Here is a 40441-nt window from a genome sequence, read left to right on the forward strand (position 1 = left end):
ATCAGCACGTCGAGGATACGCTCTTCCGCCATCTCTTCCGCGCGGTAGCGGTTTTTCTCGATGGACTGCACGCGCACCATTTTGATGGCGGAATCGGTCAGATCGCGGATGATGGAATCCACTTCTTTACCCACATAGCCCACTTCGGTGAACTTGGTCGCTTCAACTTTGATGAACGGCGCGTTAGCCAGCTTGGCCAGGCGACGGGCGATTTCGGTTTTACCGACACCGGTCGGGCCGATCATCAGAATGTTTTTTGGGGTCACTTCGTGACGCAGCTCTTCATCAAGCTGCATACGACGCCAGCGGTTACGTAAGGCGATCGCAACGGAGCGTTTGGCCGCGTCCTGACCAATAATGTGTTTGTTCAGTTCGCTGACAATTTCGCGTGGGGTCATTTCAGACATGGTCAATCCTTACGCTTTAGACGGTAATTCTTCAATGGTGTGGAAGTGGTTGGTGTAGATGCAGATATCACCTGCAATATCCAACGCTTTCTCAGCAATATCGCGCGCGCCCAATTCAGTGTTTTCCAGCAGGGCACGGGCTGCGGCCTGGGCGTATGGGCCGCCAGAACCGATAGCAATCAGGTCATTTTCCGGCTGAACGACGTCGCCGTTCCCGGTAATGATGAGGGATGCGGTTTCATCCGCGACGGCAAGCAGGGCTTCCAGCTTGCGCAGCATACGGTCGGTACGCCAGTCTTTCGCCAGCTCAACGGCGGCTTTCACCAGGTGGCCCTGGTGCATCTCAAGCTTACGTTCGAACAGCTCGAACAGGGTGAAGGCATCAGCGGTGCCGCCAGCAAAACCGGCAATCACTTTGTCGTTGTACAGGCGACGGACTTTCTTCACGTTGCCTTTCATCACGGTATTGCCAAGCGTAGCCTGTCCATCACCGGCGATTACGACGTGGCCGTTACGGCGAACACTTACTATTGTTGTCACGAGCAGACCCCTTGTTGCAAATACGGAATAGGGGCCCCGCAAGCTTTGCGGGGCAGAATGTCATTATAGATGGGGGGTATTTCGGGGGTTTCAACCCCCGGAAGCGAGTCTTATGCAGTTTCCGTGACCGGCCATTTTCAGGCGGTTGAGGGTGCCGTCGGCATTATCTTTACCTTTGATAGGCCCGATGACGACGCGGTTCCAGCCGTTGTTGGTGGTGATGCGTGAATCAAACCCTTCAAATGCCAGCTGTGCACGCACGGTTTCGGCCTGCTCTGCACCTTTAAACGAACCACACTGTACCATCCAGCGGCGCTCGTCTTTTTTCTCGGTTGCCTTAGGTGGCGTGGTTTCACGCGTTACCGGCGCGGCGGCCTGCTGTTTAGGCGCTGACGTCGTGGTGTGCGCAGGCGTTTGTAGCAGATCCTGATACGGCTGCTGATTAGCGGCGGCCGCTTTCGGCTGCTGCGTCTGACGCGGCGGCTGCTGTGTGGTTTGTGCCTGGCGCGCAGGTTGTTGTGTTTGTTGCTGCGCACGCGGCTGCTGCACAGGCTGCGGTTGTGCCCATTGCTGCTGCTGTTGCGCTTGCTGAGCCTGCTGCGCTAAACGCTGACGTTGCAGCGTTTGCTGACGCTGTTCCGGCGTTTGTTCGTTCCACGGCACTTCCGTCAGTTGCGTCGGCTGCTGGCGCATATCTGCCTGCATTTGCGCAAGCAACTGGCGCTGTTCGTCGGTCAACTGATTCGGATTCATGACTTCCCCGCCCGCAGACGGTTCCGTTGGCGCACGCACGCCTGGCTGGCGGCTTTCCAGTTCTTTAATGTAGCGCCAGCGCTCTTCCGGTTTCGGCGGTAGACCATTCCCTGTCATCTGACGGCTTTGCAGCGTTTCAGAATCTTCTTTTTTATGATGGGTAATAAAGTACAAACCACCGATAAAGGCGACCACCACCGCGGCGGCAATGGCCACCATCGCCGGTGATACCGCCGGGAAGCTACTTTGATTTTTCCGCGAACTCCGTGAGGTGCTCTTTTTGCGCCGCGAAGGAGCCTGTTGGCTGCGGCGTACATAATCTCGTTGTGCCACTATCGTTTCGCTGTATTTATTCGTTCGTGAACCCGACATGTTACTTAAGCGACGAGGCTTTGACCAGACAAGCAAGTCCTAAAGCCCCACACTTTTATGTCATATTTTTTGAGTGCTGCCGCGAATCACCAGTTCACAGTCCAGCAAACGCGAACCGCTGTCGACATATTGTCCACTGAGCTGATTCAGTAACAGCAGCATCGCTTCGCGGCCAATGTCGAAACGTGGCTGGGAAACGGTGGTGAGCGGCGGGTCGCAGAACTCCGCGAGCGAGATATTATCAAAGCCGATAATCGACAGGTCGTCCGGAATTTTCAGACCGTGACGTTTGGCGCAGGAGAGCGCGCCAAGTGCCATAATGTCGCTATGGCAGAAGACCGCGGTCGGCGGTTGCGGCAACGCCAGAAGCTGCTCAAGCGCTTTCGCGCCTGCTTCGTAGGTAAAATTGCCGCGCGTGATATACGCCGGATCGACGGTGATACCGCTGCGGCGCAGTGCCTGTACGTACCCTTGTAAGCGGTAGTGGCACAGCGGCATCTCTTCCGGCCCGGCGATACACGCAATGCGCTTATGCCCCAGTTCGTGCAGGTAGTTTACGGCATCGAACGCGGCGGTGAGGTTGTCAATATGTACCGTCGGCAGCCCCAGCTCCGGGGCGAATTCGTTGGCCATCACCATCGGTGGCAGATTCCGCTGCTCTTCAATGCTGGCATCAAACGGTAACTGTGAACCCAGCAGCAACATTCCGTCGATCTGCTTGGTAATGATTAAATCGATGAAGGTTTTTTCCTGCTGATTCTGATGCGCGCAGTCGCCTATCAGCACCAGATAACCCTGCGAGGCGGCGGTGACTTCGATACCGCGGATCACTTCGCTAAAGAACGGGTCGCAGATATCCGGCACGATGACCAGAATGGTGCGGGATTCATTACGTTTCATGTTACGCCCCTGCACCTGCGGGAGGTAACCGACTTCCAGTGCGGCCTGCTCAACGCGAGCTCTCGTTGCCTGCGAGACCTTCTCGGGATTCATTAATGCGCGTGATACGGTTGCCGTAGAGACTTTCGCCTGTAAAGCAACGTCTTTCATGGTTGCGGCCACAACCGGTTTTTTAGCCTTCACCTGATTTCTCCTCGCTGACTGGCGCAGACACGTCCCCTGTGTCTGACATCAGACACACTTTTATCAGATAGTTAATCCGATCTGTTACAGAATTTTCATAAAAAGTGTGACGATTGTTAGATTCCTCGATCTTGCTCGCAACCTGAGACTTATCCTTCTATCGGGTCAACGTCCAGAACCCACTTCACTTTGCGTGCTTCCGGTAGCGTATTGATGAGGGCCAGCGCGCCGTTGACGATATGTTGCAGGCGTACACGGGAAGGGTGTTGCAGCAAAATTTGCCAGCGATAACGCCCGCCGCGTTTCGGGGCGAGGGCGGGAACCGGGCCGAGAACCCACAGTTTGTCATCCGCCAGCGGGCTGGCCTGTAGCAGATTACGCAACTGTTGCAAGAAGACCGGCGCCTGCTGATTATTGTGATCTTCTGCGCGAATCAGCACGTGACTGGTCCACGGTGGAAGCTGCATGGTCTGACGTTCAGCCAGCGCCTGCTCGGCAAAGGCGTCGTAGCCTTTATAGAGCAGCGTTTGCAACAGGGGGTGATCCGGATGGTGCGTTTGTAAAACCACTTCCCCCTGTTTCCCGGCACGGCCAGCTCGCCCGGAAACCTGGGTGTAAAGTTGGGCAAAACGTTCCGCTGAGCGGAAATCTGCCGAGAAAAGCGCGCCATCGACATCAAGCAGGGCAACCAGCGTAACGTCCGGGAAGTGGTGGCCTTTTGCCAGCATCTGGGTGCCAATCAGAATACGCGCGCCGCCGCGATGCACTTCCGCCAGATATTGCTCCAGCGCGCCTTTGCGGCTGGTTGTGTCGCGGTCGATACGGGATAGCGGTACGCCGGGAAAGAGCGGAGCCAGCACCTGCTCCAGTTGCTCTGTTCCCAGCCCGACCGGTACCAGGTGTGTTGAGCCGCAGGAAGGACACTGGCGCGGGATCGGACGCTGGCTGTCGCAATGGTGGCAACGCAAATGATGCTGCGACTGGTGAAGCGTATAGTAGCTGTCGCAGCGCGGACATTCGGCTATCCAGCCGCAGTCGTGGCATAGCAATGTAGGCGCAAAACCACGACGGTTGAGGAACAGGATCACCTGATTATCCGCCTGCAAATGCTGACGCATGCGGTTGATAAGCGCCGGAGACAGCCCCGCCTGCAACTGCTGACCTTTTAAATCGAGCACGTGCTGTGTAGCAGGCCGCGCATTCCCGGCGCGGCGCGTCAGGCGCAGCATATGATATTTATGCTGGCGCACGTTGAGCAGCGTTTCCAGCGCGGGCGTTGCCGAGCCGAGAATGATCGGGATTTGCTCGCTGTGCGCGCGCCAGACAGCCAGGTCGCGGGCATGATAGCGCCAGCCTTCCTGCTGCTTATAAGAGCTGTCGTGCTCTTCATCGATAACAATCACGCCGAGGTTTTTAAACGGCGTGAACAGTGATGAGCGTGTGCCGATAACGATCGCCGCTTCGCCGCTTTTGGCTTTCAGCCAGGCGTTCAGACGCTCGCTGTCGTTAAGCCCGGAGTGCAGCACTTCTACGGGCGCGTTAAAACGTTCACGAAAGCGGGCGATAGTCTGCGGCGTCAGGCCGATTTCCGGCACCATCACCAGCGCCTGTTTACCCTGCGCCAGCACGTTTTCCAGCACGCTGAGGTACACTTCCGTTTTACCGGAACCCGTCACGCCTGCCAGCAACCATGCTGAAAAACGATCGGATGCGCTATGGATCGCGCCCACGGCGGTAGCCTGTTCGGTATTCAGACGCAGTCGTTCGCCAATGGCGGAGTAGCCTTCGCGCCAGTCGTTCAGCGCGGGCGCTTCGCTCGCCAGCTCGCTTAAACCTTTGCTACGCAGCGACTGCAACGCCGCTTCGGTAAATTCCAGTTCAGTGACCTGATGACGCCAGATTTTTCCCTGACGCAGCGCGGCCAGCGCCTGTTGCTGTTTTGGCGAGCGCTTCAGGCTGTTGATATCCACAGCCTGACCCTGTTCCGTTGCAAACCAGTACCACAGTGGCGCGTGGCTGGCCGGTTTCCCCTGGCGCAGCAGAATCGGCAGCGCATGGAACAACACATCGCCAATGGGGTGATGATAGTAATCCGCCGCCCACAGCAGCAATCGCCATACCGAAGTGGTAAATACCGGTTCGCTGTCGAGCACTTCGACGATCGGCTTCAGTTCATCCAACGGCAGTTCGCTTTTTTCGCTGACCGACACCACCATGCCAACACGCTCCTGTTTGCCGAACGGCACGCGCACGCGACATCCCGCTTTGGCGCTCAGGCCTTCAGGCAGCAGATAGTCAAACGTACGCGGTAGCGGAACGGGCAGGGCGACGTGGGCAACAGGCATTTTTTCTTCCTGGACTTGAAAAGGAGCGGGTTAGTATACACATTGTACTCAGGTGAAGAACGGATCAGTTTGCATACCCTGTTCAGATTCTGTATGATCCGCCGCCTTTGATGCAGAAAAAATGCGTCGAAAGCCGAGAAGTTTACTATCAACATCGCGTGGTGTCTGGCGTTAGGGCTGGAAGAGCGACGCGGCCTTAACTGAGGTTTCCCATGAAAAAAGGTATTCACCCGAATTACGTAGAAATTACTGCAACTTGTTCTTGCGGTAATGTTATCAAGACTCACTCCACTGCGGGTCATGATCTGAACCTGGACGTTTGTGGCGCATGCCACCCGTTCTACACTGGTAAGCAGCGTGACGTTGCTACCGGTGGCCGTGTTGACCGCTTCAACAAGCGTTTCAGCATCCCGGGCAGCAAATAAGTTTTGCTTCTCAGAAAAAGGCGCCGAAAGGCGCCTTTTTTGTGTCTGTTAGAAATGGACGTGACAACGTCGACTTACGTGCATTTTGTCGGGTGGCGCTGCGCTTACCCGACTTACAGATTGCAGAATTTGTAGGCCTGATAAGCGCAGCGCCATCAGGCGATTTCTTCAGCGCGCACGATTCGCAAAATCAGTACTCCCACGTCTCCGGGTCAATCCCCAGTTCACGCATGATCACCTTCGCCTCTTCCGGGATTTCATCGCTGCGCTCTTTACGCAGGTCTTCATCGTTAGGCAGCGGCTGCCCGGTGAATGCATGCAGGAACGCTTCACACAGCAGTTCGCTGTTGGTGGCGTGACGCAGGTTATTCACCTGACGACGCGTGCGTTCATCGGTGAGGATCTTTAACACCTTCAGAGGAATGGAAACCGTAATTTTTTTTACTTGCTCACTCTTCTTACCGTGCTCAGCGTATGGGCTGATATATTCGCCGCTCCATTCAGCCATGAGATACCTTAATCCTCTTCGTCATTAATAAAAGGCCGGACTATAGCCTGACCATAATCGCGCATAGTTTACCGTAGTGACGCGGCCCTGACACGATATGAGCCGTCGCAGTTGTGCGCTAATGCATATAATTTTAACGGCTATTCGTCTTTTGCTCAATCTATACGCAAAGAAGTTTAGATGTCCAGATGTATTGACGTCTATTATAACTATGTTTACTCTGGTGCCTGACATTTCACCGATTAAGTCAGGAACGAATCATAATGACCCGTAAACAAGCCACCATCGCAGTGCGCAGCGGTTTAAATGACGACGAACAGTATGGCTGCGTAGTCCCGCCGATTCATCTTTCCAGTACCTATAATTTCACCGGTTTTAATGAGCCGCGCGCTCATGACTATTCTCGTCGCGGCAACCCAACGCGTGATGTGGTGCAGCGAGCGCTGGCCGAGCTGGAAGGTGGCGCGGGTGCGGTGATGACCAATACGGGCATGTCGGCGATTCATCTGGTGACAACCGTATTCCTGAAGCCGGGCGACCTGCTGGTGGCGCCGCACGATTGCTACGGTGGCAGCTATCGTCTGTTCGACAGCCTGGCAAAACGCGGCTGTTATCGCGTGAAGTTTGTCGATCAGGGCAACGAGCAGGCGCTGCGTGCGGCGCTGGAAGAAAAACCGAAACTGGTGCTGGTCGAAAGTCCGAGTAATCCGCTGTTACGCGTGGTGGATATCGCGAAAATATGTGGCCTGGCGCGCGAAGTCGGCGCGGTCAGCGTGGTGGATAACACCTTCTTAAGCCCGGCGCTGCAAAATCCGCTGGCATTGGGCGCGGATCTGGTGTTGCATTCATGTACTAAATATCTGAACGGCCACTCTGATGTGGTTGCCGGGGTGGTGATTGCCAAAGATCCGGAAATCGTCACCGAACTGGCATGGTGGGCGAACAATATCGGCGTGACTGGTAGCGCCTTCGACAGCTATTTACTGCTGCGCGGTTTGCGCACGCTGTCGCCGCGCATGGAAGTCGCGCAACGCAATGCGTACGCGATTGTCGATTTCCTGAAAAATCAGCCGCTGGTGAAAAAACTGTATCATCCTTCTTTGCCGGAAAATCAGGGCCACGAAATTGCCGCCCGCCAGCAGAAAGGGTTTGGCGCGATGCTCAGCTTTGAACTGGACGGCGACGAGCAAACGCTGCGCCGCTTCCTGAGCGGATTGTCGTTGTTTACGCTGGCGGAATCGCTGGGCGGGGTTGAGAGTTTAATCTCCCACGCCGCAACGATGACCCACGCGGGCATGGCGCCGGAAGCGCGCGCCGCCGCCGGGATTTCTGAGACGCTGTTGCGTATCTCAACCGGTATTGAAGATAGTGAAGACTTAATTGCCGATCTGGAAAATGGCTTCCGGGTTGCAGCCGAGGGATAAAAATGAGTGTGATTGCGCAGGCAGGGACGAACGAACGTCAACTGCATAAATTTGGTGGGAGTAGTCTGGCGGATGTGAAGTGTTACCTGCGTGTTGCCGGGATTATGGCGGAGTATTCTCAGCCCGGCGATATGATGGTCGTTTCCGCAGCCGGTAGCACCACTAACCAGTTGATTAGCTGGCTGAAGCTCAGCCAGAGCGATCGTCTTTCTGCGCATCAGGTTCAACAGACGCTGCGTCGTTATCAGTCAGAGTTGATTAGCGGCCTGCTGCCCGCTGAGATTGCCGACGGCTTGATTAGCGCATTCATTCATGACCTCGAACGTTTAGCCGTATTGCTGGATGGCGGCGTCACCGATGCTGTGTATGCGGAAGTCGTGGGCCACGGTGAAGTGTGGTCTGCTCGACTGATGGCGGCCGTGCTGCAACAGCAGGGGCTGGATGCGGCGTGGCTCGACGCGCGTGAATTCCTGCGTGCTGAGCGTTCCGCCCAACCGCAGGTTGATGAAGGCCTTTCTTATCCGTTACTGCAACAGCTCATGGCGCAGCATCCGGGAAAACGCCTGGTCGTCACCGGGTTTATCAGCCGCAACAACGCGGGGGAAACCGTGCTGTTGGGGCGTAACGGTTCTGACTACTCTGCGACGCAAATCGGTGCGCTGGCGGGCGTGTCTCGCGTGACCATCTGGAGCGACGTCGCCGGGGTATACAGCGCCGACCCGCGTAAGGTGAAAGATGCCTGCCTGCTGCCGTTGTTGCGCCTCGATGAAGCCAGCGAACTGGCGCGTCTTGCCGCGCCGGTGCTGCACGCGCGTACTTTACAGCCGGTCTCCGGCAGCGATATCGACCTGCAACTGCGCTGTAGCTATACGCCGGATCAGGGCTCTACGCGTATTGAACGTGTGCTGGCCTCCGGGACGGGCGCGCGTATCGTCACCAGCCATGATGACGTCTGCCTGATTGAATTCCGCGTGCCAGCCAGCCAGGATTTCAAACTGGCGCATAAAGACATTGACCAGTTACTCAAGCGTGCGGGTATTCGTCCACTGGCTGTCGGCGTTCATAACGACCGTCAGTTGCTGCAATTCTGCTACACCTCCGAGGTGGCGGATAGTGCATTAAAAATTCTAGATGAAGCCGGATTACCGGGCGAGCTGCGTTTACGCCAGGGCTTGGCGCTGGTGGCGATTGTGGGCGCGGGCGTCACCCGTAACCCGCTGCACTGCCACCGTTTCTGGCAACAACTGAAAGGCCAGCCAGTCGAGTTTACCTGGCAATCGGAAGAGGGCATTAGCCTGGTCGCCGTGCTGCGTACCGGCCCCACTGAAAGCCTGATTCAGGGCCTGCATCAGTCCGTCTTCCGCGCAGAAAAACGCATCGGCCTGGTGCTGTTCGGCAAAGGTAATATTGGTTCCCGCTGGCTGGAACTGTTTGCCCGCGAGCAAAGTACGCTCTCGGCGCGAACCGGGTTTGAATTCACGCTGGCAGGCGTCGTGGATAGCCGCCGCAGCCTGCTGAGTTATGAAGGGCTGGACGCCAGCCGCGCGCTGGCATTCTTCGAGGATGAAGCGGTCGAACAGGATGAAGAGTCTCTGTTCCTGTGGATGCGCGCGCACCCGTATGATGATTTGGTGGTGCTGGATGTCACTGCCAGCCCGCAGCTGGCTGACCAGTATCTCGATTTCGCCAGCCACGGTTTTCACGTTATCAGCGCCAACAAACTGGCCGGAGCAAGCAGCAGCCACAACTATCGCCAGATCCACGACGCGTTCGAAAAAACCGGGCGTCACTGGTTGTATAACGCCACCGTTGGTGCCGGCCTGCCGGTCAACCATACCGTGCGCGACCTGATCGACAGCGGCGACAGCATCCTGTCTATCAGCGGGATTTTCTCCGGCACGCTTTCGTGGCTGTTCCTGCAATTCGACGGTACCGTGCCGTTCACCGAACTGGTGGATCAGGCCTGGCAGCAGGGCTTAACGGAACCCGACCCGCGTGACGACCTTTCCGGGAAAGACGTGATGCGTAAGCTGGTGATTCTGGCACGCGAGGCAGGCTACGACATCGAACCGGATCAGGTTCGCGTGGAGTCATTGGTGCCGCCGCACTGTGAAGATGGCTCAATCGACCACTTCTTTGAAAACGGTGATGAGCTCAACGATCAGATGCTGCAACGTTTCGAGGCCGCGCAGGAGATGGGCCTGGTGCTGCGCTATGTGGCGCGTTTCGACGCCAACGGCAAAGCGCGCGTCGGCGTGGAAGCAGTGCGCCCGGAACACCCACTGGCGGCACTGCTGCCGTGCGATAACGTCTTTGCCATTGAAAGCCGCTGGTATCGCGATAACCCGCTGGTGATTCGTGGGCCAGGCGCAGGGCGCGATGTCACCGCCGGGGCGATTCAGTCGGACATCAACCGGCTGGCGCAGTTATTGTAGGCATTGCCATTCGGCGTTATTGCTGAGCGGCAAAGACCTCTTTTGCCGCAAACAAGCCGTTCAGCGCCGCCGGGAAACCGGCGTAAACCGCCATCTGCATGATCACTTCAGTAATTTCTTCCTGCGTTAACCCAACATGAAGCGCCGCCGCAATATGCACTTTCAACTGTGGCGATGCGTTTCCTAATGCGGTCAATGCTGCAACGGTGGCAATTTCGCGACTGCGTAAATCCAGACCGGGGCGGGAATAGATATCACCGAAAGGAAATTCAATCAGGTAACGGGCAAAGTCTGGAGCAATATCTTGCAGACTTTCGACCACTGCATTGCCTCCTTTGCCATCCACTTTCTGCAGCATGTCCTGGCCGGTAATAAAGCGTTCTGAATGCATGGGGAAATCCTCGTTTATCTAAGATGTGATGCGAGAATAGGCCGCCGAAAGCGGTTTGGATAATACCGTTTCAGTGATACCTTTTCGGTATGACAAACGCACAAATCCACACTCTCGATATTCGCCTGCTACGCTACTTTGCCGTGGTGGCGGAAGAGAACAACATGAGCCGGGCCGCGCAGCGACTTTTTATGTCCCAGCCGCCGCTCAGCCGTCATATTCGCCAGCTTGAAGAACGCCTGGGAGTGACGCTATTTGTGCGTCATACCCGTGGGCTGACGTTGACGAATGATGGTGCGCGCGTACTGGAGATCGTGCGTCCGCTACTGGCGTTACAGGAAAAAACCTATAGTTCCCTTGCGAAACTCGGCAAGGCAGACGGGCAGCGGTTGCGCATCGGGCTAACCACGGCGTTTGAACAGGGCGTTTTTACGACGTTAGAAACCCGGCTACGTGCGCAGGCGACGACGCTACGTATCGCGCGGCACAGTTCTCTTGAGCTGGTGCGTCAGGTGCGAAGAGGGAAACTGGATGCAGCACTGGTGGCATTGCCGCTTGAGTGTGGCGAATTATCCGTTACGCCGCTTTCCTGGCACGATCCGCTGATTGCCGCCCTACCCGCCATATGGCCTGAGGCAGAATCGGCTTCGCTCACGCTATGTTCTTTAAATTCCCGGCCTTTATTCTGGTTTAAGCGAGATCGTAACCCGGCCTTTTTTGATTACACCCGGCAGCGGTTTCAAAAAGAAGGCTATGCTCCTTTTTGTATCGAAGAGCCTCTCGAACATGATGTATTGCTTGCCCGAATCGCAAATGGAGACGGCCTGAGCCTGCTTCCGGCATCTTTCGCCGCCATTCAGCGGCAGGGCGTCGTTTTTCGTTCATTATCAGGTGAGCATCTGTTTGTTAAAGCTGGTGTGGTTGTGCTGCCAGAGAATCAGCCCAAATTTGAGTGGTTGCTTACGCTTGTGAGAAATGACTTTATCGTCACGGAGTAAGATGAATTTTTTTCATCTTCTCTGAATATTCCTCACCGTTTGCGCGGATCTTTCTATTGACCTTCCCCAACTTTTCCTTCATCTTTACATCTAGACGTCTAAACGTATAGCAGTTCACAACACAACAAATAATGACATGCGATTGATGAGGTAAGGTATGAGCTTTTTTCACGCCAACCAGCGGGAAGCCCTGAATCAGAGTCTGGCCGAAGTCCAGGGGCACATTAATGTATCGTTCGAATTTTTCCCGCCGCGCACCAGTGAAATGGAGCAAACCTTGTGGAACTCTATCGATCGCCTGAGTAGTCTCAAACCGAAGTTCGTTTCCGTGACCTATGGCGCGAACTCTGGTGAGCGTGACCGCACGCACAGCATCATTAAAGGCATTAAAGATCGTACCGGCCTTGAAGCCGCGCCGCATCTCACCTGCATTGACGCCAGCCGCGATGAACTGCGTGCCATCGCCCAGGATTACTGGAACAACGGTATTCGCCATATCGTCGCCCTGCGTGGCGACCTGCCGCCGGGCAGCGGTAAGCCAGATATGTATGCGGCAGACCTGGTCGGCTTGCTGAAGGAAGTGGGCGATTTTGATATCTCTGTCGCTGCTTACCCGGAAGTGCACCCGGAAGCGAAAAGCGCGCAGGCGGATCTGCTCAACCTGAAACGTAAAGTCGATGCGGGTGCCAACCGCGCGATTACCCAATTCTTCTTCGACGTGGAAAGCTACCTGCGTTTTCGTGACCGCTGCGTTTCTGCGGGTATCGATGTCGAAATTATTCCTGGTATCCTGCCTGTTTCGAACTTCAAACAGGCGAAGAAATTTGCTGACATGACCAATGTGCGCATCCCGCACTGGATGTCGACGATGTTTGAAGGACTGGATGACGACGCGGAGACGCGTAAACTGGTTGGCGCATCCATCGCCATGGATATGGTCAAGATTTTAAGCCGGGAAGGGGTAAAAGATTTTCATTTTTATACACTTAACCGCGCAGAGATGAGCTACGCCATTTGCCATACGCTGGGAGTCAGACCCGCGCTATAGTCGAAAAAGCCCTCGCATGAGGGCTTTTTTGCGTCTACTTTGATCTACATCCCCGTAACCAAAAATATAAAAGTTTCCAACTATCGAATCTGTGGATTATTTCAATTATAACTTAACACTGATGCTGTATATCGTAACGGTAACATTGTAGAGGGAGCATATTGATGAGTACGTCAGACGATATCGAGAACAAAACGTCCGCGGGTAAGTGTCCTTTCCATCAGGGCGGTCATGATCAGAGCGCAGGTGCAGGGACGACCAGCCAGGATTGGTGGCCAAAACAGCTTCGCGTGGATCTTCTGAATCAACATTCCAACCGTTCTAACCCACTTGGGGAAGACTTCGACTACCGTAAAGAATTCAGCAAACTGGATTACTTTGCCCTGAAAGGCGATCTACGTGCGCTGCTGAGCGAATCTCAGCCGTGGTGGCCTGCCGACTGGGGTAGCTATACCGGTTTGTTTATCCGTATGGCGTGGCACGGCGCAGGTACTTATCGCTCCGTTGACGGACGTGGTGGTGCGGGCCGCGGTCAGCAACGTTTTGCACCGCTGAACTCCTGGCCGGATAACGTGAGCCTGGACAAAGCGCGTCGCCTGCTGTGGCCAATCAAGCAGAAATATGGCCAGAAAATTTCCTGGGCTGACCTGTTCATCCTTGCGGGTAACGTGGCGCTGGAAAACTCCGGCTTCCGTACCTTTGGCTTTGGTGCCGGTCGTGAAGACGTCTGGGAACCGGATCTCGACGTAAACTGGGGTGATGAGAAAGCCTGGCTGGCTCACCGTGACCCGGAAGAGCTGGCGAAACGTCCGTTAGCGGCTACCGAAATGGGGCTGATCTACGTGAACCCGGAAGGCCCGAACGCCAGCGGTGAACCGCTTTCTGCGGCCGCGGCGATTCGTGCGACCTTCGGCAATATGGGCATGAACGACGAAGAGACTGTGGCGTTGATCGCCGGTGGTCACACCCTCGGTAAAACCCACGGCGCAGGCCCGGCAACTCACGTTGGCCCGGACCCGGAAGCCGCACCGATTGAAAACCAGGGCCTCGGCTGGAAGAGCGACTTTGGTACTGGCGTTGGTAAAGATGCGATCACCTCCGGTCTGGAAGTGGTGTGGACGCAGACTCCTACTCAGTGGAGCAATTACTTCTTCGAGAACCTGTTCAAATACGAGTGGGTACAGACTCGCAGCCCGGCTGGTGCAATCCAGTTTGAAGCGGTAGATGCGCCGGAAATTATTCCGGATCCGTTTGACCCGTCGAAAAAACGTAAGCCGACCATGCTGGTTACCGACCTGACGCTGCGTTTTGATCCGGACTTCGAAAAAATCTGCCGTCGTTTCCTGAACGACCCGCAGGCGTTTAATGAAGCGTTCGCACGTGCCTGGTACAAACTGACCCACCGTGATATGGGGCCGAAAGCACGTTACATCGGGCCGGAAGTGCCGAAGGAAGATCTGATTTGGCAGGATCCGCTGCCGCAGCCGACCTATCACCCGACGGAAGAAGACATTCTGAGCCTGAAAGCAGAAATCGCTGACTCCGGGCTGACCGTGAGCGAGCTGGTTTCTGTTGCGTGGGCGTCTGCCTCCACTTTCCGTGGTGGTGACAAACGCGGCGGGGCGAACGGTGCGCGTCTGGCGCTGAACCCGCAACGCGACTGGGCGGTGAACGCTACAGCAGCACGCGTGTTGCCAGCGCTGGAGAAAATCCAGCAGGCATCCGGAAAAGCGTCACTGGCCGATATTATCGTACTGGCGGGCGTTGTAGGGGTTGAGAAAGCCGCGAGCGCCGCGGGCGTCAGCATTCATGTTCCGTTCACGCCGGGCCGCGTAGACGCGCGCCAGGATCAGACCGATATTGAGATGTTCGAGCTGCTCAAACCGATCGCAGATGGTTTCCGTAACTATCGCGGCGAACCGGGCGCGGCAACCACCGAATCTCTGCTGATCGACAAAGCTCAGCAACTGACCCTGACCGCGCCGGAACTGACGGTGCTGGTGGGCGGTATGCGCGTTCTGGGCGCAAACTTCGACGGCAGCAAGCATGGCGTCTTTACCGACCGCCCGGGCGTGCTCAGCAATGATTTCTTCGCGAATCTGCTGGATATGCGCACCGAATGGAAAGCGACCGACGACACCAGCGAACTGTTCGAAGGCCGCGATCGCCTGAGCGGCGAAGTGAAATACACCGCCACCCGCGCGGATCTGGTATTCGGCTCTCACGCAGTACTGCGTGCGCTGGCCGAAGTGTATGCCAGCAGCGATGCGCACGTGAAGTTTGTGAAAGACTTCGTGGCGGCATGGGTGAAAGTGATGGAACTCGACCGTTTCGACCTGCAGTAATGTGAATCGCTACTGAAACAAAAATCCCCGCACATGCGGGGATTTTTATAGGTATTTAGCCGTTATTCCCACTCATGCAAAAAACGCTGACCGTACTGGTCGGCAACCAGCAGCGCGGCGTAAACGCGATCCGGGTCAGCACCGCCAGGCATGTTGTGAATAGTTTCACCTTCCGCACAGGAGGCTTCAGCCACTTTGCGCATTTTTGCCGGGATATCTTCTTTAATATCCAGTTGCGCGAGGGTAATCGGCAGGCCAACGGAATGGCACAGGGCGGCGACAGTTTCGATCTCTTCCACTGAGGCATTTTCCAGCACCAGCTGCGTGAGTGTTCCGAACGCCACTTTTTCACCGTGGTAGTAGTGATGCGCATCCGGAATTGCCGTCAGACCGTTGTGAATAGCGTGCGCAGCCGCCAGGCCGCCACTTTCAAAACCGACGCCGCTCAGGTAGGTGTTGGCTTCAATCACGCGTTCCAGCGCTGGGGTGACGACGTGTTGCTCTGCCGCCAGCATCGCTTTTTCGCCTTCTTCAATCAACGTGTTGTAGCACAGTTCAGCCAGCGCCAGCGCGGCCTGCGTGCATTTACCACCTGCCATGGTGGTAGCGCCGCTGCGTGAACAGGCGCGGGCTTCAAACCAGGTCGCCAGCGCGTCGCCGATCCCGGCGGCCAGCAGACGAGCCGGTGCGCCCGCCACGATTTTGGTATCGACAATGACCACGTTCGGGTTGTGCGGCAGCATCAGGTAACGGTCGAATTCGCCGTCATCGGTGTAGATGACAGATAGCGCGCTGCATGGCGCATCGGTCGAGGCGATGGTCGGCGCAATAGCGACCGGAAGCGACATAAAGTGCGCCAGCGCTTTGGCGGTATCGAGCGTTTTACCGCCGCCGATGCCCAGCACAGCGCCACATTGCGCTTTTTCGGCTACGCCGCGTAAGCGGTTGATTTCGTTTTGGGAACATTCGCCGCCAAACGGAGCGATTTCCAGCGCCAGGCCCGCGTCGCGGAAGCTTTTTTCCAGCGCAGCCTGGGCGAAGCCTAAGACAAATTTGTCACCGACAACCAGCCAGCGTTCCGCCATCGGTTTCAGGTAGTCGCCCAGACGGGTAATGACATCGGCGCCCTGGATGTATTTACCAGGTGATTGAATAATGCGATCCATACTCTATTTCCCTCACAGGTTGATATGACCAAATGCGTTATTCCAGTCCTGCTCAAACTTCTCTATTGCCGACTCTACCGCAGGGGTGTTGATCATTTGTTGCGCTACATCTAAAGGAAGGGTGATTGCTTCACATCCTGCCAGTAAACAGTCCAGCGCCTGACGCGGGGTTTTAAAGCTTGCCGCCAACACTTTGCTGTTGGGGGCGTGCAGTTCCAGCAGCGTTTGCAGTTCCTGTACCATGCGAATTCCGTCGCCGCCCTGGGCATCGACGCGATTCACATAGGGTGCAACATATTTCGCGCCGGCCAGCGCCGCCATTAACCCTTGCGAGGCGCTGTAGACGGCGGTGCCGAGTGTAGGAATGCCTTCTTTCTTCAGCAACTTGATAGCCGCGAGTCCTTCAGCGGTGACCGGGATTTTGACCACAATGCCGGGAACGGCGTTGCTCAGGCGTTTCGCTTCCGCCACCATACCCGCCGCATCACGGCTCATGGTCTGGGCGAATAAAATGCCTTCCGGGCCGACCGCCTTTTGCAGGCGTGGCAGCACATCCCAGATGGATTCCTTGCTGGCCGCGACAATGCTCGGGTTGGTGGTAACACCCGCCAGCGGGAAAATACGCGCCAGACGTTCAACTTCCGCGACATTTGCGGTATCCAGATACAGTTCCATTATTCGTCCTCTTACAGTTCCAGTTCGTGTTGCAGCAGGCTGGCGATGGCATCGGCAGATGCCGCGTTCACCAGCGCGTTACGGAATTCTTCATGCATAATGCGGCGCGCCAGGCGGGAGAAAATCCGCATATGCTGGTCGCCTGCGGCGTGTTTGTTGAGCGTCAGCATAATGATGAATTGCGCTTCGTCGTCGCCCCAGCGTACCGGCGCAGGGAGTCGCGCAACGCTGATGGTTGATTGCTCAATATGTTCTGATTTGCTGTGCGGAATGGCGAAGCTGAAGCCCAGCCCGGTCGAAAACACCGCTTCCCGCGCCCAGAGATCGGCTTCCAGCTTGCGCGGGTAACGACAACGCCCGGCCAGCAGCAGGTTGTCGGTCATCCCTTTGATCACTTCTTCTTTGCTCTGCCAGTCGTTATCCAGCGAGATACAGGAGGTGGCGATAAGCGGCGCGTCCTGCTGGCTCATGCGGAATTGCGCCAGTAAATGCTCCACTTCCAGCGAAGTGCGGCAGGCCATCGCCTGATTGAGCAACTGGCGGCAGGCGCGGCTGTCGAGCTGCGCCAGACGCGCTTTGGTCGCCGGAATCGACGGCGCGCTCATGCTCAGTTCATCCAGCCCCAGGCCAACCAGCAGCGGTAAAACAGACCCTTTCGCGCCCAGTTCGCCGCACAGGCCAATCCATTTCCCCTGGCGATGCACCGCCTGCACGGCGTAATCGAGTGCGCGCAGGAACGCCGGGTTCAGGCTGTTGTAATAACGGGTGACTTTGGCATTATCGCGGTCTACCGCCAGCAGATACTGGGTTAAATCGTTGCTGCCGATGCTGAAGAAGTCGATCTCTTCGCAGCACTGATCGATGATGAACATTACCGATGGCACTTCCAGCATGATGCCCAGCGGAATACGCTCATCAAACGGAATATGTTCATTGCGCAGTTGCTGTTTGGCTTCCGCGAGCTTCTCTTTGACCCATAAGATCTCTTCCATCGAGGAGATCATCGGGATCATGATTTTCAGCTTGCCGTGCGCCGAGGCGCGCAGGATCGAACGCAACTGGGTGGTGAACAGCGCCGCATACTCTTCATAAATACGCACCGCGCGATAGCCGAGGAACGGGTTGTTTTCAGCCGGAATATTGAGGTAATCCACCGGCTTATCGCCGCCAATATCCATGGTGCGCACAATTATACTGCGGCCATTGGCAGAACTGAGTGCCTGGCAGAAAATGTTATACAGCTCGTCTTCGCCCGGTGCGCTGGCACGATCCATATAGAGCATTTCGGTGCGGAACAGGCCAACGCCTTCCGCTCCGTTGCCGAAGGCGGCCTGCGCTTCAACCGAATGGGCGATGTTAGCGGCTACTTCAATGCGTAAGCCGTCGGCGGTGCGTGCTTCCTGGTTTAGCCAGACACTCTGCTGCTGGCGCAGTTGTTCCTGTAGCCACGCTTCCTGCTGGTAGTAGCGCGTCACGGCGGAATCTGGCGCAACGACTACCGCACCTGCGTTGCCGTCCAGGTAAATCTGTTGCCCCTGCCAGGCATTGAGCACGTCAATATCCACACCGACCAGCGTCGGAATATTAAAAGAACGTGCCAGAATCACCGTGTGTGAGGTGGTGCCGCCACTTTGTAGCAGCAGACCTTTGAGCAGGGTTTTATCCAGTTCGAGGAACTGGCTGGGGGTGAGTTCTTCCGCCATGCAGATGGTCGGCTGAGTCAGCTTGCCTGGTGCCGGGAAACGTTGTTCGCCATAAATTTGCTGTAACAGTCGATAGCCGACGTCACGCACGTCCAGCGCACGCTCTTGTAAATAGCTACTGCTGGAGCGGGCGAATTCATCACAAAAATGGTTGGCGCTGCGAACAATCGCGTCGGCGCAGCTCAGTCCATCGTTCACGCCAGCCAGCAGATGCTGGCGCAGGGAGGTATCGGTGGCGAGCGAACGATGGGCTTCCAGAATCGCGCTGGCGGTGGTGTCGCTGTCCAGCAGATGCAGTTCGAGCATTTTGGTCAGCCGCGCCAGGCCGCTGTCCAGCGCCTGCTGCTCCTCTTCCACGCTGCGCGAAGTGGGTAACTCCCCCAAACGATTTAAATCGAGTGAGGCCAGACGCGTTAAAACGCCGCCTGCGCTACCGCTACAGACAGACTGTGCGCGAAACAGCGTCGGGTTGAGATGGGTGAGCGATTCCGGCAGCGGAGCCTGTTCAATCGTGGCCGCCTGCGCCAGCGGCGCATCGCACAGGGGAAATTCTTCACGGATCCAGCGGGAGAGATGCTGCCAGGCGGCCTGTTCATCCTCGCCGGTAATCAGCAACTGGCAGGCGTCGTTCACCAGGGTGTCGGTGCCAATCAGCGCCAGCGCGCTTTTGGCGTTGCCTTTGCGGTCGGTGCGCAGGTTGTGCCATTCAATGGTACTGGTGAAGGCGTTGCACTGCGTTTCAACATGGCTGGCAGGGCGCGCATGGACGCCGTTCGGTAATTCACAGACAAACTCTATAACCTGAGCCATCACTTTATCTCCCAAATCATTCAATATGGGGAACAGGATGGAGGCTTGAACGCGGCACGGCTATCTGACAAATCTGCCAAAAACTGGATAAATGTAATATCCAGCGTAAAGTGAGAGTTCCTTCACAAGTTCCCATCTGGTGGGCATTAGCTATGAGCCGTGAACTTTTGAGTCCGATCGCATTTTTCTGATGCGATCACAATTGTCCAGTAAATGCCCCTTTTATCCACTGTCTGTCACTTCGTCAATTACCTATCGTTTCCACAACCTCGTTATGGATATGGGCGCGTAACGCCCGGGAGCAACTGATGAAAGAGTTGGTGCAGATTCTCAAAAACACCCGTCAGCATTTAATGACCGGGGTGTCGCACATGATCCCGTTTGTTGTGGCAGGCGGGATCCTGCTGGCGGTTTCCGTGATGTTATACGGCAAGGGCGCGGTGCCGGATGCCGCCACCGATCCGAATCTCAAAAAGTTGTTTGATATTGGCGTGGCCGGTCTGACGTTGATGGTGCCGTTTCTGGCGGCGTACATCGGTTATTCCATTGCTGAACGCTCCGCGCTGGCACCCTGCGCAATTGGCGCCTGGGTAGGCAACAGTTTTGGCGCGGGCTTCTTCGGTGCGCTGATTGCCGGGATTATCGGTGGGATCGTGGTCTATTACCTGAAAAAGATCCCCGTTCATAAGGTACTGCGCTCGGTGATGCCGATCTTCGTGATCCCGATTATTGGTACGTTGATCACCGCAGGCGTGATGATGTGGGGCCTGGGCGAGCCGGTCGGCGCGCTCACGGTGGGCCTGACGCACTGGTTACAAGGTATGCAGCAGGGCAGCATTGTGGTGCTGGCGGTGATTATGGGCCTGATGCTGGCATTTGATATGGGCGGCCCAGTGAATAAGGTGGCCTATGCGTTCATGCTGATCTGCGTCTCGCAGGGCGTGTATACGGTGGTGGCGATTGCCGCCGTCGGGATATGCGTGCCGCCGCTGGGGCTGGGCCTCGCAACGCTGATTAATCGTAAAAACTACAGTAGCGAAGAGCGCGAAGCAGGGAAAGCGGCGCTGGTGATGGGCTGTGTGGGCGTGACGGAAGGGGCGATCCCCTTTGCGGCGGCTGACCCGCTGCGCGTGATCCCGTCCATTATGGTGGGCTCCGTTTGCGGTGCGGTGACGGCAGCGCTGATGGGCGCTCAGTGCTACGCCGGGTGGGGCGGGCTGATTGTTCTGCCGGTGGTGGAAGGCAAGCTCGGCTACATCGCGGCGATTGTCGTCGGCGCGGTGGTGACGGCGGTGTGCGTGAATATCCTGAAAAGCCTGGCGCGCAAGAATGCAAAACCGGTCGCGGAGAAAGAAGACGACCTGGATCTGGATTTCGAAATTAACTGATTGAAGAGGTAACTATTATGACCATGATTATCGCGGTAACCGCTTGTCCGTCTGGCGTCGCACATACTTATATGGCTGCGGAAGCGCTGGAAAGCGCGGCGAAAGCCAAAGGCTGGGACGTGAAGGTTGAAACGCAGGGTTCCATTGGCCTCGAAAATGAACTGACGGCAAGCGACGTTGCCGCCGCAGATATCGTGATTCTGACCAAAGATATCGGCATCAAGTTTGAAGAGCGTTTTGCCGGGAAGACCATCGTGCGGGTTAATATTAGCGATGCGGTAAAACGTGCCGATGCGATTATGGGCAAAATTGAAGCGCATCTTGCACAAACGGTGTAAGCGCGAATACCGGGCTGGCGGGGAGACTCGCCAGCGTGCATGAAACCCGAAGCAGGAGAAGACGATGACGGTATCCCACGCAAGACGATTAGTCGCAGTCACCGCCTGCGTGAGCGGCGTGGCGCATACTTATATGGCCGCCGAGCGGCTGGAAAAGTTGTGCCAGCAGGAAAAATGGAGCATCAAGATTGAAACCCAGGGCGCGCTGGGAATTGAAAATGCACTTACCGCAGAGGATATTGAGCACGCTGATGCGGTGCTGCTCATCACCGATATCGAGCTGAGCGGGGCAGAGCGTTTTAACCACTGTCGCTATGTGCAGTCGGGTATTTATGCGTTTTTGCGCGAACCGCAGAAAGTGATGAGCGCGGTGCGTAAACTGCTCTGTGCACCGCAGCACACGCATATTATTCTGGAGTAGTTTTCTTTTCCGTGAGCTGACTGTGGTACTGGCGACGGTACTCTGACGGCGAGCGTTCGGTATTTTTGCGAAATAAGCGGCAGAAGTAGTTACTGTCGACAAAGCCGCAGGCGTGCGCAATCTCTTTCACCTTCAGGTCGTAACCCTTCAGCAGCATTCTGGCGTGCTCCAGCCGCGTATGATTCAGATATTCGTTAAATCCCACCGCACCGGTTTTCTGAAACAGGTGTGAGAGATAGTTGGGCGAGATATAAAACGCCTGTGCGACCGATTCGCGGGTGAGCGGAGAAGCGTAATGTTCGTCGATATAGTCGCGAATGGCGTCGAAAAGTGCCTGACTGCGCGAAGCCGTTTGAATCTGGCTGCCCAGCAAATCGCAGCAGTGGCTCAACAGGCTGGCGACAATCAACCGTGCGGTATGTTGTTCCTGCGGCTGCATCTGCATTTCATGCAGCGTTTGCAGGAGAAACGAACCGATGCGCGGCCCACGCCGGGCGACGTGCTGGCGATGGAGACTGTGCGAATGGCTGCCGTCCCAGTGCACCAGGCTAAAGCCGAGCTGTTGCTTGCCAAACAGAATGCTGAGGGTGGTCACCGGCGTTTGCCATTGCGGGAAGTTCCAGCCGCCGGCGGGCACAAACAGGACATCATGACGCTGCATGCGGATGGACGCGCCAGCGTCGCTAAACTCGCCCTCCAGCACAATTTCCAGACGCGGGAAATCGACCTGATACGCCAGTTCAGGTGCCGGGCTGGTGCTGCTGGCAAAGTGAATTTTTTGCAGTTCAGCCGGATTATTGATTAGCCGGGTGAGCAGTTGCGTGATGTCGTGATGCATAGCGATCCCTTCTCTGTTGCATTGCTCGCAACATTAACGGGATGCGAAAAAAAAGGCCACTCCTGAATGGAGCAGCCTCAAAGATTGCAGACAACGTGCGCTTTGTTTTGCCGGATGCGGCCTACATTCAATCTCTTGCAGAAAACCTGTAGGCCTGATAAGCGGAGCGCATCAGGCAATTCTCACTGATTACCCTGGAGCTCTCCGTAAGGCAGTGAATCGTAATCTTTTAAGCCATTTTTCTTGTACGGGTTGCCAATCCAGCGCGTCATTGGTGTGAACTGCGGGCTGGTGATGGAACGCGTTGCGTCATAGCCGTCATAACTCAGCCCGGCTAAGTCGGACCAGGTATGAATCAACTCTGAACTGCTGTACTTGCGGTTAACGTCCTGTGAGAAATCACGCGGATGCGCCGCTTGCCATTTATCAGACGTCCACAGCATAAACGGTACGGTATACATGTGACGCGTCGGCGCTAGCTCATTACGCCCCTGAATGTTATGTGGTGGCGTGTCATACACTTCTTCACCGTGATCGGAGAAGTAGAGCAGGAATCCGTTCGGGTTCGTCGCTTTGTACTCGTTGATCAGGCTGGCGACTACGTGGTCGTTGTACAGGTTCGCGTTATCGTAAGCGTTGTATTCGTCCTGCTGTTCCTGCGATAAGCCGGCTGGCAGGTGGTCGGTTTTGCCGTCAAACTTGCCCCATTTCTCCGGGTAGCGATACTCATATTTGATATGCGTACCCAGCAGGTGAACGATGATCAATTTCTTCGGTGCCGGGTCAGCCATCACTTCTTTAAAGGGGGCCAGCACGTTGGTGTCGTATTCGCGTGCGCTCTGCGTACGCTGCTGGTTCATATAGAACTGTTTGTCCGTTTGCTTCGAGAACACCGTCAGCATGGTGTTACGTTCAGTCATCGTCTGCTGGTTAGTTATCCAGAACGTTTTGTACCCCGCCTGCTTCATCATGTTCATTAATGACGGTTTAGTCAGGTAGAGGTCCGGGTTTTTCTCGTTCGCAAAGGTCAGCGCCTGTTGCAGGATTTCGATGGTGTAAGGGCGAGACGTGACGACATCGTTGAAGACGGTCAGGTTCTTGTCGTTCTTATGCAGGGCATCGAGTTCCGGCGTGGTTTCACGCGGGTAGCCATACAGGCTCATACGGCCACGTTGGGTCGATTCACCAATCACCAGCACCAGCGTGCGCGGCGCATCGCCGGAGCTGTCTTTCAAATTCGCCAGCGGCGGTAATGCGTTATTCGCGTTTAACAGTTTGTTCAGGCTGTTTAATTGCTGGCGATATTGATAGTAGCCAGTAATAAACTGCCACGGCGCGGCGGGCTCCATGCGGGAAGCCATACCGTTCAGCGTTTTTTCCAGCGGTTTATCACCGACAACGCTTCCAGCCACAATAGGATTAAGAATTAACCCATACAGCAGCGCAAAAGAAATCAGCCAGCGGCTGAGGTGTGGGATATAAACAGGCTTCAGTCTCGACCACAGGAAAATCGCCACCGCGGTATACGCCACCGCCGTCAGAACAATCTTCAGACTGAAATACTGGCTCATGTATTCGCTGGCTTCATTGGCGTTCGATTCGAACATAATGAACAGCACGCTTTGCGAGAATTCCTGCCCGTAGATGACGAAGTAGCACAGCGTCGCCAGCGAGGCCGCCCACAGCACTATCCCAATAACGGCGGCAATAATGCGCGTTTTACCTGGGAACAGAAAAATAGGAATCAGCCACAGCGAGCTGAATAAGAGAGAGTCACGAAATCCGTTCGTACCGCTATAGCCGGTTAAAAGAATAATGGCCTGCAGCAGGGTGGAGAAAAACCAAAAGTAGAGCAGCGCCCAACCAAGGGCCTTCCAGCTAAACTTAGTTTCAGCCGGGGTAGTAGTGGAGAGCATAAATTAAGCCTGTCAGAATTCGTGGCGCCAACCGTAACAATATTTTATTAAGTGAACCTTAAGGTGCACTCCAGCAGTTATTGTTTCGGCAGTAAAAAATCACGTTTAGCAAATGGGTAGACAGGGCGAAGATGAAAAGGTTTTGCGGTGAAACTAAAAAATAAATGCGCTTAACTCGGTGTGAGCCAGCGCACTTATTTCGTTGAGACTTAACTTAAATTGATTAGCCGGTGTTACGCATACCTGCTGCAACGCCTGCGATAGTCACCATCAGCGCCTGCTCAACGTTAGGATCCGGCTCTTTGCCTTCTTCTTCCGCCAGACGTGAACGGTGCAGCAGCTCGGCCTGGAGTACGTTTAGCGGGTCGGTATAGATGTTACGCAGCTGAATAGACTCGGCGATCCACGGCAGGTCGGCCATCAAATGCGCGTCGTTGGCAATCGCCAGCACCACTTTGATATCGGCTTCCAGCAAGGTGCGGAGTTCTTCACCGAGACCCCACAGCTCCTTTTTCACCAGACGCTGATCGTAGTATTCCGCCAGCCAGAGATCCGCTTTTGCGAACACCATTTCCAGCATACCCAGACGGGTGGAGAAGAACGGCCAGTCGCGACACATGGCTTCAAGCTGGCTCTGTTTGCCATCTTCCACCACTTTTTGCAGCGCCGCACCCGCGCCCAGCCAGGCGGGCAGCATCAGGCGGTTCTGCGTCCAGGCGAAGATCCACGGAATGGCACGCAGGGATTCCACACCGCCGGTTGGGCGACGTTTTGCCGGACGTGAACCGAGCGGCAGTTTGCCCAGTTCTTGTTCCGGCGTCGCGGAGCGGAAGTAAGGCACGAAATCTTTGTTTTCACGCACGTAGCCGCGGTACATCTCGCAGGAGATATCGGACAGCTCGTCCATGATGCCGCGCCACTCCTCTTTTGGCTCCGGCGGCGGTAACAGGTTCGCTTCCAGAATCGCACTGGTATACAGCGACAGGCTGCTGACGGTGACTTCCGGCAGGCCGTATTTGAAGCGAATCATCTCGCCCTGTTCGGTCACGCGCAGGCCGCCTTTTAAGCTTCCCGGCGGTTGAGAGAGCAGTGCCGCATGGGCTGGCGCGCCGCCACGGCCAATCGAGCCGCCGCGACCGTGGAACAGGGTGAGTTCGATACCGGCTTTTTCGCAGGTTTTGATCAGCGCGTCCTGTGCCTGGTACTGCGCCCAGGAGGCGGCCATTACGCCCGCGTCTTTCGCGGAGTCGGAATAGCCAATCATCACCATCTGTTTGCCCTGAATAAAGCCGCGATACCAGTCGATATTCAGCAACTGGGTCATGACATCGTTCGAGTTGTTCAGATCATCAAGGGTTTCAAACAGCGGCGCCACCGGCAGAGCAAAAGTAATGCCCGCTTCTTTCAGCAGAAGATGCACAGCCAGTACGTCGGACGGCGTTTTCGCCATCGAGATGACATAGGCGGCGACCGAGCCAACCGGCGCATCGACAATCGCTTTACAGGTATTGAGGACTTCGCGCGTTTCGTTGCTTGGCTCCCAGCTACGCGGCAGCAGCGGGCGCTTGGAATTCAGTTCACGGATCAGGAACGCCTGTTTGTCGGCTTCTGACCAGCTTTCATAGTCGCCGATACCGAGATAACGAGTCAGCTCGCCGAGCGCTTCAGTGTGGCGAGTGCTCTCCTGACGGACGTCAATACGTACCAGCGGTACGCCGAAACACTTCACGCGGCGCAGGGTGTCGAGCAGTTCGCCGTTGGCGATAATGCCCATTCCGCAGGCTTGCAGGGATTTATAGCAGGCGTAAAGCGGATCCCACAGTTGTTCGTTCTGGCTGATTAAACCCGCCGGTTTCGGCAGACGCTGGCCTTTCAGGCGCGCTTCCAGCCAGGATTGGGTGGCCATTAACTGGCTGCGAATGTTTTTCAGCAGATAGCGGTACGGCTCCTGAGCGCCTTCTTCGCCTACCAGGGCGCGCAGCTCATCGGTGCACTCGACCATCGACAGTTCGGAGATCAGCAACTGAATATCTTTCAGGAACAGGTCGGTCGCTTTCCAGCGGCTCAGCAGCAGGACGTGACGGGTAATTTCAGCGGTAACGTTCGGGTTGCCGTCACGGTCGCCACCCATCCAGGAGGTAAAGCGAACGGGCACGAAGTCGACCGGCAGGCGGTAGTTCAGATTCTCTTCAAGCTGTTCGTTAAGCTCGCGGAGGTAATTGGGCACGCCTTCCCACAGGCTGTTTTCCACCACGGCGAAGCCCCATTTTGCTTCATCCACCGGGCTTGGGCGGTGCTTACGGATTTCATCCGTGTGCCAGGACTGAGCAATCAGCTGACGCAGGCGGCGCATCAACTGGTTACGCTCGTAGTCGGCGATATCTTTGTTATCCAGTTGCTTCAGGCAGCCGTTGATTTCGCCCATTTTGTGGATCAGCGTGCGGCGCGTGATTTCGGTCGGGTGAGCGGTCAGAACCAGCTCCAGCGACAGCGATTCGACGGCTTTTTTAATGGTGGCTTCGGTGAGATTGGGTTGGTCTTTGAGTTTACGCAGCGTACGCGCAATCACTTCCGGGTTGCTCGCGGCTTCACCTTTCGGCGAGATGCTGTGATATTGCTCGGCGGTATTCGCCAGGTTCAGAAACTGGCTGAAGGCTCGTGCCACCGGCAGCAGTTCATCATTGGAGAGGTTTTGCAGCGTTGTCAGCAGTTCCTGACGATCGGCTTCGTTGCCAGCACGCGAGGATTTCGACAATTTACGGATAGTTTCTACACGGTCAAGAATGTTCTCACCAAGCGCATCCCTGATGGTATCGCCTAGCACTTTACCGAGCATACTGACATTACTACGCAACGCGGAATATTGTTCGTTCATGTTAACCCAGACACCCCATCTCATTTTATTTTGTTATACCCCAGGCTTCGGAACGCAAAGCCAGGATAAGCAACCTCCTTTATAAAGCCACGTAAAAACCCCCACGTCAATTGCTGCGAAATCGCTTCAGCAATCGAGTAAATCGCAGCAATTTACGAAATTTAATTCGCATCGTGTCAGATAAGTAATGCTTATGGAAATAGAGGGCGCAGATGCCCTCACCCCGGCCCTCTCCCACAGGGAGAGGGAGAAAATCGGGTCTCTCTCCCTTGAGGGAGAGGGTTAGGGTGAGGGGACATATCAATGCCAGCAGAAGTGATGCACAACCTGGGTAATCAATTCGCGCGTCGGCTTAATAAAGCGCGTTTCCAGATATTCATCCGGCTGGTGGGCCTGATTGATAGAGCCGGGTCCGAGCACCAGCGTCGGGCACAACGTTTGAATGAACGGTGCTTCGGTACAGTAGTTCACCACCTCGGTTTGTGTACCGAGCAGTTTTTCGACGACCTGAACTAACTGGTGGTCTGGCGGGCATTCGTAACCCGGGATCGGCGGATGCAGTTCTGAGACGGTCAATCGGCCAGGCCACTGAGCGCTCACCGGTTCCAGCGCTTCATCCAGCAACCCATTGAGATCGTTCAACGTCATGCCCGGCAACGGGCGAATATCCATATGCAGTTCACAGCAGGCGCAGATACGGTTCGATGCATCGCCGCCGTGAATGGCACCGAGGTTGAGCGTCGGGTAAGGCACGGTAAACGCGTCGTAGTGATAGCGCTCTTTCAGTGCGTCCCGTAGTTGCATCACGCGGCCAATCGCGTCATGCATGATTTCAATGGCGTTGACGCCGCGCGCCGGGTCGCTGGAGTGGCCTGACTGCCCCATTACGCGAATGGCGCTGGAGATGTGGCCTTTATGTGCGCGCACAGGCTGTAATGATGTTGGTTCGCCGATGATGGCACAGTCCGGGCGCAGAGCAGTGGTTTCGGCAAAGTAGCGCGCGCCAGCCATACTGGTCTCTTCATCGGCGGTCGCCAGAATGTAGAGCGGCTTTTTCAGCGTTGATACGTCCACATCGCGCAGCGCATCGAGGATAAAGGCGAAGAAGCCTTTCATGTCAGCGGTGCCCAGGCCGTAGAGTTTGTTTTCATGCTCGGTCAGGGTGAAGGGATCGCGCGTCCAGCGGCCATCGTCGAACGGCACGGTATCCGTGTGACCGGCAAGCAGCAGGCCGCCTGCGCCGTTTCCGGTGCTGGCCAGCATATTGAATTTATTGCGTGTGCCAGGAACCGGTTGGATCTCAACGTTAAAGCCTAACGAGGCAAACCAGTCGCCGAGCAGAGTGATTAAAGACGCATTACTTTGATCAAGCGCTTCTTCGGTCGCGCTGATGGAAGGTGTGGCGATCAATGCACGGTAAATCTCGATAAATGGCGGTAAATTGTTTTTCATTGTTGACACACCTCAGGTCGTGATAGTATCAATATTCATGCAGTATTTGTGAATAAAAATACAATATCGTTGAGCGTAAGAAAACCCTTAAACCGTAGGGTGAAAGGCAAAGGACGCTCAACAGGGTGAGGAAGATAAGCATTCTTCCCAGGCATATGACGTAAGAAGGTGAACAGCCCCGATGTTGAATACGCTGATTGTAGGTGCCAGTGGCTATGCTGGCGCAGAGCTTGTGACCTATGTAAATCGCCATCCGCATATGAACATAACCGCTTTGACGGTCTCAGCGCAAAGCAATGATGCAGGAAAGTTAATCTCTGACCTGCATCCTCAGCTGAAGGGCATTGTGGATTTGCCATTGCAGCCGATGTCGGATATCAGTGAATTCAGCGCCGGTGTGGATGTGGTTTTCCTCGCCACTGCGCACGAAGTCAGCCACGACCTGGCACCGCAGTTTCTGGACGCTGGTTGCGTGGTTTTTGACCTCTCCGGAGCGTTTCGCGTCAACAACGCGCCTTTCTACGAAAAATATTACGGCTTCACCCATCAGCATCCTGAATTACTTGAGCAGGCGGTGTATGGCCTTGCCGAATGGTGCGGGGACGCGCTGAAAGAGACCAACCTGATCGCCGTGCCGGGTTGCTACCCGACGGCAGCGCAGCTTTCGCTTAAACCGCTGATTGATGCCGATTTGCTGGATCTCACTCAATGGCCAGTGATCGACGCCACCAGTGGCGTGAGCGGTGCCGGGCGTAAAGCGGCGCTCTCTAACAGTTTCTGTGAGGTGAGCCTGCAACCGTATGGCGTGTTTAACCATCGCCATCATCCGGAAATTTCAACCCACCTGGGGGCGCAGGTGATTTTTACCCCGCACCTGGGTAACTTTAAACGTGGCATCCTCGAAACCATCACCTGCCGCCTGAAACCGGGCGTGAATGCCGAACAGGTGGCGGCGACCTACCAGCAGGCGTATGCCCACAAACCGCTGGTGCGTCTGTATGACAAAGGCGTTCCGGCGCTGAAAAACGTGGTCGGTTTACCGTTCTGCGATATCGGTTTTGCCGTGCAGGACCAGCACCTGATTGTGGTGGCCGCGGAAGATAACCTGTTAAAAGGCGCCGCGGCACAGGCTATACAGTGCGCGAATATTCGTTTCGGCTTCGTCGAGACGCAGTCTCTTCTTTAAGGTGTGATGACGATGAATCCATTAATTATCAAATTAGGCGGCGTGTTGCTGGATAGCGAAGAAGCGCTGGAGCGTCTGTTTACTGCGCTGGTGAATTATCGTGAGTCACATCAGCGCCCGTTAGTGATTGTGCATGGCGGTGGCTGCGTGGTGGATGAGCTGATGAAGCAGCTTAACCTGCCGGTGAAAAAGAAAAATGGCCTGCGCGTGACGCCTGCTGACCAGATAGACATCATCACCGGCGCGCTGGCGGGTACGGCCAACAAAACGCTACTGGCGTGGGCAAAGAAACATGATATCGCCTCTGTAGGCCTGTTCCTGGGCGATGGCGATAGCGTCAACGTGACCAAACTCGATGAAGAACTGGGCCACGTTGGCCTGGCGATGCCGGGTTCGCCAAAACTCATTAACCTGCTGCTGGACGGCGGCTTCCTGCCGGTTGTCAGTTCAATTGGCGTGACGGCTGAAGGTGAGCTGATGAACGTCAATGCCGACCAGGCCGCTACAGCGCTGGCGTCGACGCTGGGCGCGGATCTGATTCTGCTTTCTGACGTGAGCGGCATTCTTGACGGTAAAGGTCAGCGTATCGCCGAGATGACGGCGGAAAAAGCAGAGCAACTGATCGAACAGGGCATTATTACCGATGGCATGATTGTGAAAGTGAATGCGGCGCTGGATGCCGCGCGTACGCTGGGTCGCCCGGTGGATATCGCCTCATGGCGTCATGCGGAGCAACTGCCGGCGCTGTTCAACGGCACGCCGATTGGCACGCGGATTCTGGCTTAATATTTTCCCTCACCCTAACCCTCTCCCACAGGGAGAGGGGATTGTTCGGTGCGTGAGGGTAGCTTTCAGGCAACATTAAACGAATTTTAAGGAAACGAGTTATGGCACTTTGGGGCGGGCGTTTTACTCAGGCAGCGGATCAACGGTTCAAACAGTTCAACGACTCTTTGCGCTTCGACTATCGCCTGGCGGAACAGGATATTACTGGCTCTGTCGCCTGGTCTAAAGCGCTGGTCACGGTCGGCGTGTTGACTGCTGAAGAGCAGCAGCAACTGGAAGAGGCGCTGAACGTGCTGCTGGAAGAGGTTCGTGCGAACCCGCAGCAAATTCTGCAAAGCGATGCCGAAGACATCCATAGCTGGGTGGAAGGTAAGCTCATCGATAAAGTCGGGCAACTGGGCAAAAAACTGCATACCGGGCGCAGCCGTAACGATCAGGTGGCGACCGATCTGAAACTGTGGTGCAAAGATACCGTTGCGGAGTTGCTGTCGGCTAACCGTCAGTTGCAGAGCGCGCTGGTGGAAACCGCGCAGCAGAATCAGGATGCCGTGATGCCGGGTTACACGCACTTACAGCGTGCGCAGCCGGTGACTTTTGCTCACTGGTGTCTGGCCTATGTTGAAATGCTGGCGCGTGATGAAAGCCGTCTGCAGGATGCAGTAAAACGCCTCGATGTCAGCCCGCTGGGTAGCGGTGCGCTGGCGGGTACGGCTTACGAAATCGATCGTGAACAACTGGCTGGCTGGTTAGGTTTTGCCTCTGCAACGCGCAACAGTCTGGACAGCGTTTCTGACCGCGACCACGTGCTGGAACTGCTGTCCAATGCCTCAATCGGCATGGTGCATTTATCGCGCTTTGCTGAAGATTTGATCTTCTTTAACTCCGGCGAAGCGAATTTCGTCGAACTGTCTGACCGTGTGACCTCGGGGTCTTCCCTGATGCCGCAGAAGAAAAATCCGGATGCGCTGGAGCTGATTCGCGGTAAGTGTGGCCGCGTGCAGGGCGCGTTGACTGGCATGATGATGACGCTGAAAGGTCTGCCGCTGGCGTATAACAAAGATATGCAGGAAGACAAAGAGGGCCTGTTCGACGCGCTCGACACCTGGCTGGACTGCCTGCATATGGCGGCGCTGGTGCTGGACGGCATTCAGGTGAAACGCCCGCGTTGCCAGGAAGCGGCGCAGCAGGGTTACGCCAACGCGACAGAACTGGCGGATTATCTGGTTGCTAAAGGCGTGCCATTCCGTGAAGCGCACCATATCGTCGGTGAAGCGGTGGTCGAAGCGATTAAACAGGGCAAACCGCTGGAAGCGCTGGCGCTGGCGGATCTGCAAAAATTCAGCAGCGTGATCGGCGATGATGTATATCCGATCCTGTCCCTGCAATCGTGCCTGGATAAACGTGCGGCGAAAGGCGGCGTGTCACCGAAGCAGGTGGCGCAGGCGATTAGCGATGCGAAACAGCGTTTGATTTAACGAGAATCTCCCCTCACCCTAACCCTCTCCCTCAGGGAGAGGGGACCGATCGAGCACAGACATAAGTTCACAATTATTCTGCGGACTCGCCCCTCTCCCTGAGGGAGAGGGGTTGGGGTGAGGGGTATTCGTACAAAAAAAATGCGGACCTGAGGGTCCGCAAACGTTCACGTTGGCTTTAGTTATTTCGAGTTTGAGAGAAACTCTGCGAAACATCACGGTGACTTCAAGGGTTAAGGAGGTACCGTTCCGTTTCTGTGTTGCATTATTGAACAGAAAGCTTGATAGGGATAATCGTTCGTTGCTATTCTATCTATCGCCGCGAACTATCGTGGCAATGGAGGATGAATAATGAATATTCGTGATCTTGAATACCTGGTCGCGTTAGCCGAACACCGGCATTTCCGTCGGGCGGCAGACTCGTGCCACGTCAGTCAGCCAACGCTGAGTGGGCAGATCCGCAAGCTGGAAGATGAGCTGGGCGTGATGTTGCTGGAACGCACCAGCCGTAAAGTGCTTTTCACCCAGGCAGGCTTGCTGCTGGTGGATCAGGCGCGCACGGTGTTGCGTGAGGTCAAAGTGCTCAAGGAAATGGCAAGCCAGCAGGGAGAGACCATGTCCGGTCCGCTGCATATCGGTTTGATTCCGACGGTTGGGCCGTACCTGCTGCCGCACATTATCCCAATGCTTCACCAGACTTTCCCAAAACTCGAAATGTACCTGCATGAAGCGCAAACGCATCAACTGCTGGCACAGCTCGACAGCGGTAAGCTGGATTGCGCCATTCTGGCGCTGGTGAAAGAGAGCGAGGCGTTTATCGAAGTGCCTCTGTTTGATGAGCCAATGATGCTGGCGATCTATGAAGATCACCCGTGGGCCGAACGCGATCGCGTGCCGATGTCCGATCTGGCGGGGGAAAAACTGCTGATGCTGGAAGATGGTCACTGTCTGCGTGACCAGGCGCTCGGGTTCTGTTTTGAAGCGGGCGCTGATGAAGATACGCATTTCCGGGCAACCAGCCTCGAAACGCTGCGTAATATGGTGGCGGCAGGCAGCGGTATTACGCTGTTACCGGCACTGGCTGTGCCGCAGGAACGTCGCCGTGATGGCGTGATCTATCTGCCGTGCATTAAGCCAGAACCTCGCCGCACCGTGGGCCTTGTTTATCGTCCGGGATCACCCCTGCGCAGTCGCTATGAGCAACTGGCAGAGGCTATTCGTGGCACGATGGAAGGTCACTTCGACGAGAAAGCATTACCAAAGGCGGTTTAAACCATTAAGCGCCGCTACCCGATAGGCTTCGGCCATGGTCGGGTAGTTAAAGGTGGTGTTAACAAAGTACTCGATAGTGTTACCGCCGCCTTTTTGCTCCATGATTGCCTGGCCGATGTGAATAATCTCCGCCGCGCGTTCGCCAAAGCAGTGAATACCCAGAATCTCTTTCGTCTCCCGGTGGAACAGAATTTTCAGCGTTCCCACGTTCATGCCGACAATCTGCGCGCGCGCCAGGTGTTTAAACTGTGCCCGACCCACTTCATACGGCACTTTCATCGCCGTCAGTTGCTGTTCGGTTTTGCCCACAGAACTGATTTCCGGAATGGTGTAAATCCCGGTTGGAATGTCTTCCACCAGGTGCGCCGTCGCTTCGCCTTTTACCATCGCGTGCGCGGCAATGCGGCCCTGATCGTAGGCAGCAGACGCCAGGCTCGGATAGCCAATCACGTCCCCCACCGCGTAAATGTGCGGCAGGGCCGTCTGGTACATGCTGTTCACTTTTAACTGACCGCGGCTGTCACACTGCAGGCCGATGTTTTCCAGCGCCAGCGAATCGGTATTCCCGGTGCGTCCATTGGCATACAGCAGGCAGTCAGCTTTCAATTTCTTGCCGGATTTCAGGTGCATGATGACACCGTCGTCCAGACCTTCAATTTTCTCGTACTCTTCGTTGTGGCGAATGACCACACCGCTGTTCCAGAAATGATAAGAGAGCGAGTCCGACATCTCCTGGTCGAGGAACGCCAGCAGACGGTCGCGGGTGTTGATCAAATCAACTTTGACGTCCATTCCACGGAAAATGGAGGCGTACTCACAGCCAATTACCCCCGCGCCGTAGATAATGACGTGGCGAGGTTCGTGATGCAGGCTGAGGATTGAGTCGCTGTCGTAAATGCGCGGATGGCTGAAGTCGACGTCGGCAGGGCGGTAGGGGCGCGAGCCGCAGGCGATAACGAATTTTTCCGCCGTCAGCGTTTCGACCGAGCCGTCCGGGCACTCCAGCGCCAGCGTATGTTCGTCAACGAAATGCGCGTTGCCCTGCAAAATTTCGCAGTGATTACGCTCATAAAAGCCCTGACGCATGCGAGTCTGCTGATTAATCACGCTGTCAGCATGGTTCAGAATGTCGGCGAAAGAGGAGCGGAGAAGTCGGGTGTGGTCGCTGTAAAGGGGGTTCTGGTTGAATTCAATAATGCGGCTAACGGCATGACGAAGTGCTTTTGAGGGGATGGTGCCCCAGTGGGTACATCCGCCGCCGACATTATGATAACGCTCAATAACGGCGACACGCGCTCCCTGTTTCACCAGACCCATCGCAGCGCCTTCGCCGCCGGGGCCGGAACCAATTACTATTGCATCATAATCGTAGGAATTTGGCATGGTAAGGCTTACCTGTTCTTATACATAAAAGCAACAGAATCATAACATCTTCACTGTGATAACCCAATTATCATTGTGCTTTTTTCATGCAAAAGAGCATAAATCGCCCGTAAACAATCATTCACAAAGCAGTGTAAGTCGATTAGTTTTAATCTCTGGTATAGTGCCAACAAGGCATTTGGAAGGATTCAATCATCGTGATGGGCGTTAGAGCGCAACAAAAAGAAAAAACCAGGCGTTCGCTGGTGGAAGCAGCATTTAGTCAACTGAGTGCTGAGCGAAGCTTTGCCAGCCTGAGTCTGCGTGAAGTGGCCCGCGAAGCGGGCATTGCGCCAACCTCTTTTTACCGACATTTTCGTGACGTCGATGAATTGGGGCTGACGATGGTGGACGAAAGCGGCCTGATGCTGCGTCAGTTGATGCGTCAGGCGCGTCAGCGTATCGCCAAAGGCGGCAGCGTGATCCGTACTTCCGTGTCGACATTTATGGAGTTCATTGGGAATAACCCTAACGCTTTTCGCCTGCTTTTGCGCGAACGTTCCGGTACGTCTGCGGCGTTTCGCGCTGCGGTCGCGCGTGAAATTCAGCACTTCATCGCGGAACTTGCCGACTATCTGGAAATCGAAAACCATATGCCACGCGCCTTTACCGAGGCACAGGCAGAAGCGATGGTGACGATTGTCTTTAGCGCAGGCGCGGAAGCGTTAGATGTCACGCCGGAACAGCGCCGCCAGCTGGAAGAACGACTGGTGCTGCAATTGCGCATGATCTCGAAAGGCGCGTATTACTGGTATCGTCGCGAACAGGAAAAAACGACACATCATTCCGAATAAGGTGGAAGACGAGCAATGAAACAGTCAGGACAAGATAAAGGAACGCTGTTGCTGGCGCTGATCGCTGGCTTATCAATTAACGGAACTTTTGCGGCGCTGTTTAGCTCCATTGTGCCGTTCTCTGTATTCCCGATTATTGCGCTGGTGCTGACGGTGTACTGTCTGCATCAGCGGTATCAGAATCGCACGATGCCGGTGGGGTTGCCTGGCCTGGCTGCGGCCTGCTTTATTTTGGGCGTGCTGTTATACAGCACCGTGGTGCGCGCGGAATATCCGGATATCGGATCTAACTTCCTGCCAGCGGTGCTGTCGGTGATTCTGGTGTTCTGGATTGGCGTGAAAATGCGAAATCGGAAACACGAGGTTGCTGAATAACATGTGTTGTTTGCCGGATAAAGCGCTTACGCCGCCTCCGGCAAGACAAGGGTATTATTTCTTCGTTAGCAGAACGCCGCACTCCATATGGTGCGTATACGGGAACTGATCAAACAGCGCCAGACGCTCTACATTGTGCGTCTGGCCTAACGTTTCCAGATTCTGACAGAGGGTTTCCGGGTTGCAGGAGATGTACAGAATACGCGGATACGCCTGCACCATTTTCTCGGTTTCGCTGTCCAGCCCGCTGCGCGGCGGATCGACGAAAATCGTTTCACACTGATAGCTTTTTAAATCAATGCCCTGCAAACGGTTAAATTCCCGCACGCCGTTCATCGCCTGGGTAAACTCTTCCGCCGACATGCGAATAATCTGCACGTTATCAATGTGGTTTGCCGCAATATTGTATTGCGCGGCGGCGACGGACGGCTTGGCAATTTCGGTGGCCAGCACCCGGTCAAAGTTGCGCGCCAGCGCCAGCGAGAAGTTACCGTTCCCGCAGTAGAGCTCCAGCAAATCACCCGTAGAATTTTTCGTGGCGTTGAGCGCCCACTCCAGCATTTGCACGTTCATTGCCGCGTTCGGCTGGGTAAAGCTGTTTTCCACCTGACGGTAGATCATCTCTTTCCCGGCTACCGGCAGGCGTTCGTCGATATAGTCTTGATCCAGCGCGATTTTCGTTTTTGTCGCGCGGCCGATGATATGGACGTTCAGGTTCTGCGCGCGCAGGGCGTCGCGCAGCGCTTGCGCCTCGGCACGCCACGCGTCGTCGAGCTTTTTATGGTACAGCAGAGAAACGATCGCCTGATTGCTTTGCGTAGACAGGTAATCAATCTGGAACAGCTTGTGGCGCAGCGTGTGGTTATTACGCACGCCGTCCAGCATGGCGGTCATCAGCGTATTGATGAGCTCACTGGCCGCCGGGAAAGAATCTACGCGGATGCGGCTTTTGGTCTGCTGATCAAAAATGATGTGGTACAGGTCGTCACCCTCATGCCAGATACGAAATTCCGCACGCATGCGGTAATGACTGACTGGCGAGCGAAACACCTCCGGAACCGGCGCGTTGAATGGGGCCATCATCGTTTGCAGACGGACCACTTTCTCGGCCAGCTGCGCTTCGTATTGCTCGGTAGGAAGGTGTTCGGGGGTCATGATGCATCCTGAATAATAAAAGTACGCGGGGATTGTAGGGCCTGCTCAGGGGATGTCCAGCGATTGATGTTCTTCGAAATCGTAATAGCAGTCTGGACATCTATATGTAACTAAATGTAGCATCCGGGTTCCGGTCCTGTGAGTTAAAAGGGAATCCAGTGAAAATCTGGGGCTGACGCGCAGCGGTAAGGAGTGGTGGGATGAACGCATTTTGCAGACACTGCCTGAAAAGGTGGGAAGTCCTCATCCGGTAAACGCCCCCAAGCCCGAAGACCTGCCGGGTGACGTCGCACTGGGTTTTCATCATCGCGGGCTATTGATGAAACCGGCGGCATCCTTATTCTATTGTGGATGCTTTAACAATGATTAAAAAAACTTCGCTGATGACGGCGTTATCCGTCTCGGCTTTTTCCGTTTGGGCGCAGGACAGCACTACAGACACGCTCGTCGTAACAGCCAGTCGTTTCCAGCAGCCGGTCAATACCGTTCTCGCGCCGATGGATGTCGTCACCCGAGATGACATCGACCGCTGGCAGGCCAAAAATCTTAATGATGTGATGCGTCGCCTGCCGGGCGTCGATATCGCACAATATGGCGGGATGGGGCAGAGTTCTTCGCTCTTTATCCGCGGCACTGAAACCAGGCAGGTTTTGGTGCTGGTCGATGGCATTCCGATGACCCGCCCTGGTATCTCTAATAACCCCGACCTTAACCAGATTCCGCTTTCGTTAGTTCAGCGCGTAGAGTACATCCGTGGGCCGCGCTCGGCGATTTATGGTTCCGGTGCGATGGGGGGGGTTATCAACATCATTACCCACTCTGACGAGGAACAATCGAAAATTTCCGCCAGCATGGGCTCTAAAGGCTACCAACAATATGATGGCACATTGCGTCAGCGCTTTGGCGATACGGTAGCGACGGTGGCGGGCTCTTATGAAACCACCAAAGGATTTGATGTGCAGCCGGGCTCGACCTGGAACCACGATAACGATCGCGATGGCTTCCGCAATAAAACCTTCTGGGGAAGCCTGGAGCATAAATTCAACGATAGCTTCGATGGCTTCTTCCGTGGCCACAGCTATACCAATAATGTGGATTACGACCTGGGAAGCCCACCGTACTCACCAGCATACAGTGCGGATGAAGAGCAACTGTATAACCAGACTTGGGATACCGGCCTGCGATTCCATTCCGGAATCTACTCTTCGGAGCTTATCGCCAGCTATCAGAAGGTGAAGGACTATAACTACAGTAGCATTTATGGTCGTTATAAAGACGGCACAACGCTTGACCGCATGACCCAGCGTAACCTCCAGTGGGGGAACAACCTGATTGTCGGACATGGCTCGGTAAGTGCCGGGGTGGACTGGCAGCAACAGCGTTTGACTTCGTCGGATACGGCGATATCTGATACCTATAAGCGCGACAATACCGGGCTTTATCTCACCGGGCAGCAGCAGTTTGGTGACGTGACGCTGGAAGCATCGGGCCGTGAAGATCACGATGAGCAGTTTGGCTGGCACGGTACCTGGCAAACGGCGGCGGGCTGGCAGTTCGTCGAGAACTATAAAGTGACGTTATCGTATGGTACTGGTTTCCTGGCGCCATCGTTAGGTCAGCAGTTTGGTTCGACACGCTTTGGTATTAGTTCGAATCCGGACCTGAAACCGGAAGAATCGAAACAGTGGGAAGCGGGGCTGGAAGGTTTGACCGGGCCGCTGGACTGGCGTTTGTCAGCGTATCACTACAAGATTTCTAATCTGATTACCTACTATTCCGATCCGGTTACCTATGACGGAGAGTACGCTAACATTAACTCGGCGACCATTAAGGGAGTGGAGTGGACCGGTAGTTTTGATACGGGGATCGTTAATCATCGTGTGACGCTGCAATATATGGATCCGCGTAACGACGAGAATGATGAAGTGCTGGCGCGCCGCTCTAAGCGTCAGGCGAAATATCAACTCGACTGGACGATGTTTGATGTGGCTTTGGATGTGTCGTGGCAGTACTACGGTCGCCGCTACGATAACAACACGTCGCAATACAATCCGAAACAGCAGGTTTTACCGAGCTACAGCACGGTTGATGTTTCCGCGTCATATCCAGTCACCTCACAGCTCACAGTTCGTGGTAAAATAGCCAACCTGTTCGATAAAGATTACGAGACAGTTTATGGCTACCAAACTGCAGGACGGGAATACACCTTGTCTGGCAGCTACACCTTCTGAACCACGGCCTACCGTACTGGTGTTTGACTCCGGTGTCGGTGGGTTGTCGGTCTATGATGAGGTCCGTCAACTTTTGCCGGACCTTCATTACATCTACACCTTCGATAACGTTGCCTTTCCTTATGGGGAAAAAAGCGAAGCGTTCATTGTTGAGCGCGTGGTTGAGATTGTGACCGCCGTTCAGCAACGTTATCCGCTCTCCCTGGCGATTATCGCCTGCAACACTGCAAGCACCGTTTCATTGCCGGCCCTGCGTGAGAAGTTTGCCTTCCCGGTGGTCGGTGTGGTGCCGGCCATTAAGCCGGCGGCGCGTTTATCGGCGAACCGTATTGTCGGCTTGCTGGCAACGCGTGGCACGGTGAAGCGTCCTTATACGCATGAACTCATCGCTCGTTTTGCCAATGAATGCAAAATCGAAATGCTGGGTTCGGCAGAGCTGGTGGAGCTGGCGGAAGCGAAACTGCATGGCGATCCGGTTTCACTGGATGAGCTGCGTCGTATTCTGCGCCCGTGGCTGCGGATGCAGGAGCCGCCGGATACGGTTGTGCTCGGTTGTACGCATTTCCCGCTGCTGCGTGATGAACTGCTGCAGGTGCTCCCGGAAGGCACGCGGATGATCGATTCCGGCGCGGCGATTGCGCGTCGCACGGCCTGGCTGCTGGAGCATGAAGCGCCAGATGCGAAATCGACGGAAGAGAATAAAGCGTTTTGTATGGCACTGACCGACGAAACTGTACGACTTTTACCCGTCTTACAGCGCTACGGCTTCGAAACGCTTGAAAAACTGCCAGTTTAAAGCGGTTTTGCTCAAAAAAGAGACGGTTGAAAAGTTTTTTTTAAACAGGGGTTGTCAACGTCTCAGAACTCCCTATAATGCGCCTCCACTGACACGGAACAACGGCACGCACGCCGCCGGGTCAGCGAGGTTCTTAAGAGAACTTCAGCAGAGAAAAGTGAAATAAAACTTGACTCTGTAGCGGGATGGCTTAATATGCACACCCCGCGCCGCTGAGAAAAAGCGAAGCGGCACTGCTCTTTAACAATTTATCAGACAATCTGTGTGGGCACTCAACGATACGGATTCTTAAC

Annotated in this window: 33 protein-coding genes and 1 riboswitch (1 of these 34 running past the window's edge); of the genes, 17 read left to right on the forward strand and 16 right to left on the reverse strand. The window is 55.3% G+C overall.

Annotated features, from left to right (window positions below):
• From hslU to priA, 5 genes are all read right to left on the reverse strand, one after another.
• Positions 1–407, reverse strand: the 5' end (the start) of a protein-coding gene (gene hslU / locus DBY68_RS12270; RefSeq protein ID WP_108476307.1) for an HslU--HslV peptidase ATPase subunit. It extends 925 nt beyond the left edge of the window; the window shows 407 of its 1332 coding nt (coding positions 1–407); its start codon is at positions 405–407; its stop codon lies beyond the left edge, outside the window.
• Positions 408–416: 9 nt separating this feature from the next.
• Positions 417–947 (reverse strand): ATP-dependent protease subunit HslV, encoded by a 531-nt coding sequence (gene hslV / locus DBY68_RS12275; RefSeq protein WP_015966504.1) that lies wholly within the window; start codon positions 945–947, stop codon positions 417–419.
• Between the two features lie 90 nt (positions 948–1037).
• A complete protein-coding gene (gene ftsN / locus DBY68_RS12280) occupies positions 1038–2033 on the reverse strand; it encodes a cell division protein FtsN (protein WP_108476308.1) in 996 nt (331 codons plus the stop codon).
• A 99-nt stretch (positions 2034–2132) separates the two neighbouring features.
• Complete coding sequence (gene cytR / locus DBY68_RS12285) at positions 2133–3155, reverse strand: DNA-binding transcriptional regulator CytR (RefSeq protein ID WP_108476309.1); 1023 nt, start codon at positions 3153–3155, stop codon at positions 2133–2135.
• Between the two features lie 149 nt (positions 3156–3304).
• Positions 3305–5500, reverse strand: a complete 2196-nt coding sequence (gene priA / locus DBY68_RS12290) for a primosomal protein N' (protein ID WP_108476310.1) — start codon at positions 5498–5500, stop codon at positions 3305–3307.
• 212 nt (positions 5501–5712) lie between these two features.
• Between priA and rpmE the strand changes: the two genes are divergently transcribed.
• Positions 5713–5925, forward strand: a complete 213-nt coding sequence (gene rpmE, locus DBY68_RS12295; RefSeq protein ID WP_015966500.1) for a 50S ribosomal protein L31 — start codon at positions 5713–5715, stop codon at positions 5923–5925.
• 190 nt (positions 5926–6115) lie between these two features.
• Here the strand turns inward: rpmE and metJ are convergent, their stop codons facing one another.
• Positions 6116–6433, reverse strand: coding sequence for a met regulon transcriptional regulator MetJ (gene metJ, locus DBY68_RS12300; RefSeq protein WP_015966498.1), 318 nt, complete (start codon positions 6431–6433; stop codon positions 6116–6118).
• A 263-nt stretch (positions 6434–6696) separates the two neighbouring features.
• On the opposite strand from metJ, the gene metB reads away from it, so the two are divergent.
• Positions 6697–7857: a cystathionine gamma-synthase gene (gene metB / locus DBY68_RS12305; protein ID WP_108476311.1), complete on the forward strand. Its 1161-nt coding sequence runs from the start codon at positions 6697–6699 to the stop codon at positions 7855–7857.
• 2 nt (positions 7858–7859) lie between these two features.
• Positions 7860–10292: a bifunctional aspartate kinase/homoserine dehydrogenase II gene (locus DBY68_RS12310; RefSeq protein WP_108476312.1), complete on the forward strand. Its 2433-nt coding sequence runs from the start codon at positions 7860–7862 to the stop codon at positions 10290–10292.
• A 16-nt stretch (positions 10293–10308) separates the two neighbouring features.
• On the opposite strand, the gene DBY68_RS12315 is transcribed toward DBY68_RS12310, so the two are convergent.
• Complete coding sequence (locus DBY68_RS12315) at positions 10309–10683, reverse strand: carboxymuconolactone decarboxylase family protein (RefSeq protein WP_108476313.1); 375 nt, start codon at positions 10681–10683, stop codon at positions 10309–10311.
• An 89-nt stretch (positions 10684–10772) separates the two neighbouring features.
• Here DBY68_RS12315 and DBY68_RS12320 point away from each other — a divergent pair, with 89 nt between their 5' ends.
• The 3 genes from DBY68_RS12320 (at position 10773) to katG (ending at position 15074) form a co-directional block, all read left to right on the forward strand.
• Positions 10773–11681 (forward strand): LysR family transcriptional regulator, encoded by a 909-nt coding sequence (locus tag DBY68_RS12320; RefSeq protein WP_108476314.1) that lies wholly within the window; start codon positions 10773–10775, stop codon positions 11679–11681.
• A 157-nt stretch (positions 11682–11838) separates the two neighbouring features.
• A complete protein-coding gene (gene metF, locus DBY68_RS12330) occupies positions 11839–12729 on the forward strand; it encodes a methylenetetrahydrofolate reductase (RefSeq protein WP_108476316.1) in 891 nt (296 codons plus the stop codon).
• Positions 12730–12893: 164 nt separating this feature from the next.
• The gene (gene katG, locus DBY68_RS12335; RefSeq protein ID WP_108476317.1) at positions 12894–15074 is read left to right on the forward strand and encodes a catalase/peroxidase HPI; all 2181 of its coding nucleotides are present in this window, start codon (positions 12894–12896) and stop codon (positions 15072–15074) included.
• Positions 15075–15136: 62 nt separating this feature from the next.
• On the opposite strand, the gene DBY68_RS12340 is transcribed toward katG, so the two are convergent.
• Genes DBY68_RS12340 through ptsP form a run of 3 tightly spaced genes read right to left on the reverse strand, consistent with a single transcriptional unit; the run spans position 15137 to position 19428 of the window.
• Positions 15137–16240, reverse strand: coding sequence for a glycerol dehydrogenase (locus tag DBY68_RS12340; RefSeq protein ID WP_108476318.1), 1104 nt, complete (start codon positions 16238–16240; stop codon positions 15137–15139).
• 12 nt (positions 16241–16252) lie between these two features.
• The gene (gene fsa / locus DBY68_RS12345) at positions 16253–16915 is read right to left on the reverse strand and encodes a fructose-6-phosphate aldolase (RefSeq protein WP_108476319.1); all 663 of its coding nucleotides are present in this window, start codon (positions 16913–16915) and stop codon (positions 16253–16255) included.
• 11 nt (positions 16916–16926) lie between these two features.
• Positions 16927–19428, reverse strand: coding sequence for a phosphoenolpyruvate--protein phosphotransferase (gene ptsP, locus DBY68_RS12350; RefSeq protein ID WP_108476320.1), 2502 nt, complete (start codon positions 19426–19428; stop codon positions 16927–16929).
• Between the two features lie 308 nt (positions 19429–19736).
• On the opposite strand from ptsP, the gene DBY68_RS12355 reads away from it, so the two are divergent.
• The 3 genes from DBY68_RS12355 (at position 19737) to DBY68_RS12365 (ending at position 21575) form a co-directional block, all read left to right on the forward strand.
• On the forward strand, positions 19737–20816 hold the full coding sequence (locus tag DBY68_RS12355; RefSeq protein WP_108476321.1) for a PTS fructose transporter subunit EIIC: 1080 nt from the start codon (positions 19737–19739) through the stop codon (positions 20814–20816).
• 17 nt (positions 20817–20833) lie between these two features.
• The gene (locus tag DBY68_RS12360) at positions 20834–21154 is read left to right on the forward strand and encodes a PTS fructose-like transporter subunit IIB (RefSeq protein ID WP_015966487.1); all 321 of its coding nucleotides are present in this window, start codon (positions 20834–20836) and stop codon (positions 21152–21154) included.
• A gap of 64 nt (positions 21155–21218) precedes the next feature.
• On the forward strand, positions 21219–21575 hold the full coding sequence (locus tag DBY68_RS12365; RefSeq protein WP_108476322.1) for a PTS fructose-like transporter subunit IIB: 357 nt from the start codon (positions 21219–21221) through the stop codon (positions 21573–21575).
• Here DBY68_RS12365 and DBY68_RS12370 read toward each other — a convergent pair.
• The 4 genes from DBY68_RS12370 to argE all read right to left on the reverse strand — a co-directional run bounded on the left by DBY68_RS12370 (position 21562) and on the right by argE (position 28656).
• Positions 21562–22413, reverse strand: coding sequence for an AraC family transcriptional regulator (locus tag DBY68_RS12370; protein ID WP_108476323.1), 852 nt, complete (start codon positions 22411–22413; stop codon positions 21562–21564). The two genes, DBY68_RS12365 and DBY68_RS12370, sit on opposite strands and share 14 nt — an antisense overlap.
• Positions 22414–22595: 182 nt before the next feature.
• Positions 22596–24329: a phosphoethanolamine transferase CptA gene (locus DBY68_RS12375; RefSeq protein WP_108476324.1), complete on the reverse strand. Its 1734-nt coding sequence runs from the start codon at positions 24327–24329 to the stop codon at positions 22596–22598.
• A 223-nt stretch (positions 24330–24552) separates the two neighbouring features.
• On the reverse strand, positions 24553–27204 hold the full coding sequence (ppc, locus tag DBY68_RS12380) for a phosphoenolpyruvate carboxylase (protein ID WP_108476325.1): 2652 nt from the start codon (positions 27202–27204) through the stop codon (positions 24553–24555).
• A 300-nt stretch (positions 27205–27504) separates the two neighbouring features.
• On the reverse strand, positions 27505–28656 hold the full coding sequence (argE, locus tag DBY68_RS12385) for an acetylornithine deacetylase (protein WP_108476326.1): 1152 nt from the start codon (positions 28654–28656) through the stop codon (positions 27505–27507).
• Positions 28657–28837: 181 nt separating this feature from the next.
• Between argE and argC the strand changes: the two genes are divergently transcribed.
• The 4 genes from argC to oxyR all read left to right on the forward strand — a co-directional run bounded on the left by argC (position 28838) and on the right by oxyR (position 33375).
• A complete protein-coding gene (gene argC, locus DBY68_RS12390; protein WP_108476327.1) occupies positions 28838–29842 on the forward strand; it encodes an N-acetyl-gamma-glutamyl-phosphate reductase in 1005 nt (334 codons plus the stop codon).
• 12 nt (positions 29843–29854) lie between these two features.
• Entirely contained in the window at positions 29855–30628 is a 774-nt protein-coding gene (gene argB / locus DBY68_RS12395) for an acetylglutamate kinase (protein WP_108476328.1), read from the forward strand.
• 101 nt (positions 30629–30729) lie between these two features.
• Positions 30730–32103, forward strand: a complete 1374-nt coding sequence (gene argH / locus DBY68_RS12400) for an argininosuccinate lyase (RefSeq protein WP_108476329.1) — start codon at positions 30730–30732, stop codon at positions 32101–32103.
• Between the two features lie 351 nt (positions 32104–32454).
• The gene (gene oxyR, locus DBY68_RS12405; RefSeq protein WP_108476330.1) at positions 32455–33375 is read left to right on the forward strand and encodes a DNA-binding transcriptional regulator OxyR; all 921 of its coding nucleotides are present in this window, start codon (positions 32455–32457) and stop codon (positions 33373–33375) included.
• On the opposite strand, the gene sthA is transcribed toward oxyR, so the two are convergent.
• The gene (sthA, locus tag DBY68_RS12410) at positions 33358–34758 is read right to left on the reverse strand and encodes a Si-specific NAD(P)(+) transhydrogenase (protein ID WP_015966477.1); all 1401 of its coding nucleotides are present in this window, start codon (positions 34756–34758) and stop codon (positions 33358–33360) included. The two genes, oxyR and sthA, sit on opposite strands and share 18 nt — an antisense overlap.
• A 197-nt stretch (positions 34759–34955) precedes the next feature.
• On the opposite strand from sthA, the gene fabR reads away from it, so the two are divergent.
• Complete coding sequence (fabR, locus tag DBY68_RS12415) at positions 34956–35591, forward strand: HTH-type transcriptional repressor FabR (protein WP_015966476.1); 636 nt, start codon at positions 34956–34958, stop codon at positions 35589–35591.
• A 15-nt stretch (positions 35592–35606) separates the two neighbouring features.
• Complete coding sequence (locus tag DBY68_RS12420; RefSeq protein ID WP_108476331.1) at positions 35607–35966, forward strand: YijD family membrane protein; 360 nt, start codon at positions 35607–35609, stop codon at positions 35964–35966.
• A 54-nt stretch (positions 35967–36020) separates the two neighbouring features.
• Here DBY68_RS12420 and trmA read toward each other — a convergent pair whose 3' ends face one another.
• The gene (gene trmA / locus DBY68_RS12425) at positions 36021–37121 is read right to left on the reverse strand and encodes a tRNA (uridine(54)-C5)-methyltransferase TrmA (RefSeq protein WP_108476332.1); all 1101 of its coding nucleotides are present in this window, start codon (positions 37119–37121) and stop codon (positions 36021–36023) included.
• 114 nt (positions 37122–37235) lie between these two features.
• Positions 37236–37418, forward strand: a riboswitch (cobalamin riboswitch).
• Between the two features lie 65 nt (positions 37419–37483).
• Between trmA and btuB the strand changes: the two genes are divergently transcribed.
• Together btuB and murI are read left to right on the forward strand one after the other, a co-directional pair.
• Positions 37484–39352, forward strand: a complete 1869-nt coding sequence (gene btuB / locus DBY68_RS12430) for a TonB-dependent vitamin B12 receptor BtuB (RefSeq protein WP_108476333.1) — start codon at positions 37484–37486, stop codon at positions 39350–39352.
• The gene (gene murI, locus DBY68_RS12435) at positions 39297–40148 is read left to right on the forward strand and encodes a glutamate racemase (protein WP_108476334.1); all 852 of its coding nucleotides are present in this window, start codon (positions 39297–39299) and stop codon (positions 40146–40148) included. Before btuB ends, murI begins: the two co-directional genes overlap by 56 nt.
• The last annotated feature ends 293 nt before the right edge of the window (positions 40149–40441 follow it).

It is taken from the genome of Pseudocitrobacter sp. RIT415 (assembly GCF_003057695.2).
In the GTDB taxonomy this organism is placed as follows: Bacteria; Pseudomonadota; Gammaproteobacteria; order Enterobacterales; family Enterobacteriaceae; genus Pseudocitrobacter; species Pseudocitrobacter faecalis.

Bases quoted from the DNA above. Each gene is read 5' to 3' on its own strand.
- metB (WP_108476311.1), top strand. From the start codon at position 6,697: ATGACCCGTAAACAAGCCACCATCGCAGTGCGCAGCGGTTTAAATGAC.
- DBY68_RS12420 (WP_108476331.1), top strand. From the start codon at position 35,607: ATGAAACAGTCAGGACAAGATAAAGGAACGCTGTTGCTGGCGCTGATC.
- metJ (WP_015966498.1), bottom strand. From the start codon at position 6,433: ATGGCTGAATGGAGCGGCGAATATATCAGCCCATACGCTGAGCACGGT.
- btuB (WP_108476333.1), top strand. From the start codon at position 37,484: ATGATTAAAAAAACTTCGCTGATGACGGCGTTATCCGTCTCGGCTTTT.
- ptsP (WP_108476320.1), bottom strand. From the start codon at position 19,428: ATGGCTCAGGTTATAGAGTTTGTCTGTGAATTACCGAACGGCGTCCAT.
- DBY68_RS12375 (WP_108476324.1), bottom strand. From the start codon at position 24,329: ATGCTCTCCACTACTACCCCGGCTGAAACTAAGTTTAGCTGGAAGGCC.
- DBY68_RS12340 (WP_108476318.1), bottom strand. From the start codon at position 16,240: ATGGATCGCATTATTCAATCACCTGGTAAATACATCCAGGGCGCCGAT.
- argE (WP_108476326.1), bottom strand. From the start codon at position 28,656: ATGAAAAACAATTTACCGCCATTTATCGAGATTTACCGTGCATTGATC.
- DBY68_RS12320 (WP_108476314.1), top strand. From the start codon at position 10,773: ATGACAAACGCACAAATCCACACTCTCGATATTCGCCTGCTACGCTAC.
- argB (WP_108476328.1), top strand. From the start codon at position 29,855: ATGAATCCATTAATTATCAAATTAGGCGGCGTGTTGCTGGATAGCGAA.
- DBY68_RS12360 (WP_015966487.1), top strand. From the start codon at position 20,834: ATGACCATGATTATCGCGGTAACCGCTTGTCCGTCTGGCGTCGCACAT.
- ppc (WP_108476325.1), bottom strand. From the start codon at position 27,204: ATGAACGAACAATATTCCGCGTTGCGTAGTAATGTCAGTATGCTCGGT.
- murI (WP_108476334.1), top strand. From the start codon at position 39,297: ATGGCTACCAAACTGCAGGACGGGAATACACCTTGTCTGGCAGCTACA.
- sthA (WP_015966477.1), bottom strand. From the start codon at position 34,758: ATGCCAAATTCCTACGATTATGATGCAATAGTAATTGGTTCCGGCCCC.
- fsa (WP_108476319.1), bottom strand. From the start codon at position 16,915: ATGGAACTGTATCTGGATACCGCAAATGTCGCGGAAGTTGAACGTCTG.
- DBY68_RS12370 (WP_108476323.1), bottom strand. From the start codon at position 22,413: ATGCATCACGACATCACGCAACTGCTCACCCGGCTAATCAATAATCCG.
- katG (WP_108476317.1), top strand. From the start codon at position 12,894: ATGAGTACGTCAGACGATATCGAGAACAAAACGTCCGCGGGTAAGTGT.
- oxyR (WP_108476330.1), top strand. From the start codon at position 32,455: ATGAATATTCGTGATCTTGAATACCTGGTCGCGTTAGCCGAACACCGG.
- DBY68_RS12355 (WP_108476321.1), top strand. From the start codon at position 19,737: ATGAAAGAGTTGGTGCAGATTCTCAAAAACACCCGTCAGCATTTAATG.
- rpmE (WP_015966500.1), top strand. From the start codon at position 5,713: ATGAAAAAAGGTATTCACCCGAATTACGTAGAAATTACTGCAACTTGT.
- DBY68_RS12365 (WP_108476322.1), top strand. From the start codon at position 21,219: ATGACGGTATCCCACGCAAGACGATTAGTCGCAGTCACCGCCTGCGTG.
- argC (WP_108476327.1), top strand. From the start codon at position 28,838: ATGTTGAATACGCTGATTGTAGGTGCCAGTGGCTATGCTGGCGCAGAG.
- trmA (WP_108476332.1), bottom strand. From the start codon at position 37,121: ATGACCCCCGAACACCTTCCTACCGAGCAATACGAAGCGCAGCTGGCC.
- DBY68_RS12310 (WP_108476312.1), top strand. From the start codon at position 7,860: ATGAGTGTGATTGCGCAGGCAGGGACGAACGAACGTCAACTGCATAAA.
- argH (WP_108476329.1), top strand. From the start codon at position 30,730: ATGGCACTTTGGGGCGGGCGTTTTACTCAGGCAGCGGATCAACGGTTC.
- priA (WP_108476310.1), bottom strand. From the start codon at position 5,500: ATGCCTGTTGCCCACGTCGCCCTGCCCGTTCCGCTACCGCGTACGTTT.
- metF (WP_108476316.1), top strand. From the start codon at position 11,839: ATGAGCTTTTTTCACGCCAACCAGCGGGAAGCCCTGAATCAGAGTCTG.
- DBY68_RS12315 (WP_108476313.1), bottom strand. From the start codon at position 10,683: ATGCATTCAGAACGCTTTATTACCGGCCAGGACATGCTGCAGAAAGTG.